General features: G+C 68.8%; 51 protein-coding genes (2 of these 51 cut by a window edge). 33 read left to right on the forward strand and 18 right to left on the reverse strand.

Annotation, left to right across the window (positions count from 1 at the left end):
* Together AC1DK4_RS08100 and argH are read right to left on the reverse strand one after the other, a co-directional pair.
* On the reverse strand, positions 1-71 hold the 5' portion of the coding sequence (locus AC1DK4_RS08100; RefSeq protein WP_441613400.1) for a Bug family tripartite tricarboxylate transporter substrate binding protein. The gene continues 898 nt to the left of window position 1, outside the view; 71 of the gene's 969 nt are visible here — the first part of the coding sequence; it begins with the start codon at positions 69-71; its stop codon lies beyond the left edge, outside the window.
* A 68-nt stretch (positions 72-139) separates the two neighbouring features.
* A complete protein-coding gene (gene argH / locus AC1DK4_RS08105; RefSeq protein ID WP_441613401.1) occupies positions 140-1,645 on the reverse strand; it encodes an argininosuccinate lyase in 1,506 nt (501 codons plus the stop codon).
* A 138-nt stretch (positions 1,646-1,783) separates the two neighbouring features.
* On the opposite strand from argH, the gene AC1DK4_RS08110 reads away from it, so the two are divergent.
* Positions 1,784-2,659 carry a LysR family transcriptional regulator gene (locus AC1DK4_RS08110; protein ID WP_441613402.1) on the forward strand — a complete coding sequence of 292 codons (876 nt, stop codon included), beginning with the start codon at positions 1,784-1,786 and terminating at the stop codon, positions 2,657-2,659.
* Between the two features lie 210 nt (positions 2,660-2,869).
* Here the strand turns inward: AC1DK4_RS08110 and AC1DK4_RS08115 are convergent, their stop codons facing one another.
* Positions 2,870-3,814 (reverse strand): LysR substrate-binding domain-containing protein, encoded by a 945-nt coding sequence (locus AC1DK4_RS08115; RefSeq protein ID WP_441613403.1) that lies wholly within the window; start codon positions 3,812-3,814, stop codon positions 2,870-2,872.
* A 91-nt stretch (positions 3,815-3,905) separates the two neighbouring features.
* On the opposite strand from AC1DK4_RS08115, the gene AC1DK4_RS08120 reads away from it, so the two are divergent.
* The 7 genes from AC1DK4_RS08120 to AC1DK4_RS08150 all read left to right on the forward strand — a co-directional run bounded on the left by AC1DK4_RS08120 (position 3,906) and on the right by AC1DK4_RS08150 (position 11,933).
* Positions 3,906-5,003: a tartrate dehydrogenase gene (locus AC1DK4_RS08120; RefSeq protein ID WP_441613404.1), complete on the forward strand. Its 1,098-nt coding sequence runs from the start codon at positions 3,906-3,908 to the stop codon at positions 5,001-5,003.
* Positions 5,004-5,527: 524 nt separating this feature from the next.
* The gene (locus AC1DK4_RS08125; RefSeq protein ID WP_477131460.1) at positions 5,528-7,231 is read left to right on the forward strand and encodes a trypsin-like peptidase domain-containing protein; all 1,704 of its coding nucleotides are present in this window, start codon (positions 5,528-5,530) and stop codon (positions 7,229-7,231) included.
* 20 nt (positions 7,232-7,251) lie between these two features.
* The gene (locus AC1DK4_RS08130) at positions 7,252-8,088 is read left to right on the forward strand and encodes a PP2C family serine/threonine-protein phosphatase (protein WP_441613406.1); all 837 of its coding nucleotides are present in this window, start codon (positions 7,252-7,254) and stop codon (positions 8,086-8,088) included.
* 24 nt (positions 8,089-8,112) lie between these two features.
* Positions 8,113-9,900: a protein kinase domain-containing protein gene (locus AC1DK4_RS08135; protein WP_441613407.1), complete on the forward strand. Its 1,788-nt coding sequence runs from the start codon at positions 8,113-8,115 to the stop codon at positions 9,898-9,900.
* Positions 9,901-9,955: 55 nt separating this feature from the next.
* Positions 9,956-10,426 carry an RT0821/Lpp0805 family surface protein gene (locus tag AC1DK4_RS08140; protein ID WP_441613408.1) on the forward strand — a complete coding sequence of 157 codons (471 nt, stop codon included), beginning with the start codon at positions 9,956-9,958 and terminating at the stop codon, positions 10,424-10,426.
* A 19-nt stretch (positions 10,427-10,445) separates the two neighbouring features.
* Positions 10,446-11,228, forward strand: coding sequence for a S1 family peptidase (locus AC1DK4_RS08145; protein ID WP_477131461.1), 783 nt, complete (start codon positions 10,446-10,448; stop codon positions 11,226-11,228).
* 114 nt (positions 11,229-11,342) lie between these two features.
* Positions 11,343-11,933, forward strand: coding sequence for an OmpA family protein (locus tag AC1DK4_RS08150; RefSeq protein ID WP_441613410.1), 591 nt, complete (start codon positions 11,343-11,345; stop codon positions 11,931-11,933).
* Positions 11,934-11,967: 34 nt separating this feature from the next.
* On the opposite strand, the gene AC1DK4_RS08155 is transcribed toward AC1DK4_RS08150, so the two are convergent.
* From AC1DK4_RS08155 to AC1DK4_RS08175, 5 genes are read right to left on the reverse strand one after another with little or no spacing between them, the layout of a single operon-like run.
* Positions 11,968-13,458: a SidA/IucD/PvdA family monooxygenase gene (locus AC1DK4_RS08155; protein WP_441613411.1), complete on the reverse strand. Its 1,491-nt coding sequence runs from the start codon at positions 13,456-13,458 to the stop codon at positions 11,968-11,970.
* Positions 13,455-14,840 carry an LLM class flavin-dependent oxidoreductase gene (locus tag AC1DK4_RS08160; RefSeq protein ID WP_441613412.1) on the reverse strand — a complete coding sequence of 462 codons (1,386 nt, stop codon included), beginning with the start codon at positions 14,838-14,840 and terminating at the stop codon, positions 13,455-13,457. Before AC1DK4_RS08160 ends, AC1DK4_RS08155 begins: the two co-directional genes overlap by 4 nt.
* Before the next feature lie 24 nt (positions 14,841-14,864).
* Positions 14,865-16,217: an LLM class flavin-dependent oxidoreductase gene (locus AC1DK4_RS08165; protein WP_441613414.1), complete on the reverse strand. Its 1,353-nt coding sequence runs from the start codon at positions 16,215-16,217 to the stop codon at positions 14,865-14,867.
* Complete coding sequence (locus AC1DK4_RS08170; protein WP_441613415.1) at positions 16,214-17,461, reverse strand: acyl-CoA dehydrogenase family protein; 1,248 nt, start codon at positions 17,459-17,461, stop codon at positions 16,214-16,216. The genes AC1DK4_RS08165 and AC1DK4_RS08170 overlap by 4 nt, the downstream gene beginning before the upstream one ends.
* Before the next feature lie 57 nt (positions 17,462-17,518).
* Positions 17,519-18,706, reverse strand: coding sequence for an acyl-CoA dehydrogenase family protein (locus AC1DK4_RS08175; protein WP_441613416.1), 1,188 nt, complete (start codon positions 18,704-18,706; stop codon positions 17,519-17,521).
* Positions 18,707-19,032: 326 nt separating this feature from the next.
* On the opposite strand from AC1DK4_RS08175, the gene AC1DK4_RS08180 reads away from it, so the two are divergent.
* Positions 19,033-20,517, forward strand: coding sequence for a vWA domain-containing protein (locus AC1DK4_RS08180; protein WP_441613417.1), 1,485 nt, complete (start codon positions 19,033-19,035; stop codon positions 20,515-20,517).
* A gap of 45 nt (positions 20,518-20,562) precedes the next feature.
* Here the strand turns inward: AC1DK4_RS08180 and AC1DK4_RS08185 are convergent, their stop codons facing one another.
* The gene (locus AC1DK4_RS08185) at positions 20,563-21,036 is read right to left on the reverse strand and encodes a VOC family protein (RefSeq protein ID WP_441613418.1); all 474 of its coding nucleotides are present in this window, start codon (positions 21,034-21,036) and stop codon (positions 20,563-20,565) included.
* 106 nt (positions 21,037-21,142) lie between these two features.
* Complete coding sequence (locus tag AC1DK4_RS08190; RefSeq protein ID WP_441613419.1) at positions 21,143-21,841, reverse strand: SGNH/GDSL hydrolase family protein; 699 nt, start codon at positions 21,839-21,841, stop codon at positions 21,143-21,145.
* A gap of 119 nt (positions 21,842-21,960) precedes the next feature.
* Here AC1DK4_RS08190 and AC1DK4_RS08195 point away from each other — a divergent pair, with 119 nt between their 5' ends.
* Together AC1DK4_RS08195 and AC1DK4_RS08200 are read left to right on the forward strand one after the other, a co-directional pair.
* Positions 21,961-22,431: an SRPBCC family protein gene (locus AC1DK4_RS08195; RefSeq protein WP_441613420.1), complete on the forward strand. Its 471-nt coding sequence runs from the start codon at positions 21,961-21,963 to the stop codon at positions 22,429-22,431.
* Positions 22,432-22,514: 83 nt separating this feature from the next.
* A complete protein-coding gene (locus AC1DK4_RS08200) occupies positions 22,515-23,927 on the forward strand; it encodes a DHA2 family efflux MFS transporter permease subunit (RefSeq protein ID WP_441613571.1) in 1,413 nt (470 codons plus the stop codon).
* Between the two features lie 30 nt (positions 23,928-23,957).
* Here AC1DK4_RS08200 and AC1DK4_RS08205 read toward each other — a convergent pair whose 3' ends face one another.
* Positions 23,958-24,227 carry an acyl-CoA-binding protein gene (locus AC1DK4_RS08205; protein WP_441613421.1) on the reverse strand — a complete coding sequence of 90 codons (270 nt, stop codon included), beginning with the start codon at positions 24,225-24,227 and terminating at the stop codon, positions 23,958-23,960.
* Positions 24,228-24,422: 195 nt separating this feature from the next.
* On the opposite strand from AC1DK4_RS08205, the gene tsaB reads away from it, so the two are divergent.
* From tsaB to AC1DK4_RS08225, 4 genes are all read left to right on the forward strand, one after another.
* The gene (tsaB, locus tag AC1DK4_RS08210; protein WP_477131462.1) at positions 24,423-25,193 is read left to right on the forward strand and encodes a tRNA (adenosine(37)-N6)-threonylcarbamoyltransferase complex dimerization subunit type 1 TsaB; all 771 of its coding nucleotides are present in this window, start codon (positions 24,423-24,425) and stop codon (positions 25,191-25,193) included.
* 80 nt (positions 25,194-25,273) lie between these two features.
* Entirely contained in the window at positions 25,274-25,759 is a 486-nt protein-coding gene (rimI, locus tag AC1DK4_RS08215; protein WP_441613572.1) for a ribosomal protein S18-alanine N-acetyltransferase, read from the forward strand.
* A complete protein-coding gene (locus tag AC1DK4_RS08220; protein WP_441613423.1) occupies positions 25,756-26,694 on the forward strand; it encodes a uracil-DNA glycosylase in 939 nt (312 codons plus the stop codon). The genes rimI and AC1DK4_RS08220 overlap by 4 nt, the downstream gene beginning before the upstream one ends.
* Complete coding sequence (locus AC1DK4_RS08225) at positions 26,675-27,970, forward strand: DUF1853 family protein (RefSeq protein WP_441613424.1); 1,296 nt, start codon at positions 26,675-26,677, stop codon at positions 27,968-27,970. Before AC1DK4_RS08220 ends, AC1DK4_RS08225 begins: the two co-directional genes overlap by 20 nt.
* A 50-nt stretch (positions 27,971-28,020) precedes the next feature.
* Here AC1DK4_RS08225 and lplT read toward each other — a convergent pair whose 3' ends face one another.
* Positions 28,021-29,340, reverse strand: coding sequence for a lysophospholipid transporter LplT (lplT, locus tag AC1DK4_RS08230; RefSeq protein WP_477131463.1), 1,320 nt, complete (start codon positions 29,338-29,340; stop codon positions 28,021-28,023).
* Positions 29,341-29,793: 453 nt separating this feature from the next.
* Between lplT and alr the strand changes: the two genes are divergently transcribed.
* From alr to AC1DK4_RS08250, 4 genes are all read left to right on the forward strand, one after another.
* On the forward strand, positions 29,794-30,909 hold the full coding sequence (gene alr / locus AC1DK4_RS08235; protein WP_441613426.1) for an alanine racemase: 1,116 nt from the start codon (positions 29,794-29,796) through the stop codon (positions 30,907-30,909).
* A 170-nt stretch (positions 30,910-31,079) separates the two neighbouring features.
* Complete coding sequence (gene radA / locus AC1DK4_RS08240) at positions 31,080-32,441, forward strand: DNA repair protein RadA (RefSeq protein ID WP_441613427.1); 1,362 nt, start codon at positions 31,080-31,082, stop codon at positions 32,439-32,441.
* A gap of 5 nt (positions 32,442-32,446) precedes the next feature.
* Positions 32,447-33,061: a GNAT family N-acetyltransferase gene (locus AC1DK4_RS08245; protein WP_441613428.1), complete on the forward strand. Its 615-nt coding sequence runs from the start codon at positions 32,447-32,449 to the stop codon at positions 33,059-33,061.
* A gap of 244 nt (positions 33,062-33,305) precedes the next feature.
* Complete coding sequence (locus AC1DK4_RS08250) at positions 33,306-33,791, forward strand: disulfide bond formation protein B (protein WP_477131464.1); 486 nt, start codon at positions 33,306-33,308, stop codon at positions 33,789-33,791.
* A 90-nt stretch (positions 33,792-33,881) separates the two neighbouring features.
* Here AC1DK4_RS08250 and AC1DK4_RS08255 read toward each other — a convergent pair whose 3' ends face one another.
* A complete protein-coding gene (locus AC1DK4_RS08255) occupies positions 33,882-35,825 on the reverse strand; it encodes an ATP-binding cassette domain-containing protein (protein WP_441613430.1) in 1,944 nt (647 codons plus the stop codon).
* A gap of 334 nt (positions 35,826-36,159) precedes the next feature.
* Between AC1DK4_RS08255 and AC1DK4_RS08260 the strand changes: the two genes are divergently transcribed.
* The 11 genes from AC1DK4_RS08260 (at position 36,160) to AC1DK4_RS08310 (ending at position 49,034) form a co-directional block, all read left to right on the forward strand.
* Positions 36,160-37,173: a MurR/RpiR family transcriptional regulator gene (locus tag AC1DK4_RS08260; RefSeq protein ID WP_441613431.1), complete on the forward strand. Its 1,014-nt coding sequence runs from the start codon at positions 36,160-36,162 to the stop codon at positions 37,171-37,173.
* A 5-nt stretch (positions 37,174-37,178) separates the two neighbouring features.
* Positions 37,179-38,141 (forward strand): isoaspartyl peptidase/L-asparaginase family protein, encoded by a 963-nt coding sequence (locus tag AC1DK4_RS08265; RefSeq protein ID WP_441613573.1) that lies wholly within the window; start codon positions 37,179-37,181, stop codon positions 38,139-38,141.
* Between the two features lie 85 nt (positions 38,142-38,226).
* Positions 38,227-40,122 (forward strand): dipeptide ABC transporter ATP-binding protein, encoded by a 1,896-nt coding sequence (locus AC1DK4_RS08270; protein WP_441613432.1) that lies wholly within the window; start codon positions 38,227-38,229, stop codon positions 40,120-40,122.
* A gap of 53 nt (positions 40,123-40,175) precedes the next feature.
* Positions 40,176-41,723, forward strand: a complete 1,548-nt coding sequence (gsiB, locus tag AC1DK4_RS08275; RefSeq protein ID WP_441613574.1) for a glutathione ABC transporter substrate-binding protein GsiB — start codon at positions 40,176-40,178, stop codon at positions 41,721-41,723.
* A 169-nt stretch (positions 41,724-41,892) separates the two neighbouring features.
* Positions 41,893-42,813, forward strand: a complete 921-nt coding sequence (gene gsiC / locus AC1DK4_RS08280) for a glutathione ABC transporter permease GsiC (protein ID WP_441613433.1) — start codon at positions 41,893-41,895, stop codon at positions 42,811-42,813.
* 12 nt (positions 42,814-42,825) lie between these two features.
* Positions 42,826-43,737, forward strand: coding sequence for a glutathione ABC transporter permease GsiD (gene gsiD / locus AC1DK4_RS08285; protein WP_441613434.1), 912 nt, complete (start codon positions 42,826-42,828; stop codon positions 43,735-43,737).
* 15 nt (positions 43,738-43,752) lie between these two features.
* A complete protein-coding gene (locus AC1DK4_RS08290; protein ID WP_441613435.1) occupies positions 43,753-44,862 on the forward strand; it encodes a DmpA family aminopeptidase in 1,110 nt (369 codons plus the stop codon).
* Positions 44,863-44,891: 29 nt separating this feature from the next.
* A complete protein-coding gene (locus AC1DK4_RS08295; RefSeq protein WP_441613436.1) occupies positions 44,892-45,704 on the forward strand; it encodes a M55 family metallopeptidase in 813 nt (270 codons plus the stop codon).
* A 137-nt stretch (positions 45,705-45,841) separates the two neighbouring features.
* Positions 45,842-46,648, forward strand: coding sequence for a hypothetical protein (locus tag AC1DK4_RS08300; protein WP_441613437.1), 807 nt, complete (start codon positions 45,842-45,844; stop codon positions 46,646-46,648).
* 127 nt (positions 46,649-46,775) lie between these two features.
* The gene (locus tag AC1DK4_RS08305) at positions 46,776-47,855 is read left to right on the forward strand and encodes a M14 family metallopeptidase (protein ID WP_441613438.1); all 1,080 of its coding nucleotides are present in this window, start codon (positions 46,776-46,778) and stop codon (positions 47,853-47,855) included.
* A 93-nt stretch (positions 47,856-47,948) separates the two neighbouring features.
* Positions 47,949-49,034: a phytoene/squalene synthase family protein gene (locus tag AC1DK4_RS08310; protein WP_441613439.1), complete on the forward strand. Its 1,086-nt coding sequence runs from the start codon at positions 47,949-47,951 to the stop codon at positions 49,032-49,034.
* 175 nt (positions 49,035-49,209) lie between these two features.
* On the opposite strand, the gene AC1DK4_RS08315 is transcribed toward AC1DK4_RS08310, so the two are convergent.
* Entirely contained in the window at positions 49,210-50,166 is a 957-nt protein-coding gene (locus tag AC1DK4_RS08315; RefSeq protein WP_441613440.1) for a GlxA family transcriptional regulator, read from the reverse strand.
* Between the two features lie 109 nt (positions 50,167-50,275).
* Between AC1DK4_RS08315 and AC1DK4_RS08320 the strand changes: the two genes are divergently transcribed.
* Entirely contained in the window at positions 50,276-50,587 is a 312-nt protein-coding gene (locus tag AC1DK4_RS08320; RefSeq protein WP_441613442.1) for a putative quinol monooxygenase, read from the forward strand.
* A 149-nt stretch (positions 50,588-50,736) separates the two neighbouring features.
* Here the strand turns inward: AC1DK4_RS08320 and AC1DK4_RS08325 are convergent, their stop codons facing one another.
* From AC1DK4_RS08325 to AC1DK4_RS08340, 4 genes are all read right to left on the reverse strand, one after another.
* Complete coding sequence (locus tag AC1DK4_RS08325; protein WP_441613443.1) at positions 50,737-51,864, reverse strand: CaiB/BaiF CoA transferase family protein; 1,128 nt, start codon at positions 51,862-51,864, stop codon at positions 50,737-50,739.
* A gap of 23 nt (positions 51,865-51,887) precedes the next feature.
* Positions 51,888-52,871 carry a tripartite tricarboxylate transporter substrate binding protein gene (locus tag AC1DK4_RS08330; protein WP_441613444.1) on the reverse strand — a complete coding sequence of 328 codons (984 nt, stop codon included), beginning with the start codon at positions 52,869-52,871 and terminating at the stop codon, positions 51,888-51,890.
* A gap of 79 nt (positions 52,872-52,950) precedes the next feature.
* Entirely contained in the window at positions 52,951-54,132 is a 1,182-nt protein-coding gene (locus AC1DK4_RS08335) for an acyl-CoA dehydrogenase family protein (protein WP_441613445.1), read from the reverse strand.
* A 58-nt stretch (positions 54,133-54,190) separates the two neighbouring features.
* Positions 54,191-55,744, reverse strand: coding sequence for an AMP-binding protein (locus AC1DK4_RS08340; protein WP_441643454.1), 1,554 nt, complete (start codon positions 55,742-55,744; stop codon positions 54,191-54,193).
* Positions 55,745-55,849: 105 nt separating this feature from the next.
* Between AC1DK4_RS08340 and AC1DK4_RS08345 the strand changes: the two genes are divergently transcribed.
* Together AC1DK4_RS08345 and AC1DK4_RS08350 are read left to right on the forward strand one after the other, a co-directional pair.
* Positions 55,850-56,740 (forward strand): LysR family transcriptional regulator, encoded by an 891-nt coding sequence (locus AC1DK4_RS08345; protein WP_441613447.1) that lies wholly within the window; start codon positions 55,850-55,852, stop codon positions 56,738-56,740.
* Between the two features lie 180 nt (positions 56,741-56,920).
* Positions 56,921-57,182 carry the 5' end (the start) of a M48 family metalloprotease gene (locus AC1DK4_RS08350; RefSeq protein ID WP_441613448.1) on the forward strand. It continues 932 nt past the right edge of the window, so the window shows 262 of its 1,194 coding nt (coding positions 1-262); its start codon is at positions 56,921-56,923; its stop codon lies beyond the right edge, outside the window.

Genomic DNA, 57,182 nt, shown 5'->3' on the forward strand with positions numbered 1-57,182 from the left:
GGGCCGGCCAGCGCCAGGGTGGTCCCCAGCGATAGACAGGCGGCGGCGAGCATGCGCGCAATCGGTTTCATGGGCAGATATCTCCGTCGGACAAGGATACGGTATCGAGGGGAGGGCAGGCCGCGGATGGCGGCCACGGCTAGTGCAGGCCGGCGAGGCCGGCCACAGCCTGTTTCAAGGCGGCGCGGCCGCCGACAACGCCCTGGCGCAAGATGTCGAGCGCTTCCCCGGCCGATGCCAGCTCGCGGCGCTGCGCGGCAGCGTTGTCGCGCACCAGCGAGGGCGAAGGGCCGCCGGCGGCGGTCCTGGCCGCGACGCCCTGTTCTGGATCCAGGCAGCGAGCGACTACGGCAGGCGCGAGTACGATGGCCCGGCCGGTATGGCGCAGCGCCGCGGCGCAAACCATGTCTGTGTCGATCTCGTCGGCAGGAATGCGCTTGTCGAGTGCTTCGCGCACGACGGCGCCCACGATGTGGTGCGCCTCGCGGAAGGACACGCCGGCCTCGCGCACCAGCGCGTCCGCGAGATCGGTCGCCGCGGAGAAGTCACGGCGCGCGCGCGCCACCATGTTCGCCCGCAACGGCGTCGCGTGCTCGAGCACCAGCCGCAGCAGCGCGATGCAGCGCTGGCACTCGTCCATGGACTCCCAGAATCCACGCATGCTCTCGCGATTGCCGTCGCCGGTATGCGTGAAGTGGCTGCCCTTGACCGCCGCGAGCGACGCGGTGAGCAGTCCCAGCATATGGCCGCCCTTGCCCTTGAGATACTCAAGTACGACCGGATTCTTCTTCTGCGGCATGATGCTCGAGGTGCCCGCCACGCTGTCCGGGAACTCGATCAGGCCGAACTCCGGCGTGGACCAGACGAACAGGTCCTGCGCAAACCGGCCCCAGGTGACAGTTGCGATGGTGATGGCGGACTGGATCTCCCACGCAAAGTCGCGCGAGGCCACAGCGTCGAGGGAGTTGGCCACGTAGCTGGAGAAGCCGAGCCAGCGCGCCGTGGCATCGCGGTCGATCGGGAAGGCCGTGCCGGCCAGCGCGCCGGCGCCCAGCGGGCAAGCGTCCAGTCCCGCCAATGCCTGGCGCAGGCGGGTGATGTCGCGGCCAAGCGCCTCCGCCACGCCGGCAAGGTAGTAGCCGTACGTGATGGGCTGGGCGGCTTGCAGGTGGGTGTAGCCGGGCATCACCACGTCGGCGTACTCGGCGGCCTTGTCCAGCACCACGCCGCGTGTGGCCAGCAGGCCCTCCAGGATCGCCATGGCCTTGTCGCGCGCCCGCAGGCGGTCGTGGGTGGCCAGGATGTCGTTGCGGCTGCGCGCCACGTGCAGCCTGCCGCCGGCGTCGGCGCCGGCAACCGCCATCAGGTGCGCCTCGTAGTTGAAGTAGGCATCTTCGCGCGCCGGGTCCAGGGGAACGGCGTCCGGCCCCGCCGACTCGATCCGCATCAGGGCCCGCGCCAGCACGGCGGCTACCTCCGACGGTATCAGGCCTGCGCCGTGCAGCATCAGCAGGTGTGCCTGGTTGATTTCGGTGAGATAGGGAAAGCCGCTGCCGAACTCGCGCATCAGTCGGGGCAGGTAGATGTGCTCGCATACTTCCGCGGCCGTGGGCTGCGTCAGGCGGCGGCTGACTTTGGATTCCATACGTGTTTCTCCAGGGGCGTTGAACACAGTATGGGAATCTCGACGATATATCGTCAAATCAGTAGTTTGGCCGTGAGCATGCAGATTTGATATACCATCGACGGCACGCCCATCCGGGCCGAAAGCACTCCCAAAGGCATGAACTTCAAACAGATCGAAGCGTTCCGGGCGGTGATGCTGAGCCGCTCCATGACGGTCACCGCGGCGCAGCTCCACACATCGCAGCCCAATATCAGCCGCGTGATCGGCCAGCTGGAGCGGGAAGTCGGCTTCCGCCTGTTTGCTCGCATCGGGGGCCGGCTCACGCCGACGACGGAAGCCGAAGCCTTGTTCAAGGACGTGGAGCGATCATTTGCGGGCCTCGACAGCCTGCGCGCCTCCGCTCGCGCGATACGCGAACTCGGGGTGGGCACGCTGCGCATCGGCACGGTGCCTTCCATTGCCATGACGGTCATGCCGGAGGCGATCCTGGCCTTCCGCGAGCAGTACCCCGACGTGCCCATCGCGGTGCATACCAATGACTCGCCGACAGTTGCCAAGTGGACGGCCACCCAGTTCTGCGATTTCGGGCTGGTCTCCTACGTGGTGGAGACCTCGGGCATCGAGAGCGCGCTGCTGCGGCAGGAAGACGGCGTGTGCATCGTGCCGGCCACGCACCGGCTGGCGAAGAAGCGCCGGATTCGGGCCAGCGACCTCGACGGTGAGCGGTTTATCTCGCTGACGCACGGGGATGGCACGCGCGCCACCGTCGACGCGGCATTCGTGCCCGACGGACGCGTCCTGACACTGGAGACGCCCTATGCGGCCACCATCTGCACCATGGTGGGCATGGGCCTGGGGGTCAGCGTGGTCAATCCCGTGGTCGTCCGCAGCCTGAAGCTGCCCGCGGTGAAGGCCATCCCGTTCGAGCCGGCGATCGCGTTCCAGAGCTACGTCCTGCACAACCAGCAACGCGCGGTGCCGGCGCTTGCCCAGGCGTTTCTGGACTGCCTCCATGGCGCGGGCCGCTATTGAAGAGGCCATGAAGCATGGCCGGATCGGACAGGCAAAACGGTCCGAGTGCGAGTGCGGCCGCCAGGCCAGCAGACCTTGCGTTCCGGCGGGGTTTGCCCATGGCGCGCGTGCTTGCCAGGCTTGCGCTGCCTTCGTGGCAGTGAGGCGATGACACGCGTCGCAGGCAAAGCCCGCAGCGGCGCATCCATTGCGGACGACGCCGCGCTTGTCCTACGAGAGGCAGGAGCCGCCGCGCCGGTGCTGCTCGACCAGCGCAGGCAGGGCCGCGTGCAGCCACTCGACGCACACCCGCGTCTTGGCCGTGGCGGGCAGCTTGGACGGGTACACGGCGTAGACGTTGGCCTCCTGTGTCAGCGCGGGCAGGACCTGCACGAGCTTGCCGGTGCGCAACAGATGGCCGACGTCCCATAGCGAGCGCAGCACGATGCCCCGGCCGTCAATGGCCCACTGCGTGGCCACTTCGCCGTTGTTCGCCGAGAGCGGCCCGGTGACCTTTACCGAAAGGACCTCGGCAGCCGCATTTCGCAGGCGCCACAGCCCGAAGGGATGGTCACGTTCCTTGATCACGAGGCAATCGTGGCGGGCAAGGTCCGCCGCCGACCTCGGCATGCCCCGGGCCGCCAGATAGGCCGGCGCCGCGCACAGCACGCGGCTGTTCGGCAGCAGCTTGCGGGCGATCAGGCTGGGCGCGATCTCGTCGCCGACGCGGATATCGAGGTCGAAGCCTTCGGCAGCCACGTCCACCAGCCTGTCGAAGATCTCGAAGCGCACCTGCAGTTCCGGATAGCGGGCCACCAGCCCGGAGATCGCCGGCCCCACGATATTGCGGCCGAAGCCGAAGCTGCTGCAGATCCGAATCAATCCGCGCGGCGCGGCACTGGTCTCGCGCACATCGTCCAGCAGGCGGTCGACCGCATCCAGCACGGTCAGTGCCGACTGGTAGACGCGCTCGCCCTGCTCGGTGACCGCGACCGTGCGCGTACTGCGTAGCAGCAGCTGGACCCCCAGCGTCGCCTCCAGGGCCTTGACGCGTTTGGTGACGTAGGCCGGCGACACGCCGAGCGCCTGGGCTGCCCGCGCGAAGCTGGCCTGGCGGGTGACGGCGACGAAGACGCGCAGGTCTTCATGGAGGGGGGCACTACCCGTACTGTGCATGATTCGTAAATTCTGGATTCACGTAAGGCATAAATATTCACGTATAGGCAATGCTAGCATCGTCCGGGACATCGTTTGGAGAGAATCAGCCATGACACAACGCTTCAAGATCGCCGCCATCCCCGGCGACGGCATCGGCAAGGAAGTGCTTCCGGAAGGCATGAAGGTACTGGCCGCGGCGTCGCGCCGCTTCGGCTTCGAACTGACGGTGAGCGAGCACGAGTGGGCCAGCTGCGACTACTACGCCCGTACCGGCGAGATGATGCCGCCAGACTGGAAGGCGCAGCTCGGCTCGCAGGATGCGATCTATTTCGGCGCCGTCGGCTGGCCGGCGACCGTGCCCGACCACGTGTCGCTGTGGGGCTCGCTGCTCAAGTTCCGCCGCGAGTTCGACCAGTACATCAACCTGCGGCCGGTGCGCCTGTTCGAGGGCGTGCCGTGCCCGCTCGCCAACCGCAAGCCGGGCGACATCGACTTCTTCGTGGTGCGGGAAAACACCGAAGGCGAGTACACCAACCTGGGCGGCCGCATCTTCGAAGGCACCGAGCGCGAGATCGTGATCCAGGAGTCGGTGTTCTCGCGGCACGGCACCGACCGCGTGCTGAAGTTCGCGCTGGAGCTGGCGAACGCGCGCCCGCGCAAGCATCTCACCGTGGCCACCAAGTCCAACGGCATCGCCATCAGCATGCCGTGGTGGGACGAGCGCGCCGACGCCGTGGCCAAGGACTACCCGGAGGTGACGGTGGACAAGCAGCACATCGATATCCTGACCGCGCGTTTCGTGCTGCAGCCCAACCGCTTCGACGTGGTGGTGGCCACCAACCTGTTCGGCGACATCCTGTCGGACCTCGGCCCTGCCTGTACCGGCACCATCGGCCTGGCTCCCTCGGCCAACCTCAACCCGGGCCGCAGCTTCCCGTCGCTGTTCGAACCGGTGCACGGCTCGGCACCGGACATCTACGGCAAGGGCATCGCCAATCCCATCGCCATGATCTGGTCCGGCGCGCTGATGCTCGACTTCCTGGCCGGCGCGGCGCAGGACCCCGCACCGCTGCGGCAGGCGCATGACGCCATCGTGGCCGCCATCGAGCACGTGCTGCGCGACGGCCCGCGTACGCCGGACCTCGGCGGTACGGCCAGCACGGCGGCATTGGGCGACGCCATCGCGGCGCATGTGACGCAGGGCTGACCCGCCGGCCTGCCGGGCGGCCGCTGCCGGGCGGCCGTTGTAGCAAGCCGCAGGAGCGGGCAGAGGCAGGGCCGGGCATGGCCAGGCACCGCCGGGAGGCTTTCATTCCACCTCGCGGTCAGTGGCTTTCCGGGGTGGCTTGCGGGGCGGTTCGCGCTTTTGCGAAGCCATTGCGCATTACCTATACTCTTTCGAGAAGAACCACTTTAGCGTCACATCCAGCGCCAAAAAGCGCATTTCGAGTGCCCGGGGGGAAGGCTGCCAGCAGTGCGCTCGGACGAGGCGCGCCGGCACCGTTCAGGGGCGCATATGCGTTGGCGGTCCTCGCGTTTGTCCATGTTTCGCCTGCGTTCCATTGCCATGGGGCGGGGCGAGGCTTTGCCGCCTCCCGCCGTGCGTGCACGGGCGCCAGCCGGTGTGGCCGAACGCAGGCAGAGAAAAACAAGAGCCAGCTCCGGCCCCGGCCATCCTCGCGATATCGATGGCCTTGGAAACGCTACCCGGGCACCAGCAGGGAGACCGGGATGACCCGCATCATCATCACGCATCTGTCCGGCTCGAAGGCGCACCAGATCGAGCAGTTCGAGGCAGACCGTTTCGACAAGCTGATCCTTGGCCGCGATCCGGCCGCTACCGTCGCCTTCGACCCGCAGCGCGACGACCTGGTCAGCCGCCAGCACGCCGCCATCGAGATCAGGAAAGAGGGGCCGGCCCGCTATATGCTGGTCGACCTGGGCAGCAGCAACGGCACGTTCCATAACGGCCACCCGGTCAAGGACGAGGCGCAGCTGGCGCCGGGCGACACCATCGAACTGGGCGAAGGCGGACCGCGCCTGACATTCGACCTGGAGCCCCGGCCCACGTCGGCTCCCGCGCCGACACGCCTGAACGCGAAAGCGGTAGCTGAAACGCGCATGGCCCAGCCCGCGGCCGCGCCTGCCGCCGCGGTCCCCTCGACGGGGCGCGCCAGCGCGCACGACGGTGCGATGCAGGAAGCCCGGGGTGGCCAGCCGCCGGCGGGCCCGGCCCGGGCCACGGATGATCGCGTGGGCAAAGAAACCGTGCTGCGGATGATGAATCAGGAACGGCGCTCCATCGGACGCAGGGTGATCATCGGCGCGGGCGCCGTGGCCCTGCTGGCAGCCATCGTGGTCGGCGCGTTTGCGCATTTCGGAATCCTGTTCGGCAAAAGCCCCGAGGCAATCATCGCGGAATTCGGCGGAGCGACGGTGGTCGTGGAGGCCCGCTGGCACATCGTGGACAAGAGTACGGGCCGCCAGGTCTATCAGCGCATCTGCATCGTCGAAAACCTGCGGCTTCCGTGCTTTATCCAGATCGACAGCAATCCCGTCCAGCGCTGGCTGACGACGGACGACGATGACCATCGTGGCATCCCGATCGAGGTGGGCGGACGCGGCAGTGGCTTCGTGGTCAAGGACCAGGGTTTCATCCTGACCAACAAGCACGTCGCGCAAGGATGGAAGGTGCCGGGCTGGATGGACTTCGACGCGAGCGGCGGCATCCTGATCCGGATCTCCACGGGCGGCCAGGGCGAAGTCAGCATGGCGCGCATCAACCCGAAGGCCTACCGCCATCTCAATGGCTGGGACTTCGACCACCCGGTGCGCTTGATCAGGCCGAACTTCGCCGTGCCGGGGGGCATGGCGCTTGGCCMCATGTCCCTGGCCGTTCTCGAAGGGCGCAACGAAAGCCTGGCGGTGCGCTTCCCCGACACGCGGGAAAGCATCGAGGCGCGACTGGTCAAGTCTTCCGCCGAAGCAGATGTAGCGGAGATCAAGATCGACGCGACACGGAAATTGCCCACGATCAACCTTGCCTCGGTCGGTTCGCGGCCGCGCGTGGGCGAGCGGGTGACCGTGCTCGGCTATCCGGGCATATCCGAGGAAAAGCACGCCATCGTTCAGTCGAGCGAAGGCGGGAATATCGCCAATTTCGTTGAACTGATTCCGCAGCCCACGGTGACGGAGGGCATCATCGCGAAGGTCGGCGACACGGTCAAGTCCGAGAAGAACGTCCAGACTTACGATGACCTGGGCGATGTCTACCAGCTCACGGTCACCGCGACCGGCCATGGCAACAGCGGCGGCCCCGTGTTCGACCGCGACGGCAAGGTGATCGGGCTGTTCACCTATTCCCGCTCGATGGGCGATGAGCGCGTGACATTCGCGGTCCCGATCAAGTACGGACTTGACCTGCTGCTTAACTGAGTCCAACGGGGAAGCTCGCCATGTGCGCCGACCAGGCTCGCCAAGAAGATCGATCCCGGCTGATGGTCAGGTGCGCGATGCTCAGCGACGCAGGATGCGTGCGCAGCCTGAACGAGGACGCGGTCGGCTGCATGATTCCACGCGAGGACGATCCCTATGCGCGTGCCGGTGCGCTTGCCGTCGTGGCGGATGGCATGGGCGGGCACGCGGCAGGTGAAGTGGCGAGCCAGATCGCGCTGCGTACGGTGCTTCGCGAGTACTACCGCAATCCGGGCCCGCCCACGGATGCGCTGAAAAACGCCTTTGTCATCGCCAATCGGGCGATCGGGGAACATGCCGCCGCCGACCCGAGCTGCAATGGCATGGGAACCACCTGCAGCGCGCTTGCCATCGTCAACGACCTCGCCTATATCGCCCACGTCGGCGATAGCCGGATCTACCTCCTTCGCCAGGGGGAATTCCGGCAATTGACGGAGGACGACTCCCTGGTCCGCGAGATGTACCGTGAAGGGCTGCTCACGGCGGAAGAGGCAAGCAGGCACCCCGACAAGAATGTACTTTTGCGGGCGCTGGGAACGCCGGGCCAGGAGCCGGTCGTTTCACCGGATGGCTTTCCGCTGGCGCACGACGATGTCCTGGTGCTGTGCACCGACGGCATTAGCGATCAGATCGACGACGCGACGATTGCATCGGTGATCATGACGCTCGAGCCGGTCGACGCCTGCCAGAAACTGATAGAGCTGGCCCGCATGGCGGGAGGGGTGGATAACGCATCGGTCGCGATCTGTCGCGTGCAGCAGCAACCGGCCGCGGGCGGCGCGCCGGTTCGCTCGACGCGCGAGACCAGCGCTTTCTGAACGCAATGGGTTGATGGATTCGCCATGTCAGTCCGGCAGATAGGCCACTACGAAATCCGCACCCTGCTTGGACGTGGCGGGATCGGCGAAGTCTATGGCGCTTTCGATACCGAGCTCGAACGCGAGGTGGCCATCAAGACCCTGAGGCCCGAGTTCAGCCTCGACAGGGGATTCCTGGAGCGCTTTCGCGCAGAGGCGACCAGCCTTGCCAAGCTGAACCATCCCAACATCACCACGCTGTATGCGCTGTTCAAGGATGGCGACACCATGTGCATGGTGATGGAGCTGGTGCACGGGCACACGCTCGAGACGATCCTGCAGCGCATTGGCAAGTTTCCCGTGCGCGACAGCCTCGCGGTGGTCATCCAGGCCATCATGGGCCTGCGCTATGCGCACAAGATGGGCGTGATTCACCGGGATATCAAGCCGTCCAACCTGATGCTCACGGACAGCGGCACGCTGAAGATCATGGATTTCGGCATTGCGCGCATCCAGGGTTCGCAACGCCTCACGCAACAAGGCGATGTCGTCGGCACGCTCGCATACGCCTCGCCGGAGCAACTGCGCGGCCACGAAGGCGACGGCCGCAGTGACCTGTACAGCCTGGCGACGGTGCTGTACGAACTCATCTCCGGGCGACTGCCGTTCAACGCGACCAGCGACTATGAGCTGATCCGCGCACAGGTGGAGACGGTACCGCCGCCACTGGCCGCATGGTGCCCGGACCTCGACCCCGGCATCGAGCGCGCGCTGATGCAGGCGCTTGCCAAGGCTCCTGATGAACGGTTCTTCACGGCAGAAGACTTTGGCCGCGCATTGGGGGCTTCGCCGCTGCTTGCGGATGCGCCCGACATCGTGCGCGACGGCGTGCTTCAGACCTACAGCGCGCTCGATCTTCAGGAAACCCTTGTCGCAGGCGCGATATATACAGGCACGAGCACGAGCACGAGCACGAGCACCAGCACCAGCACGAGCGCCAACCCGAACCCGGACCCGGGCGTCAGCACGATCGCGAATCCCAGCATGAGCACGCGGGCGAACCCGAGCCTGCTCCCGGGAGCGCGGCTGCCCGGCCATGCCGATTCCGCGCAAGGCACCGCGCGCGCCGCGGCACCGCCGGTACCTCCGCCGGCCGCTTTCGCCTCGCAGTCCCGGCCAGCCGCGCATGCTCCGGCGCCCGGCACGGCCATCAGGCCGGAGCCGCCGCCGGCGCGCCCGCGCTCGCGCGTCATCGGCCTCGGCGCGGCTGCCGCCGGGCTGGTCATCGGCGCGGGCATCCTCCTCATGGCACTGACGCGACATTCGCAAGACCAGCCCCAGTCGCCCCCGCCGGCGGCGAGCGCGAGGCCGCAGGTATCCGTACCCGAGCCGCCGGCGCAGGAGCAGCCGATCAATCTCCCGCCGATCGCCCTGGTTCCGACGCCGCCGGCCCCGGCGAACCCGGCATCCCCCCCGGCAGGACAGAACGGTGGCAGTCCGGCATCGCAAGCCAGGCCGGACCTCGAGGGAACGGTCGCCCAGGTGCTCGATTCGGGCGCGCTGATCGTCTCCGGGAAGATCGTCAACCTGTCCTCCATACACGGCGAAGACGGCAAGCCGGCCCAGGCCATGCAGCGGTACCTCAAAGGCAAGGGCAACCAGCTTCAGTGTTTTGCAAAAGACAAGGCCTTCCAGTGCTTCGCGGGCGGAGAAGACATCGGCGAGCACGCCCTCAGAAATGGCTGGGCTCGCACAAGGGACGGCGCGCCGGCGCGCTATGCCACTGCCGAGCAGGAGGCACGACGTGCTCGCGCCGGGGTCTGGGCAATGTAGTCATTGGGGCGATCGCGCCTGATCGTCAAAGGGAGATGCGATGAACAGATGGACTATGGCGATCGGCTGCGCCGCGGTGGCCAGCGCGATCGCGGGGTGTGCGACGGGCGATTCGAGCGGCATGAACAAGACCACGTCGGGCGCGCTCATCGGTGCCGGCACGGGCGCGGCGCTCGGTGGGCTTTTCAGCCATGGCAACGCGGGCGCCATTGTCGCCGGCGGCATGGCCGGTGCGCTGCTTGGCGGCATCATTGGCCGGGAGATGGACGAGCGCGACCGCGAAGCGCGCCAGGCCGCGCTCAAGCAAGCCCTGCAGACCAGCGAGAACAACCAGCCCAAGACCTGGCGCAACGCGAAGACGGGGAACTCCGGCACCATCAAGCCGCTCTCCGGGTACACGAAGTCACCGACTGCCCAGACGTGCCGGAAATTCAACGAGACCTATGTGAAGGAAGGAAAGACATACGAGCAGTCTTCGCGGGCATGCCGTAACGCAAACGGGGAGTGGGAGCTTGCCAACCCCTAGCGATTTCCCGGATCTGACCATGGACCGACGCGAACGCGCCCTGCGCTTGTGCCTGCTGCTGGCCTTGGCCCTGGCCCTGACGCTGACCGGCATCTGGCCTGCGTGCGCGCAAGCGCAGCGCACCGGATCGGTCGACATCGGGCATCTCGGCGGCGACATGAAAGCCGCGGGTGYCGGCAAGCATGCCGGTGCAAAGGGCAAGGGCCACGAGGGGATGCTGCGCAGCGGTACGGCGTTCTTCGTGACCCAGTCAGGCGACATGCTCACCAGCGCGCACGTCGTTCGCGGCTGCCAGCGGATCAACGTCTGGCCGCGCGACATGGCGAGCATGCCCGCCTCCCTGGTGGCGATCGACGACCAGCTGGACGTGGCACTGCTCGCAACCAACCGTGCCGTGAAGATGGCTGCGCGGCCTCTCGCCGTTTCCGTCCATCAAGGCATGTCGGTCTATACGATCGGCTTCGGTCTCACGCCGTCGTCGCCGCTCGTGCCTGTCATGACGCGCGGAGACGTGCGCGGCACCGCCCAGCCTAGGGGCCACCGGCTGCTGGTGCTGCGCGCGGCCTTGCATGAGGGCAACAGCGGAGGCCCGGTCGTCGACGCACAGGGGGCGCTGCTCGGCATGATCGTGGGGCGGTACACGGACAACCCGGAACTCAGCGTTGCGGTCTGCGCGCAGGATCTTGCCCGGTTCGTCGATGCGAGGCCGGGCGCGCCGGCGCCTGTCGTGCCCCAGGCGCCGGAAATGAAGCCGGGCGCAAGGCTGCGCCAGATTTCGGCTCTCGTCCAATGCCTGGAATAGGCGTGCTCTGGCGGGGGGCGACGGATATGGAAACTGGAAACCGATGAGGACTGGCGGCGATCGCGACGGCGAGCCGCACCGGCGTGGAAACGCGCAAATCTCTGGAGATCCAACATGGCAAAGACTACGCAAGTCACGATCGCAATGCATTGCTTGCTGCGCTTGTCGCTCACTGCGCTCTGCATCCTGGCTGCCTGGCCTGTCGCCCACGCCGGCGACAACCTTATGCGGGAGCAGGACATCAGCGTGGAAGCCATCACCAATGCCTTGACGCCGCAGGATGCCAGCGCCAGGACCGAGACGCTCGGCATCACGCATCGCGATGTCTATGCGGCGCAGGAGGCCGCCAGCCCGGCGAAAGATCCGTCCGCCCAGCTGCTGATCACATTCAACAGCAATTCATCGAGACTGACCGACAGTGCGCGTGCCGCGCTAGGCAAGGTCGCCCGCGGACTGCAGTCGGCAAAACTCTCGCCGTACAAGTTTCGTGTCGAAGGGCATGCGGACCCGCGCGGACCGGCAAATGCCAACCTGAAGCTCTCCGAGAGCCGTGCCGCGGCAGTGGTGGAGTACCTCACGCTGGAGGGGCGCATTGCCGCCGACCGGCTGACGCCGGTCGGCAAGGGCTCCGCCGAACCGATGAATCTGCAGAATCCCTCAGCGCCGGAGAATCGGCGCGTGACCATCGTCACGGTGAAGGACTGAGCGCCGCGCACCGGGCCGGCAGCGTCCGCCACCCTCACGCGGCGGCGGCTTGCGTATCCTCGTCGGCAGCCTTGCGCACGGCGCTCGCGTAGAGCTCCGGCCCGAAATCCGCCGGCACATCCGCGCGGATGCGCAGCTCATGCAGCGCCAGGTCCGCCAGCAGCAGATCCCGGCTGATGCGCGCCACCGCGCCGGGAATATCGCGCCGCATGCTGGGCACGTCGCCGAGCGGCACGCCGGTGCTGGCGAATCCGCCCGGGTTATGCACATGGATATCGCGCAGCCATGGCGCGCTGCCCGGTGTCTTCTCGAGGTACTCCAGTCCGCTGCCGAGGTAGGGCGACGCACCCAGCTCGTCATCGCGCGCATCGGCCGGAGGCTGGTAGCGGTCGCGCCAGCGCAGGACATGTGGCGCGATGTCGGCCAGTTCGGGCCGGGCGGAAGGATCCACGAGATAGCCGGTGCCGGCGATCGCGAAGTCAAAGCGCAGCACCTCGCCTCGTACCTGCGTGACGATGCGTCCCGCGTCGACGTCGGCCCTGGTCCAGGGCGCGTTCAGGTGCAGGTGGAACTGCGGGAACCCGAGCACCCGTTCGACCGAATCGGCCGGGGGCGTGGAGCCGGCGCGGCGGTAGCGCAGGGCCTGTTCCCAGCGCGTGGCGTCGGGCAGGGCGTGGTAGTTGTCGTAGAGGCCGGGATAGGCGCGGATGCGCGAGACCGGCGTGGCGGCGATGTGGCCGCGCCGCGCGAACAGGTGGACGGCGGCGGCACCCGCTTCGAGCGCGACCGCGGCGGCGTCGAAGGCGGAAGCGGCGGCGCCGAGCACGGCCACGGTCTTGCCGCGCAGCGCGGCAAAGTCGATGGCGTCGGCGGTGTGCGCGGCGAGCCCCGCCGCCACGGCCGGCTTGAGCGCGGCGGGCACGAAGGGTGCGCCGTTGCCGGCCACGCCGCTGGCAAGGATGACCTTGCGCGCGGTTTCGATACGCGTCTGGCCGTCGCTCTCCAGGTGCAGGCGGAAGTGCGGCACGGCGCTGCCGGTCACGGGCTCGATGCGGATCACACGCGTGCCATAGCGGACCTCGACGCCAAGGAAGCCGCGGAACCAGTCGAGATAATCGCCCCAGGCCAGGCGCGGGATGCGGTCGATCGCGGCGTAGGCCTGCGCGCCGTGGCGGGCTTCGTACCAGGCCTGGAAGCCGAGCCCCGGCAGGCCGAGTTCAGGCCCGACGAGGCTCTTCGGCGTGCGCAGCTTTTGCATGCGCGCGCGCGTGCGCCACACACCTGCACGCGCGCCGTCCGGCGCGGCGTCGAGCACGGTGACGCGGCCGATGCCGGCGCGCCGCAGCGCGAAGGCATAGGCGCTGCCGCTCTGGCCGCCGCCGATGATGGCGACATTGTGGTCGATGCCGGCATGGCCGGGCACCCAGTCGTCGGGCGCGGGGCCGAGCAGGCGCAGCGTTTCGCGCGCGAGGAAATCAGGGTCGGGCGATGCGCCCGCCCGGGCGGTGGAGGTCGGGTCGGTCATGCGGCGATGGCAGCGATGTTCTGGTTGGTCGTGGCGGCACCGGCGGCGCGCGCCGGATGCACGGGGCGCTTCAGGCCCAGGTGGTCGCGCAGCGTGGTGCCCGCGTAATCCGTGCGGAACAGGCCACGGCGGCGCAGCTCCGGCAACACCAGCGCGATGAAATCGGTCAGCCCGCCAGGCAGCACCGGCGACATGATGTTGTAGCCGTCGGCGCCGTATTTGCGGAAGCGCTCTTCGAGCTGGTCGGCGATCTGTGCCGGCGTGCCGACCAGTTGCCAGTGGCCGCGCGCGCCGGCCACGCGCTGGTAGAGCTGGCGGATGGTCAGGTTCTCGCGCCGCGCAAGGTCGATCACCAGGCGCTGGCGGCTCTTGCTGGCATTGGTCTCGGGCAGCTCGGGGATGGGTCCGTCGAGCGGGTAGCCGGACAGGTCGAAGCCGCCGCTCAGGCCGGACACCAGCGCCAGGCCCACCACCGGATCGATCAGCGACTGCAGTTGCTCGAATTTCTCGCGTGCCTCGCTTTCGCTGTGGCCCACCACCGGGAACACGCCTGGCAGGATCTTCAGGTCGTCGGCCTCGCGGCCGTACTTCGCCAGGCGGCCTTTCACGTCGGCATAGAACGCGACCGCGTCTTCCACGGTCTGCTGCGCGGTGAAGACCGCCTCGCCGGTGCGCGCGGCCAGTTCCTTGCCGGCTTCGGACGAGCCGGCCTGCACCACCACCGGATGGCCCTGCGGCGTGCGCGAGACATTAAGCGGGCCCTGCACCGAGAAGTGCTTGCCCTTGTGGCCGAGCACATGGCGCCGCGCCGGATCGTAGTAGCGGCCGCTGGCCTTGTCGCGCAGGAAGGCGTCGTCTTCCCAGCTGTTCCACAGGCCGTCGACCACGTCGGCGAACTCGGCGGCGCGCTCGTAGCGGTCGGCATGCGCGAAGTGGTGCTCGCGGTTGAAATTGTGCGCCTCGTGCTCGCTGGACGAGGTGACCAGGTTCCAGCCGGCGCGCCCGCCCGAGATATGGTCGAGCGAGGCGAACTTGCGGGCGATGTGATACGGCTCGTTGAAGCTGGTGGAGGCGGTGCCGACCAGGCCGATGCGCTCGGTCACCGCGGCCAGCGCGGACAGCAGCGTGATCGGCTCGAACTGTGCCTGGTAGCTGTGCGCGGTGCGGCTGAGGAATTCCACGTCGTCGCCGCGCGTGCCGACGCCGTCGGCAAGGAAGATCAGGTCGAACTTGGCCGCCTCGGCGGCCTGCGCCAGCGCCACGTAGTGCTTGAAGTCGATGCCGGCATCGGCCTTGGCGTCGGGGTGGCGCCAGGCGGCGATGTGGTGGCCGCTGGGGTAGAGAAAAGCGCCCAGGCTGAGGAAACCGCTACGTTGAGCCATGATGGTTGGTCCTTGGGTTGAATGTCAGGCGGCCTTGCGCGTGCCTTGCCGGCCCTGCGGGCGCGCCAGCCCGAGGTGGTCGCGCAGCGTATTGCCTTCGTATGCGGTGCGGAAGATGCCGCGCCGCTGCAGGATGGGCACCACGCCGTCGACGAAATCCTGCAGCCCGCCGGGCAGGGCGTCGGGCATCAGGTTGAAGCCGTCGGCGGCGCCGTGCCGGAACCAGTGCCCGATGTCGTCGGCGATCTGCTCCGGGGTGCCGACGATCACGCGGTGCCCGCCGCCGCCAGCCAGCTCGCGGATCAGTTCGCGCACGGTGTAGCCATGGCGACGCGCCAGCGCCAGGGTGGCGTTGAAGAAGGTGTGGTTGCCGTTGCCGCCGGCGGGCAGCGCGAGATTGTCGGGCAGCCGCTGGTCCAGCTTGAGGCGGTCCGGCGCAATGCCGAGCGTGCCGGCCAGCCGCGTCAGGCTGTAGTCCCACGGGATCAGGTCGACCAGCTCGTCGCGGCGCCGGCGCGCCTGCGCCTCGGTGGCGCCGATGATGGTGGTCAGGCCGGCCAGCACCTGCACCGCGTCGGGCCCGCGCCCGAGCGCCTGCGCGCGCGACTTGAGCTCGCGCCCGTAGGCGAGCGATTCCTCGAACGACTGCGAGGCCGAGAACACGGCCTCCGCATGGCGCGCGGCCAGCTCGCGCCCGTCGGCGGAGCCGCCGGCCTGCACCACCACCGGGTGGCCCTGTGGCGAGCGCGGCAGGTTGAGCGGCCCCTGCACGCTGAAGTGCTCGCCGCGGTGGGCGATCGGCTGCACCTTGTCGGCATCGACAAAGCGCCCGCCGGCCTTGTCGCCGATGAAGGCGTCATCCTCCCAGCTATCCCACAACGCCTTGACCACCGTGGTGAACTCGTCCGCGCGCGCGTAGCGCTGCGCGTGGTCGGGCGCGGCGTCGCGCCCGAAGTTGCGCGCCGAGGGCACATCGGCCGTGGTCACCACGTTCCAGCCCGCGCGCCCGCCGCTCACATGGTCCAGCGTGGCGAAGCGCCGCGCGATGTTGTAGGGCTCGTTGTAGCTTGTGGAGGCCGTGCCGATCAGGCCGATATGCGTGGTCGCGGCCGCGATGCTGGCCAGCAGCACGGTCGGCTCCAGCGCCGTGACCGGGCGGAAGTGGATCTGGTCGACGATGGCGGCGTTGTCGGCCAGGAATACGGCATCGAGCTTGCCTGCCTCGGCGATCTGCGCCACGCGCACATAGTGGCGCACGTCGGCGAAGGCGTACGGGTCGCTGTCGGCGAGCCGCCAGGCGGAGGGCACGAAGCCCGAGTGCAGGATGTTGATATTGAGGTGAAGCTGGCGCGGACGCGAAGCCGAGGTTGCGCTCATTGATAGGTTCCCGGTTGCGGATGGCCTTCGCCCAGCATCCAGCGGCCCACATTGCGGGTCTTGTACTCGGCCGGGTTGTGCAGCGTGTGGATGCGCGCGTTGCGCCAGAAGCGGTCCAGCCCGAACTTGCGTACCGCCGAGCGCGCGCCGGTCAGCTCGAAGATCTCGCTCGATACCTGCAGCGCCACCTCGCCGGCCAGCGCATTGGCCGCGGCGATGGCCACGGCGGCTTCGCCGCGTTCCCCGGCCGTGAGCGCCTCGCCGCGCGCCGCCACCTGGTCGAGCGCGGCCAGCGCGCGGTCGGCCAGCGCGGTGGCGGCCTGGGTCCTGACCCAGAGCTCGCCGTACTGGCGCTTGACCCACGGGTCGTCGACATGGCGCTCGACGCCGGAGTGGACCCACGGGCGCGACTGGCCCAGCGTGTATTCGCGCCCGGCGCGCAGCGCACCCTGCGCGGTGCCGATGAACACGTTGAGCAGCACGCTTTGCTGCTGCAGCGGCGTGACCGTGCGCCACGGCTCTGCCGGCGCGCTGGTGGGGTCGAGCGGCACCGGCGGCCCCAGCACCTCGCTTTCGTGCACGCGCACGCCGCGGTAGGTGACGCGGCCGCTGCCGGTCTGGCGCTGGCCGATGCCGTCCCAGTCGTCCTCGATCACGATGCCCGCGCGGTCGGCGGGAATGGCGGCGAAACGGCGTTCATTGGTGTGGGCATCCTCCCATGCAATGGCGAGGAAGTCCGCCACGTGCGAGCCCGAGGTGAAGGGCCGGTAGCCGTCGAGCACGAAATACTCGCCGTCGCGGCGGCCGGACAGGCTCCTGGAAAAGCTGTTCGCGGTATTGCCCCAGAACCAGTTGCCTTCGGCCGAGCGGCGCCACAGGCTGGCGGCCTGCTCCGGCGCGCGGCGCAGGCGCGGACTCAGCAGGCTGCTGTAGTGATAGCCGAACAGATGGCCGAGCGAGCCGTCCACCTGCGCGAACAGGCGCACGATGCGCAGCACTGTGGACCAGCGCTCGCCTTGTCCGCCGTATTCGCGCGGCAGCAGCAGCGCCAGCAAGCCGTGCTCCTTGAGCAGGCGGATCTGTTCGGCCGGCTTGCCGCCGGCCTGGTCGCGCGCGATGGCGTCCTCGGCGAAGCGGTCGCGCAATGCGGCGGCGCGTGCGATGAACGGGTTGCTGCGGTCAGGTTCGAACAGCGCGGGCGCGGCATCGGCCGGCGCATGGAGGTAGGCGACGTTGGCGGACATGGGGACTCGGTTGAAGCCGGCTGGCGCAGCCGGCGGAAGTCAACGGGATAAGCGCAATCAGCGATAGATGGCGGGCGAGGGAAATTCGCCGGTCAGCAGCCAGGTGCCCACCGTGCGTTTCTTGTACTCGGCCGGGTTGTGCAGCGTATGCGTGCGCACGTTGCGCCAGAAGCGGTCGAAGCCGTTCGCATTGGTGGCCGAGCGCGCGCCCATCACCTCGAAGATATCGCTGGACACGGCCAGCCCGGTCTCGCCGGCGTAGAGGTTGGCGGTCGCGATGTCGATGGCGGCGCGGCCGCGTTGCTCCGGCGTCAGCGCCGTGCCATGGACATAGATCCCGTCCAGCGTGCGCGCCGCCTGGTCGGCCAGTTCGGTGGCCGCCAGCGTGCGGATGGCCAGCTCGCCATACTTGCGCTGGACCCAGGGATCGTCCACGTGACGCTCCACGCCGGAGTGGATCCACGGGCGCGATTGCGTCGCCGTGTAGGCGCTGCCTTCGTCGAGCGCGCCCTGGGCAGCGCCCACGAAGACATTGAGCAGCACGCTTTGCTGCAGCAGCGTGACCAGCGAGGCGAACGGCGTGAGCGCGTCGTCGGCACGGCCCAGCAGTTCGTCGTCGCGCACCAGCACGTTGTCGAAGGTCACCGTGCCGCTGCCGGTCTGGCGCTGGCCGATGCCGTCCCAGTCGTCCTCGATCCGGATGCCGGCGCGCTCCGCCGGGATCACGGCGGTCAGGCGCTGGCCGAGTTCGTTCTCCCACGCCAGCTGGATCACGTCCGCCACATGGGTGCCGCTCGAGAACGGCCGGAAGCCCGTGACCAGCCAGCCGTCGCCGCCGGGCGCGCGCTGCGCGGCCGACGTCTTCGACAAGGCGTTGCCCGAGTTGCTCCACAGCCATTGCCCGGAAGCCGAGGCATGCAGCAGACGCGCCTGCTGCGCCGGCGTGCCGCGTGCGCGCACGGTGTGCACGGGAAGATGGTGATAGCCGAACAGGTGAGCCAGCGAGCCGTCCGTGCGCGCGAACTCGCGCACCACGCGCAGCAGCGACAGCCATGACGCGCCGCCACCGCCGAACGCGGCGGGAATGCCAGCCGACAGCAGGCCGCTTTCCTTGAGCAGGCGGATCTGTCCGGTGGGACGCCCGCCGGCCTTGTCGCGGGCAACGGCATCGGTATGGAAGGCTTCGCGCAGCTTCACTGCGCGGGCCACGAAGGGATCGTTCAGATCCGGGCCGAAGGAGGTCATGCGATATGCGCGGATTGCGTGTTGGGGCGGCGAAGGCTCGCCGCGCGGGCTGGAGTTTCTTGCACCCGAGACACGATAGAACAAGCCGCCTGCGTCACCAACGAAGCAATGCGCGCTTGCTTATCCGTTTGGCGCGTCGTTCGCGTGGCCATAGCGCACTGGCCGGATCGATCCGTTGCGCAAGATCAAGCGGGCCAGCTTTGTTCCCTTTGTCACCATCGCCGGACGATTCCGCCGATTCAAACAAATCCGTCCGAGCCTTTTGTCGCGCCGGCGATGGAACCATCGCGGCAGAACAACGACCGCATTTTTCAGGAGAAGAATCGATGCGCGAATTTCGACATGCCATGCTGAGCGTGCTGGCAGTGGCGGTACTGGCCGCCTGCGGCGGCTCCGACGACGACACCTCCGCCGGCACGCCCGGCGCGGGCTCCGGTCCCGCGGCCCCGTCCACGCCGGCCGTCCCCAAGACCGTGGCGGTGGCCGGCGTGCTGGTGCAGCCGCAGGGCACGGCCGCGCGCGGCGCCATGATCGTGCGCCTGGCCGGCACGGTGTTGCGCACGCCCGCCAGCGCTGCCTGTCCGGAAGTGCCTGACGGGTATGACCCGCTCGCCGCGCTCGACGTGCACTTCGCCAGCGCCGACGGCACGGTGGTCGGCACGCTGACCACCGATGCCTGCGGCGGCTTCGCCGGCAACGTGCCCGAGACCGCCGTGCAGGCGCATGCCCAGCCCGCCGGCCTGGGCCCGGTCAGCCGCCCGCTCTCGTCGTTCATCGCCAGCGCGGGCGCAGGCAAGCCACCGGTGTCGGCGCTGCCGGCCAACGCGGCCTATGTGCTCAGCGTGGTGCAGGACCTGGGCGGCGGCAAGGTGGCGCTGACCGTGACCGACGACCAGACCGGCAAGGCTGTACTGGGGCTGGCCGCGCCGGACTTCGCGTTCGCCGTGGCCGGCACCGCGCTGCCGCTGGGCTCGCTGTCGTACGGCGCCAGCGCGGCGCAGAACGCCAGCGTGGCGATCGTGATGGATGCCAGCGGCTCGATGGGCACCCTGATCGGCAACACCGGCAAGAGCGCGCTGCAGATCGCCGGCGCGGCCGGGCACGTGCTGCTCGACGGCCTGCGCAGCGCGGCCGACGAAGCCGGCGTGGTGATCTTCGACCAGAAGGTCGAGACGATCGACGACGCCAACCTGGACCGCTACTACACGTGGACCCGCGGCGGCGCGGCGGTGGCCGGCTACCGCTTCAGCGCCAGCGGCCTGACGCAGGACATCGCCGCGCTGCGCCCGGTAGTGGACCTGTACAACCGCGCGTCGCAGATCTATGACGGCAGCGGGGCCGACCCGGTCCATCCCGCCACCGGCGACTGGCGGGTCCGCAACAGCTACCGTTATGGCGGCACCACGGCGTTCTACGGCGCCACGCAGGCCGGCCTCGATCTGCTCGATGCCGGCGTCAACGCACGCCGCATCGTGGTGGCGATGACCGATGGCCAGAACAACGTCGCGCCCTACGCGCCGGACGGCGTCATCCGCGCGGCGCAGGGCAAGGGCGTGCCGCTCTACACGGTAGCGTTCGGCAGGCGCGGCGACGTCAACGAGCCCGAGATGCAGAAGATGGCCGCGGATACCGGTGGCGAGTACAAGCGCGTCGAGGGCACCGACCTGGCCGGACTGTTCCAGAGCATCCAGACCGGCATCCGCTTCCAGTACCTGGCCAGCCTGGCCACGCCGCCGGTGAGCGGCGATGTCCTGACCATCACCGTCAGGCAGGGCAGCGCGGAAGTCAGGCGCGACCTGCAGATCCGCTGACGATGTAGCGGGGAGGCGCGCGCAGGGGCAATCCCGCCGCGCGCCTCAGCCGGACATGGCGGCGTCCCGCGCCATCCCGGGTCGCGCGGGCATTGCCGCCATCACTGGCCGGCCGCCCGCACCGGCTTCGTTGCCGCGGGCGTTCCACTCGACCAGGCAAAGCCCGTGGCCGAAGGGATCGGACAGCAGGGCCTGGCGGCCCCATGCGAAATCCTGCGGCCAGTCTTCCAGTTCGGCGCCGGCTTCCAGCGCGCGCTCGATGGCCGCCTCCAGGTCGGTCACGACGAAGTCCAGTTGCGCCGGGGTCCATTGCCTGCGCGGGGTGCGGCTCGCGCTGCCACGGCTGCCGGGCCAGCTCGCGGCGCGGCCGCCCAGCAGGTAGATCGGCGCGCCGCCGCCCAGCATCTCCGCCACCGCGCCGCCGGACAGCGTGCGCGCCAGGCTCAGCCCCAGGCCTTGCTCGTAGAAGCCGATGCCCCGCGCGAGGTCGTCGACATCGAGTTGGATCAGCAATTGCATCGCAGTCTCCTGCCCGTGTTGGGGGCGTGATCGAGCCGCGATTGTGCGCCGGCGCTCCTGACATGTACTGTCAGGAGTGTTGCATCGGGCGCCCCCCCGGGACACTTCAGGCGCGCAGCGGCGCCAGCAGGTTGTGAACCACCGGCGCCAGCGCGTCGCCGAGCGCCAGGTGGGCGCCGGCATCCAGGTGCACCCCGTCCACCGCGCTGCTGCGGATCACCCTGCCGGTATCGAACCACTTGCAGCCGCGCGTGTTGCAGACTTCCGCGAAGGCTTGCGTCAGCCCCGCGCATTTGTGCTCGCCGCCGGCGAACTTGGGCGCCAGCGGCCCGCACGGCGTGGTGATCGCGGGGGGCACCAGCACCAGTACGGGCGGTGTCGGCATGCCCGGCTCGATGGGCGCGGCGCGGATGGCGTCGACCAGGGCGCCGACGCCTTGCGCGGCGTGCCAGGCGTTGTGCGCATGCATGGACTGGAAATCGTTGCTGCCCAGCATCAGGATCACCAGCGCCAGCGGCGAATGCATCTCGATGCGCTGGGCCAGGCCCTGGATGCCGTTGCGCCCGGGCTTGAAGGGATCGTCCCAGACCGTGCGGCGGCCATTGAGGCAGTCTTCCAGCACGCGGACCGGCCGCTGGCCGGCGGAGCCGTTGAGGGCAAGCTCGAGCCGGCCGGGCCAGCGCACCGGCCAGGCCAGGCGGCGGCGCGTTCCCGGCACGATGCCCCACGACAGCGAATCGGCATACACCAGGACCTGCAGCGGATCGACGGCGTCGATGGCGGGTTCGATGATGGGTTGGTTCATGGATGGGCTCCGGAGGCGGCGGGGTCGGGGGCGAGGATGTGCGGGAGGGGGAAGTTTTGCTGTAGACCTTGACGCGGAGCCTTCATAATATCGGCTAACGATAGATCGGGAGAGGAAAGTTGCGTTTCGAGCACCTTGTGGAGATCAACGATCCACACAATATCCAGTTGGACACGCTGACGCCGGATCAGCTATGGCAAGGGCTGGTGCTGCGTACCAGCGAGCCCGAGTTGTTCGTCTTGGGCCTGGACCGTGCCGAGATCGTGGAGCGGGGTGAGGACTACGTCGTGCGGGTGCTGCACTTCGGCAAGGCTTCGATCCGCGATCGGGTGGTTTTCGCGCCGCGCCGCCAGGTGCGCTACGAGACCGCGGCCACCGCCGACCACGCCGGCGGCTCCCTGACCATGGCGATCGAGACGCCGGGACCCGGTGCGCTGCTGCTGCGCTTTGTCTACGAAACCACCATGCCGGCGGTGGACGCGAGCGGCGACGACCGTTACGCCGAGATCGTCAAGTCGGCCTATCACGAGGCTGATATCGACACCGTACGCAAGATCCGCGAACTGGCTGCCACCGGGCGCCTGGGGTGAGCGCGCAGCCCTCGCCACCCGCCGCGGGCGGACCTTCGGGCGGCTCGGCGGGCGAGCCGGCCGGCGGGCCGACGCGGGCCACGCTGCGCGCACGCTATGGGGACCGGCTGCGCTGGCTGGTGCTGATGACGCTGATGCTGGGCACGGTTTCGTCGATCATCTCGTCGACCATCGTCAATGTGGCCGTGCCCGCCCTGAGCAAGCATTTCTTGCTGGGGCAGGAGCGCGCGCAGTGGGTGGCGGCCAGCTTCATGATCGCCATGACGCTGTCGATGCTGCTCACCCCATGGCTGCTCAACCGCTACGGCCTGCGCCGCACCTTTGTGGGCAGCCTGCTGCTGCTGGGCACCGGTGGCCTGGTCGGCGGCTTCTCGCCGTCCTACGAAGTGATGATCGCCATGCGGGTGGCCGAGGGCATTGCCGCGGGCATCCTGCAGCCGCTGCCCAATATCCTCATCCTGCGGGTATTCGAGGAGCGCGAGCAGGGCCGCGCGGTCAGCCTGTTCGGCTTCGGCGTGGTGCTGGCGCCGGCGCTGGGCCCGAGCGTGGGCGGCTTCCTGGTGGAGGCCTTCGGCTGGCGCTCGATCTTCTTCGTGGTGGTGCCGCTGACGCTGATCGGCCTGTTCATGGCGCGCCGCTTCATGGCGGTGGACTCGGCCATGATGGGCGAGCGCAAGCCGCTCGACTGGCAGGGCCTGGGCCTGGCCGGCATTGGCACGGTGAGCTTGCTCAACGGCCTGGTGCAGCTGCGCGAAAGCATGGCGGCGGGCCTGGCGCTGGCGGGCTTCGGGGTGCTGCTGCTGGTGGTCTTCGTGCTGTGGCAGCTGCGCGCGCAGCATCCGCTGATGAACATGCGCTTGTACAGCTACCGCCAGTTCGCCGCCGGCGCGGTGGTCGCCTTCATCTACGGAGCGGGGCTGTTCGGCTCGACCTACCTGCTGCCGGTCTACATGCAGATGGCGCTGGCCTATTCGCCGTCGCGGGCCGGCCTGGTGCTGCTGCCGGCCGGCCTGGCGCTGGCCCTCACCATCGCCGCCTCGGGGCGGCTGATCAACCGCGTCGCGCCGCACCGGCAGGTGTCGTTCGGGCTTGCGCTGCTGGCGGCGTCTTTCCTGCTGATGGCCCTGGGCTCGCAGGCCACGCCTTACCTGTTGCTGGTGGCGTGGGCGGTGCTGGGGCGCATCGGGCTGGGTTGCATCCTGCCGTCGCTGACGCTGGGCGCCATGCGCGGCGTGGATTACTCGCTGATCGCGCAGGGCTCGAGCTGCATCAACTTCCTGCGGCAGCTGGGCGGCGCCATCGGGGTGAGCCTGGCGGGCGTAGGACTGCAATGGCGGCTGGCGGCGCAGGGCGCGGTGCTGGGCCCGGAGGGCGATCCCGCGGCGCGCATCCGCGCCTTCGACGAGACCTTTCTGGCGGTGGGCCTGGTGATTGCCACGGCCATCCTGGCGGCCTGGCGCATCCGCCCGCGGCAACTGCCGGCCGCGCCGGGCTAGCGGGGCCGGGGCGCCAGCCCCGGCCCGCACTCAGGCGGTGGCGCCGCTGCGCAGTTCTTCGACCAGCGCGATGTATTTTTCCATCGCCTCTTCCTGGCTGGTGCCCTTGAGGGTTTCCCAGGCCTCGAACTTGTAGCGGCCGACGAAATCGGTCATGCCGGGCTTGTCGCCATGGGCATCGCCCTCGCTGCCTTGCTTGAACAGCGCGTAGAGGCGCAGCAGGGTCATATTGCTGGGGCGCTCGGCCAGTTGCTTGACGTCGAGCTGGGCTTGGGCGAAGCGTGCCTGCAGGTCGCTCATGGGGTTCTCCTGGATGATTTCTGGGGCGAGGGGCCGGGAGCAGCCCCGGGACAGCGCGATGATATCTCCCGGCACCGTGCGTTTGAGCCGAAAGAAACCGAAGAAGCCTTCGGTCCGGCCGCCGCGCGGGCGATCCCGGCAGATCGGCCACCGCGCAAGTTCAGCTTTTGAGGTCGCAACGGATACAATCTCGCCATGTCCTGGATTCTTGCTGTTGAAACCTCCACCGAGTGGTGCTCCGTCGCGCTCGGGCGCATTGCCGATGGCGGCGCCCTGGAGTGCCTGGTGCGTCATGAACATACCGGCCCGCGCTCGTCTTCGCGCGTGCTGCCGGCCGCCGGCGAACTGCTGGCCGAGGCCGGCATTGCCCTGGCTGACTGCGCAGCGATCGCCTTCGGCGCCGGGCCTGGCTCCTTTACCGGCCTGCGCACCGCCTGCGGCGTGGCCCAGGGCCTGGCCTTTGGCGCCGGCCTGCCGGTCGTGCCCGTCAATTCGCTGATGGCCTGCGCCGAACGCGTGCGCCTGGGCGGCGCGGGGCTGCCCGCCTTGCCGCCCGGCATCCCGGTGCTGGTGGCGCTGGATGCCCGCATGGATGAAGCCTACGCAGGTGCGTTCCGCTGGGACGATGCCGCGCAGCAATGGCAGCCCGTCACTGAAATGCAGGTGTGCGCGCCGGAAGCGGTGAGCCTGCCGCCCGCGCCGTTCTGGCTGGCCGGCAACGCCGCCGCCGTGTTCGGCGAGCGCCTTGCCGCCGCGGCGCTGGYGCAGCACAGCGTGCCCGACGCGCTGCCCGCTGCGCCGGCGCTGGTATCGATCGCCCTGCGCGCGCTGGCGCGCAACGCAACTGTCGCGCCGGAGGATGCCATGCCGATCTATCTGCGCGACAAGGTCGCCCAGACCATTGCCGAGCGCCAGGCCATCGCCGAGCAGCGTGCCGCGCTGGCCGCCGCGGGAGAGCGGCCGTGAGCGCGCGCCGCAGCGAGCCCGCCGCCGAGGTCGCCGCGCAGCCGGCGCCGGCCGCCGCCGCATGGCCGGAAGTGCCGGTGATGCCGTCGCTGGGCGCCGGCTGGGTGATCGGGCGCATGAGCGCGCTCGACGTAGAGGCGGTGGCGCAGATCGAGGCGCGCGCCTACAGCCATCCGTGGACGCGCGGCAATTTCGAGAATTCCGTCAAGGCCGGCCATCTCGGCATGACCCTGCGCGACCCGGCCGGCGTGTTGATCGCCTACGCCGTGCTGATGCCGGTCGTCGACGAGATGCACCTGCTCAACATCACCGTGGACCCGGTGCATCAGCGCAACGGGCTAGGCCGGCTGATGCTGGCCGCCGCCCTGGCCACGGCGCACGCGCATCACCTGCACACCATGCTGCTGGAAGTGCGGCCCTCCAATACCGGCGCGATCGAGTTGTACCGGCAGGCGGGCTTTGCCGAAATCGGGCGGCGCAAGGGCTATTACCCCGCGGCCGGACAGGTCCGCGAGGATGCCCTGGTGCTGCGCCGCGCATGGTCGCCCTCGGAGGCCCAGCCATGAGCCGGCGCGCCAGGTTCCTCGAGGTACTCGGCATCGGCGAGGAGTGGGTGCTGCGCCGCGCGCCGGCCGCGGCGCAGGAGGCGTTGGTGGAGGCCGATGCGGATCTGGCGGCGCCGCCTGCCGCCGTCGTGGCGGAYATGGCGGCCGAAGCCATCGTCCAGGGGGCGCCCGCTGCCAGTGCGGAGGCGCCCCGTGCCCTGGCGGAGCCTGCCGTCGGGCCGCGGGCCGTAGCGCCGCAGCCGGAGGCGGAACCGGTGATGGAGCCGGTGATGGAGCCGGAACCCACGCCGGAGCCGGCGACGGCCTTCGCGCCGGTGCCGGCGCTGCCGTCGGCGCCCGGCGCCGATGCGCGCGCCGCCGCCATCGCCGGGCTCGACTGGGCAGCGCTGGCGGCGCGCGTCTCGGCTTGCACCGACTGCGGCCTGTGCGGCCATCGTACCCAGACCGTATTCGGCGTCGGCGACCGCCAGGCCGAATGGATGCTGGTGGGCGAAGCCCCCGGCGAGAACGAGGACAAGCAGGGCGAGCCCTTCGTCGGCCAGGCCGGCAAGCTGCTCGACAATATGCTGGGCGCGCTCGGCCTGGCGCGCGGGCGCAATGTCTTCATTGCCAATGTGCTGAAATGCCGCCCGCCCGGCAACCGCAATCCCGAGCCGGACGAAGTGGCGCAGTGCGAGCCCTATCTGCGCCGCCAGATCGCGCTGGTGCAGCCCAAGCTGATCGTGGTGCTCGGGCGTTTCGCGGCGCAGTCGCTGCTGCGTACCACCACGCCGATCGGCAAGCTGCGCGGCAGTGTCCACAGCTACGAGGGCATTCCGGTGGTGGTGACCTATCACCCGGCCTACCTGTTGCGCACGCTGACCGACAAGGCGCGTGCCTGGGAAGACCTTTGCCTGGCCCGCGAGGTGCATGCCCGTGCGGGAGCCAAGGCCTGACGCCGCGCTGAGCCCCGGCGGCGCCATCGAGATGGCGTCGCTGTGGCGCCATGCCGTCTCGCAGCGCCTGCGCGAACTGGCGTGGTGCTCGCTGTCGCCGCCGTTGCTGGCGTTCCTGCCGGCCGGCCATGTGGGCGGCGGGACCGATGGGAGCGATGGGGCCGATGGGGCCATCAACGGTCACGTCAATGGCAGCATCAACGGCAACTTCAACGGAAATCTCAGCGTCGGCGGCGCTCTCGGCGGTGTCCCCGACGGCAGTCCGGGCAGCATCGTCCAGGGCGCCAGCGCGGATACGCCGGCCGCGCATATCGCCGCTGGCCTGGCGCACTGGCCTGATGGCGCGCTGGCCGCCTGGCAGCGCTGGCTGCTGTGCGCCGATCCGGCCTCGCTGCCGCTGACCATCGCCGAACTGGCGGCGGGCCGCGAGCATCCGCGCGCGCGTGGCCCCGCGCATGCGCCCAGCCTGCGGCTGGGCCGCCATGCCGAGCGCCTGCTCCAGTTCACGCTCGAACACACTGCCGGCCTGGAACTGCTGGCGGCCAACCTGCCGGTACGCCGCGCCGCCGCGCACGGTGTGCAGACGCTGGGCGAACTCGACTTCGTCTGGCGCGATACGCGCAGCGGGGCGACCGTCCATTGGGAAATGGCGGCCAAGTTCTACCTGCTGGTCGGGCCGGACGCCTCGGCGGGGCACGGCGACGCCGCACCGCCGCGCCTGCATCATTTCGTCGGTCCCAACCTGGTGGACAGGCTGGGCGACAAGCTCGGCCATCTGGTCCACCGTCAGTTGCCGCTGTCGCGCGCGCCCGAGGCGCTGGCGCTGCTGGGGCGCACCGTGGACCGCAGCGAGGTCTACCTGCTTGGCTGGCTGTTCTACCGCAACGGCGTCGTCCCCGCCGGGGTGCGCGACCTCGGCATTGCGCCGGATCACCTGCATGGCTGGTGGTCCGCCTTGCAGGACTGGTCGGCGTGGGCCGCCACGCGCACGGGCTCGCGCTGGTATCGCCTGCCGCGCTCGGCCTGGATGGCGCCGGCCATGGTCGCCCAGGCCCACACGGAGCCGCTCGAGGCCGTGCGCGAAGCGCTGGCGCAACGCTTTGCCGAAACCCAGCACGACAAGGTCTGGCGGCGCGAGGCGCCGGTGATGCTGTGCGAACTGGAACCTGCCGGAGCGAGCGCGCCAGGGCTGTGGCGCGAGTGCTCGCGCGGCTTCGTGGTGCCGCCGGGCTGGGAGGAGCGGGCGCGGCAACGCGTTGCAGCCTTGCCGGAATAGCCGCCCGCGGCCGCGCCGCGGGGCGACGGCCGTCAGTGGTGTTAGTGGTGCTAGTGGTGCTTGTCCTCGCCGATCATGGCGAGCGAGTTGAAGTTGCGCACGTTGTAGCGGTGCTGGCGCATCACCAGCACCATGGTGACGCAGACAAAGATCCCGAACGCCACGATGACGATGCCGATGGGCACGTTGAGCTTGATCAGCAGGGCGTACAGGCACAGCATCAGCAGCACCGAGACGTTTTCGTTGAAGTTCTGTACGGCGATCGAGTGGCCGGCGGACAGCAGCACATGGCCGCGGTGCTGCAGCAGCGCGTTCATCGGCACCACGAAGTAGCCGGACATGCCGCCCACCAGCATCAGGAACAGATAGGCAATGGCCATGTACAGCGGCATGTGCATGCCGAGCACGTCGAACGAGATCTCGGGAAGGCTGTGCTTGGTGTAGAAGGCCATCAGCATCACCACCACGCCCATCGCCACGCCGAAGGGCAGCACCGACAGCGATTTGCGCAGCGGAATGCGCATGGCGGCCAGGATCGCGCCGACCGCCACGCCGACGGCCACCACCGCCTGCAGCAGCGCGCCCTGGGACAGGTTCAGCCCGAGCGACTTCTCGGCCCATTTCAGCACGATGAACTGCAGGGTGGCGCCAGCGCCCCAGAACAGCGTGGTCACGGCCAGCGAGATCTGGCCAAGCTTGTCCTGCCACAGCGCGGTGAAGCAGTCGGCGAATTCGGCGATCAGCTTGATCGGATTCTTTTCCTGCTGCGGATAGCGCGCGCCGGTTTCCGGGATGAACAGGTTGAAGATGGCGGCGATCACGTAGAACAGCATGATGACCACCATGGCGGCCTCGGCCGGGGTGTTGATGCCGGTGTCCACGAAGGGCACGTCGAAGCCGAGCAGCATCTTGGAGATATGCACGGAGATCAGCGCGCCGCCGACCACCGTGCCCAGGATGATCGAGCCTACCGTGAGGCCTTCGATCCACCCGTTGGCGGCGACCAGCTTTTCCGGGGGAAGCAGTTCGGTGAGGATGCCGTACTTGGCCGGCGAGTAGGCGGCGGCGCCGAATCCCACGATGCCGTAGGCCAGCAGCGGGTGCAGCCCGAACATCATGATCGCGCAGCCGGCAATCTTGATCGTGTTGGTGATGAACATCACCTTGCCCTTCGGCATGGAGTCCGCGAAGGCGCCCACGAAGGCGGCCAGCACGACATAGGAGAGCACGAAGAACAGCTTGAGCAGCGGCGTCATCCACTGCGGGGAGTRCAGTTCGGTAAGAAGGGCAATGGCGGCGATCAGCAGCGCGTTGTCGGCCAGCGAGGAGAAGAACTGCGCCGCCATGATGGTATAAAAACCCTTCTTCATACTTTGGACTCTTTCTCCATCGCTCAAGCCTTGCAAGACGGGCGCCAGCACGCTGCCGGGCGCTGTCATTGCCACTGTCATTACCTGTAGGGAACCTGGGCCCGCACCGCTGTCAAAGTGATGCCCATGCCGGTCTTCCGAGTGTCGCGCAAACCGCCTGACCCTGTTTGACATATTGCATCACTTTTAAAACATGGCCGGAACGTCCGGCTTTATAACACGAAAGTAGGGCGTTTCCGAGCATCTGCGGACCGCCGGTTTGACAGCGCAGATGCGCTGCGATTCCCTAAATGATTCTTCGAGTGTGTTCAAATAACGTCTGTGCGGCGAGCCACGCGCACCGGGTCTTCCCCTATATGGTGCATCCCTGACCCGGGGCGCGGACCGGCCAGCCGGCCGGGAGCCCCGCCATGCCAACCCGCCGCCGCCCCCTCCAGAAGCAACAGCGATCCCATGCCTAGACCCATTCACGCCGTTATCCATCAACCGGCCCTGGCCAATAACCTGGAAATCGTGCGCCGCTGTGCACCCGCGTCGCGCGTCTGGGCCGTCGTCAAGGCCAACGCCTATGGCCATGGCATCCGCCGCGCCTTCGCCGGCCTGCGCGCCACCGACGGCTTCGGCCTGCTCGACCTGAACGAAGCCGTGCTGCTGCGCGAACTGGGCTGGCAAGGCCCGATCCTTCTTTTAGAGGGTTTCTTCCAATCCCAGGACGTGCCTTTGCTGGAGCAGTACCGCCTCACCACCGCCGTCCATTGCGAAGAACAGCTGCGCATGCTGGAAGTCGCGCGTCCCAAGGGGCCGCTGGGCATCCAGCTCAAGCTCAATACCGGCATGAACCGCCTCGGCTTCCGTGCGGACCAGTACCGCACCGCCTGGGAACGCGCGCGCACCCTGTCCTGTGTGGGCAGTATCGTGCATATGACGCATTTCTCCGACGCCGACGGCCCGCGCGGCATCGCCCACCAGCTCGAGGTCTTCGACGCCGCCACGGCCAACCTGCCGGGCGAGGCCAGCCTGTCCAATTCCGCCGCCACGCTCTGGCATCCCCAGGCCCACCGCACCTGGGTGCGGCCGGGCATCGTGCTGTACGGCGCCTCGCCCACCGGCCTGTCCGGCGACGTGGCCAGCTTCGGCCTGCAGCCGGCCATGTCGCTGCACAGCGAGCTGATCTCCGTCCAGGACCTGCAGCCCGGCGATACCGTCGGCTACGGCTCGCTGTTCAAGGCCGAGCGCCCGATGCGCATCGGCGTGGTGGCCTGCGGCTATGCCGACGGCTACCCGCGCCATGCCGCCGGCTGGGGCGACAACCCGGCGCCGGTGCTGGTCGACGGCGTGCGCACGCACCTGGTGGGCCGGGTGTCGATGGACATGATCTGCGTCGACCTCACGCCTTGCCCCAAGGCCCGCGTGGGCAGCGCCGTCACCCTGTGGGGCCAGGGCCTGCCGATCGACGACGTGGCCGCCGCCAGCGGCACCGTGGGCTACGAGCTGATGTGCGCCCTGGCGCCCAGGGTGCCGGTCACGGTGGCGACCCTGACCGCGCCGGAGCAGCCCGCGCTGGCCTGATTGCCGGCGGGCAGGCTGACGCCTGCCCGGGCCGCCGCCTGGCGATATCCGGGTGGCGTGCGCTGCCCCGGGCGCCGCCTGCAAGCCAGCCTGCGATCGGCTGCCGCCTGCCGGGCGCCGGCCATTGTTCATCCACCGCTTCTTATCCATCGTTTCTCCGGGGACCCCAGTTGGCCAAGCCAAAGAACGTCTATACCTGCACCGAATGCGGCGGCACCTCGCCGCGCTGGCAGGGCCAGTGCCCGCAATGCCAGCAATGGAACACGCTGGTAGAGAGCGTGGCGGAATCGCCGTCGGCCAAGCGCTTCGCGCCGCTGGCGGCCTCGGCCATGGTGCAGCGGCTGTCGGAGATCGACGCGGCCGACGTGCCGCGCTTCTCCAGCGGCATCGATGAATTCGACCGCGTGCTGGGCGGGGGGCTGGTGGCCGGCGGGGTGGTGCTGATCGGCGGCGATCCCGGCATCGGCAAGTCCACGCTGCTGCTGCAGGCGCTGGCCAACCTTGCCTCGGAGCGCCGCGTGCTCTACGTCAGCGGCGAAGAGTCGGGCGCGCAGATTGCCTTGCGCGCGCAGCGCCTGGGGGTGGACAGCCCGCAGCTCGCCTTGCTGGCCGAGATCCAGCTGGAGAAGATCCAGGCCACGCTGGAGGTGGAGAAGCCCGAGGTGGCGGTGATCGACTCGATCCAGACCCTGTACTCCGATGCGCTGACGTCGGCGCCCGGCTCGGTGGCGCAGGTGCGCGAATGCGCGGCGCAGCTGACCCGCATCGCCAAGAGCAGCGGCATCACCATCATCCTGGTCGGCCATGTGACCAAGGAAGGTGCGCTGGCCGGCCCGCGCGTGCTCGAGCATATCGTCGACACCGTGCTGTACTTCGAGGGCGACACGCACTCCTCGCATCGCCTGATCCGCGCCTTCAAGAACCGCTTCGGCGCGGTCAACGAACTGGGCGTGTTCGCCATGACCGAGCGCGGCCTGCGCGGCGTCAGCAATCCCTCGGCGCTGTTCCTGTCGCAGCACGAGCAGGTCGTGCCCGGTTCCTGCGTGCTGGTCACGCAAGAGGGCACGCGGCCGCTGCTGGTGGAAGTGCAGGCGCTGGTCGATGCCGCGCACGTGCCCAACCCGCGCCGCCTGGCCGTGGGGCTGGAACAGAACCGCCTGGCGATGCTGCTGGCGGTGCTGCACCGCCATGCCGGCATCGCTTGCTTCGACCAGGACGTGTTCCTCAACGCCGTGGGCGGGGTCAAGATCGCCGAGCCGGCGGCCGACCTGGCCGTGCTGCTGGCCATCCATTCCTCCATGCGCAACAAGCCGCTGCCGCGCGGGCTGGTGGTGTTCGGCGAAGTCGGCCTGGCCGGCGAGATCCGGCCCAGTCCGCGCGGGCAGGACCGCCTGCGCGAAGCCGCCAAGCTCGGCTTCACCACGGCGGTCATTCCCAAGGCCAATGCGCCCAAGCAGAAGATCGACGGCCTCGAGGTGCTGGCGGTGGAGCGGCTGGAGCAGGCCATCGACCGCGTCCGTCATCTCGAGTGAACGCCATGCCGGGCCAGCACGATCAGGCGCCAGCCGGCTCCGCAAGCGGAGCCGGGCCGGTGACCCTGGAGACCGCGCGCCTGCGCCTGCGCCAGTGGCGCGACGCGGATTTCGCGCCGTTCGCCGCGCTCAATGCGGACCCGCTGGTGATGGCCTGCTTCCCGGCGCCGCTGGAGCGCGCTGCCAGCGATGCCATGGCATTGCGCTGCCAGGACCTGATCGCGGCACGCGGGTGGGGCTTGTGGGCGGCCGAGCGCAAGGCGGACGGGGCATTCATCGGTTTCGTCGGCCTGCACGAGCCCGCCGCCACGCTGCCGTTCTCGCCCTGCGTGGAAATCGGCTGGCGCCTGGCGCATGCATACTGGGGGCAGGGCTATGCCACGGAGGCGGCGCGGGCCGCGCTGCGCTTCGGGTTCGGGCGCCTGGGCCTGGCGGAAATCGTTTCGTTCACGGCACTGCCCAACGTCCGCTCGCGGGCTGTGATGGAGCGGGTCGGCATGGTGCCCGACGGCACCTTCGACCATCCGGCCGTGGCGCAGGGCAGCCCGTTGCGGGCGCACTGGCTGTACCGCCTGGCCGCGGCGCGGTGGCGGGCGCAAGGCGGCCCGACGTCCGCCTGAGCCCGCCGCGCGCGGGCGTGCGAGCGCGCGCGGCAAGGCCATGATCTGCGTCAATCCGCCGCAAGCGGCACGCCGCCGGCCGCGCCGGAATGGCAAGGCGTGCAACACAAAATCGGTAATAATGAGCCTCGCATTGCGCACGTCCGGCAAATGGCCGGGCGGCGCACCAATGGACGGGCCCGCGGCAACGGATCCCGACGGATCAGCCCGGGTGGCATCGTCCGGCCCTTTTTGCTACTGAACCATGCAAGCCAATTCCCGCAGTTTCTTCCTGCTGATCGCCGCGATCTCGTTCGGGCTGGTCGGCTATGCCCTCTACCTGCAGCATGTGGAAGGCTACCAGCCGTGTCCGCTGTGCGTGATGCAGCGTTTCGCCTTCGTCGCCATCGGCCTGTTCTCGCTGCTGGCCGCCATCGCGCAGAACACGCGCAGCCTGTGGCAGGGSCTGGGCATGTTGTCCGGCGTGGGYGGCATCGCGGTGGCSGGCTATCACGTGTCGCTGCTGCTSAACCCCAAGGCCAGCTGCGGCATCGACCCGCTGGAGAACTGGGTCAACCRSTTGCCSACGGCCAAGCTGCTGCCGCAGGTGTTTTTCTCGGACGGCATGTGCACCACGCCGCTGCCCCCGATCTTTGGCCTGTCGATTCCGGCCTGGTCGCTGATCTGGCTGTTCATCCTGACGGCGACGCTGGCGATCGGCATGATCCGGCGCGAGAAGAACTACCGCTGAGCGCCGGCATCGTCTGCGCAACGGCGCGCAGCCGCGGCGTATCCGGGGGCGGGCGCCCCCGGGATCCTTCCCTTGCGCGTCCAGGCGACCCTAGACGATCTGTTCGATCTGCTCCTGCAGCTCGAGCCAGCGCTCCTCCAGCGTATCGAGCTCGCCGCCGACTTCCCCTTGCCGCTTGAGCATCTCCATCAGCTTGCTCTTGTTGGCCTCGGCATAGCTGGCCTCGTCGGCCATGAAGGCATCGATCTCGCCCTTGGCCTGCTGTAGCACGGCCATGCGCTTTTCCACCTTTTCCAGTTCCTTGGTCAGCGGCTTGCGCAGCTGGGTCAGGCGCTGGCGCTCGTCGGCCTCGGCGCGGCGCTGGTCACGGCGGTTGGTGCCGCCCGCCGCGCTGTCGCCGCCGGCCGGGGCACGGTCCGCGGTGGCGGCGTTGCGCTTGGCGGCGGCCTGCTGCAGCAGCCAGTCGCGGTAGTCGTCCAGGTCGCCATCGAAGGGTTTGATCGTGCCTTCGCCCACCAGCATGAACTGGTCGGTGGTGGCGCGCAGCAGGTGACGGTCGTGGGAGACCACGATCAGCGTGCCCTCGAACTGCGCCAGCGCCATGGTGAGCGCCTCGCGGGTGTCGAGGTCCAGGTGGTTGGTGGGCTCGTCGAGCAGCAGCAGATTGGGCTTCTGCCACACGATCAGCGACAGCGCCAGGCGCGCCTTCTCGCCGCCGGAGAACGGCTCGATCGGCGAGGTAGCCATGTCGCCGCGGAAGTTGAAGCTGCCGAGGAAGTCGCGCAGTTCCTGCTCGCGCGTGTCCGGCGCCAGCCGCGCCAGGTGCTGCAGCGGCGAGTCATGGTCGCGCAGCGTTTCCAGCTGGTGCTGGGCGAAGTAGCCGATCTGCAGCCCCTTGCCCTGGCGCATCTTGCCGGCCAGCGGCTCCTGCGTGTCCGCCAGCGTCTTCACCAGCGTGGACTTGCCCTGGCCGTTGGCGCCCAGCAGGCCGATGCGCTGGCCGGTCTGGATCGACAGCGACAGGTTGTGCAGGATGGTCACGGGCGGCGCATCCGGCGCGGGCGGCGGGTAGCCGCAGTCCACGCCCTCGAGCACCATCATCGGGTTGGGCGCGGCGTCCGGCTCGCGGAACTCGAAGGCAAAGCCGGCGGCGATATGCACCGGCGCCAGGCGCTCCATCTTCTCCAGCGCCTTGACCCGGCTCTGCGCCTGGCGCGCCTTGGTGGCCTTGGCCTTGAAGCGGGTGATGAAGGATTCGAGGTGGGCGATCTCCTTCTGCTGGCGCGAGTAGGCCGATTGCTGCAAGGCCATCTGCTGCAGGCGCAGGGTCTCGAACTGGGTGTAGTTGCCGCCGTAGCGGCGCAGCTGCTGGTTCTCGATATGCACCGTGACATTACAGATCGCATCGAGGAATTCGCGATCGTGCGAAATCATTACCAGCGTTCCCGGGTAGCGGGCCAGCCAGTCTTCCAGCCAGACGATCGCGTCCAGGTCCAGGTGGTTGGTCGGTTCGTCGAGCAGCAGCAGGTCGGACGGGCACATCAGTGCCTGCGCCAGGTTCAGGCGCATGCGCCAGCCGCCCGAGAACGAGGCCACCGGCTGCGATACCTGCGCCAGCGTGAAGCCCAGCCCCAGCAGCAGCGCCTCGGCGCGCGCCGGCGCGGTGTAGCCGTCGGCATCGGCGAACGCCGCGTGGGCGTCGCCCTCAGCGGTGCCGTCGCCGCTGGCCTGGGCAGCCGTGATGCGTGCCTCGATGTCGCGCAGGCGGGTGTCGCCGTCGATGGTGTATTCCACCGCGCTGCGCATGACCGCCGGGGTTTCCTGCGCCACATGCGCAGTGCGCCATTGCGGCGGGATGAAGACGTCGCCGCCATCCGCATGCAGCTCGCCGCGCAGCATGGCGAACAGGGTCGACTTGCCGCTGCCGTTGGCGCCGACAAGGCCGACACGCTCGCCGGGATTCAGCGTCACGCTGGTGTGGTCGAACAGCACCTTGGTGCCGCGCTGGAGGACAAGCTGGTCGATTCGGATCACGGGAGGGGAAAGCTGGAGAGGGAGCGATGGCCGGCGTGGCCGGACGGTCCGGCCCGGCATGGCACGGGTCAACCCGGCATTGTAGCCGCTTCGCATGGCGATGCCCGCGAATGGACGGCGCATGCCGGACACGCCGCCCGGCAGTGACGCCAAGGGCCCGCATGCGGTCCGGAAGGGCCCCGGGACGGGGGTTCGTCTAGGTACAAACCCTTGGCCACGTAAAACTCTATTTTCATGGCGCGTGTTTTGCGTGTAAATTTATTTACATTGATGCGCATCCTTTGCATGCTTTGTTTTCGTGCATGACGCATCCCGGCCAACCCAGCAACATCCCATGTCCCTCGGCAACCACGGTAACAGCGGCACTTCCGGCAAGACCGGCAACGGCAACGGCTCGATCACCGAGCGCATCGCCCGCGCCTTGCCCGCGCTGACGCCGGCGCACCAGCGCATGGCCGAATACGTGCTGGGCAATCAGTTCCGCGCCGCCACCATGCGCATCGACGAGCTGGCCGCGGCGGTGGAAGTGTCGGTCGCCACCGCCAATCGCTTCGCCCATGCGCTGGGCTTCGAGGGCTATCCGCAATTCCGCACCGAGCTGGTGCGCGGTTTCGAAGCCACGCTTGCACCCGTCGAGAAACTGCGCACCGGACTGGAGCGGCCGGCCACGGTGGCCGCCGTCATCGCCGCCTCGCTGGACGAGGACGTGCGCAATCTCGAAGCCACGCGCCGCGCGCTCGACGCCGAGACCTGCGAGCGCGCCGTCGAAGCGATCCTGGCGGCCGAGCGCATCTTCGTGGTGGGCTTCGGCGCCAGCGGCTTCCTGGCCGGGCTGCTCCAGCATGGGCTGGACCTGTCCTGCCGCACCGTGATCTCGGTCTCGGGCTCGGGTGGCGCGTCCACCGCGGCGCGCGCGCTGTTCAAGCTGCAGCCCAGCGATCTGCTGATCGTGATCGGCTTCCCGCGCTATGTGTATGACACCGTGACCATCACGCGGCGCGCGCGCTCGCACGGCGCGCGCATCCTGGCGCTGACCGACGGACCTACTTCGCCGCTGGCGGCGCTGGCCGACATCGCGCTGTATGCGCACACCGGCCGCCAGCTCTCCGCCAACTCGGACGCAGCCGTGCTGGCCTTTATCGAAGGCCTGTGCGGCGCGGTGGCGCACCGCGCCGCGCATGCGGTCAAGGCTGCCGCCGAGATGACCGAATTCCTGCTGCCGTGGCTGCACGGCGCGCCGCCCGGGCAGGGCCGCGACGCACGCGAGCCACGCCCCGACGAAGCAGCCGAAGGGCGCGCCAGGAGCGCCCCCGCACGCCGCAAGAAGACAACCCCGAACGCATCGTGAACACCATGAACACCCCCGTGATCGCCATCCATGGCGGCGCCGGCACCATTACCCGTGCCGCCATGAGCCCCGCCAAGGAGGCGGAATACACCGACGCGCTCGCCGCCGTGCTGCAAGCCGGCCAGCGCGTGCTGGCCGATGGCGGCAGCGCGCTCGACGCCGTGACCGAGGCCGTGCGCCTGCTGGAGGATTGCCCGCTGTTCAACGCCGGCCGCGGCGCCGTGCTGACCCACGCCGGCACCTACGAACTGGACGCCGCCATCATGGACGGCGCCACGCTGGGCGCCGGCGCGGTGGCTTGCGTCAAGCGCCTGCGCAACCCGGTGCTGGCCGCGCGCGCGGTGATGGAAAAAAGCGAGCACGTGCTGTTCGCCGCCGATGGCGCCGAGGCCTTTGCCCTGGCGCAGGGCCTGGAACTGGTGGAGCCAGCGTACTACTTCACCCAGGCGCGGCACGAGCAATGGGAGCGCGCCCGCGCCACCACCGGCACGACGCTGGACCACGATGCCGCCACGCTGGCCGCCACCAGGGCAGCCGAGCCCATCGACCCCGACAACAAGTTCGGCACCGTGGGCGCGGTGGCATGCGACGCGCAGGGGCGCCTGGCCGCGGCCACCTCCACCGGTGGCGTCACCAACAAGCAGGTGGGCCGCGTGGGCGACACGCCCATCGTGGGCGCCGGCTGCTTTGCCGATGACGTGGCGGCAGTCTCCACCACCGGCACCGGGGAGATGTTCATCCGCGCCGTGGCTGCCTACGACGTGGCGGCGCAGATGCGCTACGCGGGCCTGCCGCTGGAAGAAGCCGCGCGCCGCGTAGTGATGGAAAAGCTGCCGGCCATCGACGGCCGCGGCGGCCTGATCGCGGTGGACCGCGCCGGCAACGTCACGCTGCCGTTCAATACCGAAGGCATGTACCGCGGCTTCGCCCGGGTGGGCGAGGCGGTCAACGTGTGGATCTACGGCTAGGGCAGGCAGCGCGCGCCGGCACGCCGGGGCGCGCGAAGCAACAACCTCGGCATCAACAGGCATCAACAGGTATCAAGGGGGCCAAGTGGCTGCAGCATCCTCTTCCAAGTCGGGCATCGTCCTGCCACCGCAGCGGGTGGTTTCCGTCAACGATCTCACCGTGCGCTTTTCCACCTCGGAACGCACCGTGGAGGCCGTGCGCAACCTCAGCTTCCACGTCGACCGCGGCGAGACACTGGCCGTGGTGGGCGAATCCGGCTCGGGCAAATCGGTGACCTCGCTGGCGCTGATGCGGCTGGTCGAGCATGGCGGCGGCAAGATCGCCAGCGGCAGCATGGAACTGCGCCGCCGCAACGGCCAGGTGCTCGACCTCGCCAGCGCCGACAGTGCCACCATGCGCGGCGTGCGCGGCAGCGACGTGGCGATGATCTTCCAGGAGCCGATGACCTCGCTCAACCCGGTCTTCCCGGTGGGCGAGCAGATCGCCGAGTCGATCCGCCTGCACCAGGGCAAGAGCCGCGCCGAGGCGCGCGCCGAAGCGCTGCGCATGCTGGAGATCGTGCGCATCCCCGAGGCGCGCCGCGTGCTGGACCGTTTCCCGCACCAGCTCTCCGGCGGCATGCGCCAGCGCGTGATGATCGCCATGGCGCTGTCGTGCAAGCCGGCGCTGCTGATCGCCGACGAGCCCACCACCGCGCTCGACGTCACCATCCAGGCCGAGATCCTGCAGCTGATCCGCAATCTGCAGGCCGAGATGGACATGGGCGTGGTCTTCATCACCCACGACATGGGCGTGGTGGCCGAGGTGGCCGACCGCGTGCTGGTGATGTACCGCGGCGAGAGCGTCGAAGAGGGCGCCTCCGAGCAGGTCTTCGCCAGGCCCGCGCATCCGTACACGCGCGCGCTGCTGTCCGCCGTGCCCAAGCTCGGCGCCATGCGCGGCACCGACTGGCCGGCCAAGTTCCCGCTGGTGCAGCTCGACCAGGGCGAGCCGCCCGCGCCCGAAGTGCCGCAGGACACGGTGCCGGCCGGCGCTTCGCCGATCCTGCGCGTGCACGACCTGGTGACCCGCTTCGACGTGCCGGGCGGCCTGCTGGGCCGCGTGGCGCGCCGCGTGCACGCCGTGGAGCGCGTGAGCTTCGACCTGTACCCGGGCGAAACGCTGGCGCTGGTGGGCGAATCGGGCTGCGGCAAGTCCACCACCGGCCGCTCGCTGCTGCGCCTGGTCGACAGCCAGAGCGGCACCATCGAATTCAACGGCCAGGACATCAGCCAGATGAAGGGCGGCGCGCTGCAGACCCTGCGCCGCAATATCCAGTTCATCTTCCAGGACCCGTTCGCCTCGCTCGACCCGCGCGTGCCGGTGGGCTACTCGATCATGGAGCCGCTGCTGGTGCACAAGGTGGCCAGCGGCAAGCAAGCCGAGCAGCGCGTGGCATGGCTGCTGGAAAAGGTGGGCCTGACCGCCGCGCATGCGTCGCGCTACCCGCACGAGTTCTCGGGCGGCCAGCGCCAGCGCATCTGCATCGCGCGCGCCCTGGCGCTGAACCCCAAGGTGGTGGTGGCCGACGAGTCGGTCTCCGCGCTCGACGTTTCCATCCAGGCGCAGATCGTCAACCTGATGCTCGACCTGCAGCGCGAAATGGGCATCGCCTTCCTGTTYATCTCKCACGAYATGGCGGTRGTGGAGCGCGTGAGCCACCGCGTGGCGGTGATGTACCTGGGCCAGATCGTCGAGATCGGCCCGCGCCGCGCGATCTTCGAGAACCCGCAGCACCCGTACACCAGGAAGCTGATGTCGGCGGTGCCGATCGCCGACCCGGCGCGCCGCCACCTCCAGCGCGAGCCGCTGTCCGACGAGATTCCCAGCCCCATCCGCGCGCTTGGCGACGAGCCGCTGGTCAAGCCGCTGGTGGCCGTCGCCGGCAGCAACGCCTCCCGCCATTTTGTCGCCCGGCACGCCATCGGCGGCGCCTACTGAACCGAACCGAAGTGAACCAACGCATTTCCCAAGGAGAATCCAAGATGACCCGGATGATGACCCGATTGGCCCCTTCCAAGCTGATCGCCGGTGGCCTGGCCCTGGCCGCGCTCGGCGCAGGCCCCGCCTTTGCCGCCAAGGACGCCGTGATGGCGGTGTACTCCACCTTCACCACGCTGGACCCGTACGATTCGAACGACACACTGTCGCAGGCCGCCACCAAGTCCTTCTACCAGGGCCTGTTCGGCCTCGACAAGGACATGAAGCTGGTCAACGTGCTGGCCGAAAGCTATGAAGCCAGCAAGGACGGCCTGACGTACACCATCAAGCTCAAGAAGAACATCAAGTTCCACGACGGCACCACTTTCGACGCTGCCGCCGTCAAGGCCAACCTGGACCGCGTCACCAACCCGGCCAACAAGCTCAAGCGCTACACGCTGTTCAACCGCGTGGCCAAGACCGACGTGATCGACGCCAACACCGTCAAGGTCACGCTGAAAGAGCCGTTCTCGCCGTTCATCAACGTGCTGGCCCACCCGTCGGCCGTGATGATCTCGCCCGCCGCGCTGCAGAAGTACGGCAAGGACATCGCCTTCCACCCGGTCGGCACCGGCCCGTTCGAGTTCGTCGAGTGGAAGCAGCCCGATCACCTGAAGGGCAAGAAGTTCGCCGGCTTCTGGAAGACCGGCTATCCGAAGATCGACACCATCACCTGGAAGCCGGTGGTGGACAACAACACGCGCGCGGCCATCATGCAGACGGGCGAGGCGGACTTCGCCTTCAGCATCCCGTTCGAGCAGGCCGCGGTGCTCAAGAGCAATCCCAAGGTGGACCTGATCGCCTCGCCGTCGATCATCCAGCGCTACCTGAGCCTGAATACCACGGTCAAGCCGTTCAACGACCCCAAGGTGCGCCAGGCCATCAACTACGCCATCAACAAGGACGCACTGGCCAAGGTGGCATTCGCCGGCTACGCCACGCCGTCCGACGGCGTGGTGCCCGCGGGCGTGGATTATGCCGAGAAGCTGGGCCCGTGGCCGTACGACCCGGCCAAGGCGCGCGCGCTGCTCAAGGAAGCCGGCTACCCGAACGGCTTCGAGACCACGCTGTGGTCCGCCTATAACCACACCACCGCGCAAAAGGTGATCCAGTTCGTGCAGCAGCAGCTGCAGCAGGTCGGCATCAAGGCGCAGGTGCAGGCGCTCGAGGCCGGCCAGCGCGTGGAGAAGGTGGAAAGCGTGCAGAAGCCGGAAGACGCCGGCGTGCGCATGTACTACGTGGGCTGGTCGTCGTCGACCGGCGAGTCGGACTGGGCGCTGCGCCCGCTGCTGGCTTCCGAATCGATGCCGCCCAAGCTGCTCAACACCGCCTACTACAAGAACGACCAGGTCGACGCCGACATCGCCGGCGCCCTGCGCACCACGGACCGCGCCGAGAAGGCACGCCTGTACAAGGATGCGCAGGAGCAGATCTGGAAGGACGCGCCGTGGGCCTTCCTGGTGACCGAGAAGGTGCTGTTCGCGCGCGCCAAGCGCCTGACCGGCGCCTACGTGATGCCCGATGGCTCGTTCAACTTCGACGAGATCGACATCAAGCAATAAGGGTCGCCGGCATGCGGGCGCGTCCGGTTCGCCGCCGCGCCCGTGGCCGGGCCCGGCAGTACCTCCGCAGTAACCCGGCAGTACAGCGCAGCAAGCCGTGCACGGCCGCCTGCCCACAGATGCGGGGGCAGGGCGGGCGGCCCGCGGTCTTTTATTTTTCCGGTGCATCATGCTGAATTACTTTCTCAAACGATTCCTGGGCGTGATTCCCACACTGCTGATCATGGCAGTGCTGGTCTTCATGTTCGTCCACCTGTTGCCCGGCGATGCCGCCCGGCTCGCGGCCGGCCCCGAGGCCGACCAGGCCACGGTGGAGCTGGTGCGCCGCGATCTCGGCCTGGACAAGCCGCTGCCCGAGCAGTTCGTGCAATTCTTCTCGAACGCCGTGCGCTGGGAGTTCGGCAATTCGCTGCGCACCAAGCGCCCGGTCAGCGAGGAGATCGGCGACCGTTTCATGCCGACCCTGTACCTGACGCTGGCCTCGATGGTGTGGGCGGTGATCTTCGGCATGGTGATCGGTGTCACCTCCGCGGTCTGGCGCAACCGCTGGCCTGACCGCCTGGGCATGACGCTGGCGGTGTCCGGCATCTCCTTCCCGGCCTTTGCCCTGGGCATGCTGCTGATGGAAGTGTTCTCCGTGCAGCTGGGCTGGCTGCCCTCCATCGGCGCCGATTCCTGGAAGCACTACATCCTGCCCTCGATCACGCTGGGCGCCGCGGTGGCCGCGGTCATGGCCCGCTTCACGCGCGCCTCGTTCGTCGAGGTGCTGCAGGAAGATTTYGTGCGCACCGCGCGCGCCAAAGGCGTGGGCGAGTTCCTGGTGGTGGCCAAGCACTGCCTGCGCAACGCAATGATTCCGGTGGTCACCATGATGGGCCTGCAGTTCGGCTTCCTGCTGGGCGGCTCGATCGTGGTCGAGAAGGTCTTCAACTGGCCCGGGCTCGGGCGCCTGCTGGTGGACGCGGTCGAGATGCGCGACTACCCGGTCATCCAGGCCGAGGTGCTGCTGTTCTCGCTCGAGTTCATCCTGATCAACCTGGTGGTCGACGTGCTGTACACCGTCATCAACCCCGCCATCCGCTACAAATAAAGAGAGGCCGGCATGACCCAGCTTTCCACGCCCGCCGACGGCAACGCCGCCGCTCCCGCCACCGCCCAGGAGGCCGTGCGCACGCCCTGGACCGAGTTCTGGCGCAAATTCCGCAAGCAGCACCTGGCGCTGGGCGCCGGGGTGTTCGTGCTGCTGCTGGTGGCGATCGCAATCTTCGCGCCGCACCTGGTGCCCTATGATCCCGAGAATTTCTTCGACTACGACGCGCTCAACGCCGGCCCCTCGGCGGCGCACTGGTTCGGCGTGGATTCGCTCGGACGCGACATCTTCAGCCGCATCCTGGCCGGCGCCCGCATCTCGCTTGCCGCGGGCTTCTTCTCCGTCATCATCGGCGCCATCGTCGGCACCGTGCTGGGACTGCTGGCCGGCTACTACGAAGGCTGGTGGGACCGCATCGTGAGCCGCGTCTCGGACGTGCTGTTCGCCTTCCCCGGCATCCTGCTGGCCATCGGCATCGTCGCCATCCTCGGCAACGGCATGACCAACGTGATCTTCGCCGTGGCGGTGTTCAGCATCCCGGCCTTCGCTCGCCTGGTGCGCGGCAATACGCTGATGCTCAAGCGCCTGACCTATGTGGAGGCCGCGCGCAGCATCGGCGCCTCCGACTGGACCATCCTGATGCGGCACATCCTGCCGGGCACCATCTCGTCCATCGTGGTGTATTTCTCGATGCGCATCGGCACCTCGATCATCACCGCCGCCAGCCTGTCCTTCCTCGGGCTGGGCGCGCAGCCGCCCACGCCGGAATGGGGCGCCATGCTCAACGAGGCGCGCGCCGACATGGTCACCGCGCCGCACGTGGCGATCTTCCCCAGCCTGGCCATCTTCCTGACCGTGCTGGCGTTCAACCTGCTGGGCGACGGCCTGCGCGACGCGCTCGATCCGAAGATCGACCGCCGCTAAAGGCAGGAGCGCGGCATGGCCACCGACCTGATCCCGGACCTGATCCCCGGCCCGGTCCCGGACCTGGTACATATCGGCACGCTGCCCGCCGGCGCGCGCGGCACCATCGCCGACGTGCCCGGCGTGGCGGTGGGCCACTGCACGCTGGCGCAGGGCGCCTGCCAGACCGGCGTCACCGTGGTGCTGCCGCACGCCGGCAACCTGTTCGCCGACAAGGTGCCGGCCGCCGCCACCGTGCTCAACGGCTTCGGCAAGAGCGTGGGACTGGTGCAGGTGGAGGAGCTCGGCGTGCTGGAAACCCCCATCGCGCTGAGCAATACCTTCGCGGTGGGCGCGCTGGCGCAGGCGCAGATCCGCCAGGCCATCGCCGCCAACCCGGAGATCGGCCGCGCCTGGCCCACGGTCAATCCGCTGGTGTTCGAGTGCAACGACGGCTACCTGAACGATATCCAGGCCATGGCCGTGCAGGAGGCGCACTACGCGCAGGCCTGCGCCGCGGCCGCGGTGGAGTTCGCGCAGGGCGCGGTCGGGGCGGGGCGGGGCATGTCCTCGTTCGGGCTCAAGGGCGGCATCGGCTCGGCCTCGCGCCAGGTGGAGCAATATCATGTTGGCGCGCTGGTGCAGTCCAACTTCGGCATCCTGCCCAACTTCACGGTGGCCGGCGCGCGCCTTGGCGGCGTGCTGGCCGCGCGGCTGCAGGCGCAGGCCGGAGTGAAGACGCAAGGCGGGCCCGAGAAGGGCTCCATCATCATGATCGTCGCCACCGATGCCCCGCTCGACGCGCGCCAGCTGCGCCGCCTGTCGCTGCGCGCCGGTGCCGGGCTGGCACGCACCGGCTCGGTGTTCGGCCACGGCTCCGGCGACATCGCGCTGGCATTTTCCACGGCCTACACCGTGCCGCAGCAGGCGCACGCGCCCATGCCGGCACTGGCCATGCTGCATGAAACCCGGCTCGATGCCTTGTTCCAGGCCGCTGCCGACAGCGTCGAGCAGGCCATCCTGGGCGCGCTGTGGCAGGCCGAAAGCGTGACCGGGCGCGACGGCCACCGCCGCACCGCGCTGCGCGAACTGATGCCCGAATTGCCGCAATGGCTGCAGCGCCATGCGGCGACACCCACCAACTGATTATCCGCACAGAACCGCACCAGACCGCGATGAAGATCCTGATCTCCACCGATATCGAAGGCGTCGCCGGCGTCTTCCACGCCGAGCAGGTCCGCGCCGGCAATGGCGAATACGAACGCGCCCGCGCGTGGATGACCGCCGAGGCCAACGCCGCGGTGCAGGGCGCCTTTGCCGGTGGCGCCACCGAGGTACTGGTCAACGACTCGCACGGGGGCTTTCGCAACCTGCTGCCCGACCAGCTCGACCCGCGCGCCCGCCTGGTGCTCGGCAAGCCGCGCTATCTCGGCATGATGGCCGGCGTGCAGGGCTGCGACGGCGTGTGCATGATCGGCTACCACGGCCGCGCCCAGAGCCGCGGCATCCTGGCCCACACCATCAACAGCAGTGCCTTCGCCCGCATCTGGCTGGCCGGCCAGGAAATGGGCGAGGCCGGTTTGTACGGCGCGCTGGCCGGCGAGTTCGGCGTACCCGTGCTGATGGCCAGCGGCGACGATGTCTTCGTCGAGGAAACGCGTCCCCTGATGCCCTGGGTACGCTACGTGCGCACCAAGGAAGCCGGCGGCCACGGCAGCGGCAACACGCTGTCGCCCGGKGCGTCGCGCGAAGCCATCGCTGCGGCGGTCCAGCAGTCGGTGCGCGAAGCCGGCGGCCGGCCACTGCGCATTCCCGGCCCGGTGCAATGCCGCCTGCAGACGCAGAGCCCGGCCTACGCCGACCTCTTTTGCCAGTGGCCCACGCTCGAACGCGTGGACGGCGTGACGCTGGTGTTCGAAGCCGCCTCGGTACAGGCGGCGGTGCGCATGCTCAACTGCCTGTCGGCGATGTCGTTCATGTTGAAGTAGGGCGCGCTGGCCCGGCGGGGCGCGATGGTGGACAATGGCGGCCTGGCCGCATGGCCAGGTCCCGGAGCCAGGTGCGACCAGCCGGGCCGTTACGCAACATTCCACCGCGCCGCGCGCCGGCAGGCAAGCGCTGATTCATGACCGCAGTCAACAGCGAAAGCTGGACCCCCGTACGCAAGGATTTCGTCGACCCGGCCACGCGTTGCCACCAGCATGTGGGGCGCGCCCGGCATCACGGCTTCGGCAACGGGCAGGCGTATATCCTGCGCGACGCGCAGGGGCACGAGCACCCGTTTGGCGAGGACTGCGCGCGCGCCGTGCTGGCCGAGCCGGGCTTGCTCGACCTGGTGCCCGACTACACCGAGCGCGACGCCGGCTCGCCGGTGCCCGCGGCGACGCCGCCGTCGGCGGATGAATTCGAGCTGACCGCTCCGGTCGCGGCCCGGGCGCGCCGCCCCGGTGGCAAGCGTGACGCTGCCGCCGACGCCGCCAGGCGCCGCGCGGAGGCCCTCCGCTATCTCGTGCTGCGCATGGAAAAGGTGGCCGGCGTGCCCCGCGTGCAGCCTACGGTGCGCTTCCCGGCACTGGAGGAGGTCTACCAGGCCTACCTGGAGGCCGGCGAGCTGCCCGAGGCCCAGGTCAGGCGCATCCTCGCCATCGAGCGCAGCGCTACCACGCCGCCCAAGCTCAAGAGCGTGAACCTGCTGGATGTGTACACCGCGCACGTCAAGCTCGAGCGCGTGATCCGCGAATCCAACCGCCTGGAGCAGCAGCGCTTCCTGCGCAGCATCCATGACTGGCTGGCGCGCCACCTGGTGCTGTCGGCAGCACAGATTGCCGCGGCGGGCATCGAATTGCATCCGCACGCCTTCCGCTCGCCGCTGTTGCGCGAGGCCGGCCAGGACAAGGCTCGACCGGACAAGGCCCGCGCGGACAAGGGCTAGCCCGCCAGCCGGGCTGGCCGCGGCCTCGCGCATGGCCCGGGATGCCTGCCCTGATGGCAATAGCCGCCGAGTTGGCGTTTAATAGCGGCACCCCCCACACTTCTCGCCAGGCGCGAAATCCGCTGTCATGTCCCTGCATACCAGCTTTTCCCGCAGTTATGCCGAAGCCAGGCAGAAATTCCGCGAGGTCGCCCGCTCGGCCGGCGCCGCGCTGACGGATTTCCCGCATCCCACCAAGCGTGGCTGCGCGGACGAGGAGCTCGCCATGGATGTCGCCTGGGTGGGCGATGCCGAGGCCCGGCGCTTCCTCATGGTCACTTCGGGCATGCACGGCGTGGAGGGGTATTGCGGCTCCGGCGCGCAGGTCGCGCTGCTCGGCGATGCGGACCTGCTCCGGGATTTCGCCGATGCCGGCGTGGCGTTGCTGATGGTGCACGCCGTCAATCCCTACGGTTTCTCGCATATGCGGCGTGTCAACGAGGACAACGTCGACCTCAACCGCAATTTCATGGATTTCACCGGGCCGCTGCCCGAGAACGCGCCCTATGCCGAGGTGGCACCGATGCTGCTGCCCGGGCACTGGCCGCCGTCCGAGAGCGACCAGGCCGCGCTGATGAAGACCGTGGCCGAGAAGGGCCTGCCCTGGTACCAGGCCGCCGTGAGCGCGGGCCAGTATCACGCGCCGGAGGGCCTGTTCTTCGGCGGCAGCAAGGCCACCTGGAGCAACTACACCCTGCGCCGCGTCCTGGCGCGCTTTGGCGCCGGCCGCGAGGCGCTGCGCTGGCTCGACATCCATACCGGCCTGGGGCCCTGGGGCTACGGCGAACCCATCTACATGGGGCCGGACAAGGCCGAGCCGCTGGCGAAGGCGCGTGGCATCTGGGGCAGCAACGTCACCTCCATCTACGACGGCACGTCGGCTTCGCCCAATCTCAACGGCATGGCGTGGCTCGCCGTGCCGCAGACCCTGCCGGCGCTCGACTACAACGGCATCGCCCTGGAATTCGGCACCCTGCCGGTGAGCGAAGTCCTCGATGCGCTGCGCGGCGACCACTGGCTGCACGTGCATCCGGAAGCGGACGAAGGCCAGCGCAACCTGATCCGCCAGGCAATGTGGCACGCCTTCTACGGCGACGCCGACGACTGGCGCGAAGGCGTGGTGGAACAGGTGCGCGAGGCTGCCGTCAAGGCCCTGGCCGGCTGGTAGGGGCGCGCCAGCGGCAAGCGTGCGCCGTTGGTGCGCGCTTGCCGTATACAATTCGGCGGAGCCAAATCTGCCGGCACCGCCGCATCCCCGTCCATGCCAAATCCAACCCGGGCCTTTCTTCTGGGCCCGCTGCTGAAGGGCGTATCGCGTTCCTTCTATCTCACGCTGCGCATTCTCCCGGCCGGGATGCGCGATCCCATCGGCCTGGCGTACCTGCTGGCGCGCGCCGCCGACACGATTGCAGACACATCGCTGATCCCGCCGGCGCAACGGCTGGCCCTGCTGCTGTCCTTTCGCGACCAGGTCAACGGCGCCGCCGGCGATCCGGCGCTCATGCGCCGCATGACGGAGGAGGTCGCCGGCCAACAGCAGCAGTCCGACGAGAAGCTCCTGCTCGAATCGCTCGGTCCCGCGCTGGCGATCCTGCCCCAGCTCGGCGAGTCGGACCGGCAGGCCGTGCGCGGAATCGTGTCGACCCTGACTTCCGGCATGGAATTCGACCTGCGCACCTTCCCTGACGAATCCTCCGGCCGCATCGTCGCACTGCGGGAGATGGAGGAGCTGGACCGGTACACCTACCTGGTCGCCGGATGCGTCGGCGAGTTCTGGACCACGATGACCTACGCCCACATGCCGGGCGTCCTCAAGGGTGAATCCGGGACCATGCTCGAGCGGGGCGTGCGCTTCGGCAAGGCACTGCAGATGACCAATGTCCTGCGGGACTGCGGCAAGGACCTGCGCATCGGCCGCTGCTATCTCCCGGCGGTGGCGCTGGAGCGGCACGGCCTGAGTCCGCAGGATCTGCTGCAGGCGGGCAATTCCCTGCGCGCGCGGCCGCTACTGTTTGATCTGCTGCAACTGACGCTGCAGCACTACCGCGCGGCGCTCGACTACACGCTCGCGATTCCCGGGTCGGCGGTCCGCCTGCGGCTGGCTTGCATCTGGCCGATCGTCATCGGTCTTGAGACGTTGCTGCTGCTGGTCGACAACCCCGAGTGGCTGGACCCGGCGAAGGTCTCCAAGATCGGGCGCAAGAAGGTGTACCGGGTGATCGCCGGCTCGCTGCCGGCGGTCGCGTCGGATACGCTGGTGCGCGGGTGGGTGGAGCACCTGATGAAGCGGGTGGAGGCGCGCATGGCGCTGGCCCGCCAGCCTGCGTCGCTCACTGCGCCATCCTGAAATCGAACGATGGCGAGCTTGCGGATCGACATGGTGAGCACTCCTTGCTGACGCTGTTTGCGATGGCTGGAGTGTAGGCAGCCGCCACGCGCCGGATAAGAGGCGCCGCCCGCAAGGCAGTTTTCTGGTTTCGAGATCCATCGCGGGAGGTACGGCGCACGCCGGCGCTGGCCGCTTATGCCCGCAACTCCCGGATGCCCTTGCCCAGCCGCCGGCGCAGCAGCGTCCGCAGCGTGACACCGCTGGCGTAGCCCACCTGCTCGGCGACGCGGTCCACGCTGTGCTTGCTCGTTTTCAGCAGGTGTACCGCGCGCTCGATGCGCAGGTCCTGGATGTACTCGACCGGGGTCTTGCCCAGCACGTCGAACAGGCGCCGCGACAGGGTGCGCTTGCTGATGGCCAGCGCACCGGCCGCCTCGTCGAGGATGATCGCCGTATCGAGCCGCTCGCGCACCCAGCGGTCGAAGCGCTCCACCAGCGGATCGGCGTGCGCGAGGTGGTCGGCGATGATGTAGGCGGACTGTGACGTGCGCGAATCCACCACCAGGTAGCTGGCCACCAGCGCCGCCAGCTCGGGGCTGTTCTGCCGGATCAGCCACAACGCCAAATCGACATGGCTCAGCGCCGCGCCGGCGGTCAGCACGGCGCCGCTCGGCACCACGATGCGATGGGCGTCCAGGCGCACGGCGGGGTAGCGCTGTCGGAACAGCGGTGTCAGCCACCAGGTGGTGGTCGCCTCGTGTCCGTCCAGCAATCCGCTTTCCGCCAGCACGAAGGTGCCGATACATGCCGCGGCCATGCGCGCGCCGCCGCTCGCCCAGGTGCGCAGCAAGGCCAGCGCGTCGGCCACGTCGTCACGGCCGAGCGCGGGCACCAGCGCATCGGGCATCTTGGCGCCCAGCGCAGGCACGATCACCCAGTCCGGCGCGGGCGCCTCGGCGGCGGGCCGCACCGGCACCTGCATCCCGAGTCCGCTGTGCACGGTGGGGCGCACGCCGACCAGGGTGATGTCGAATCCCGGCGTCTGCACACCGGTCGCCTGCGCCAGCTGGTTGGCGGTGGTCAGGGCGTCGAGCACGGTGGCAAGTCCGGTATCGAACACGCCTTCCAGCACGAGAACGGCAATCCGCATGGCAGGATCGATATCAAAGTTGTCAATCGAGACAGTATTGGCGCGCAACGCAAGCTTGTAAAGTGGCATCACCGCGCGGCACTACCCATCCACCGACAGGAGTACCAAGATGATCAAGCATGCATTTTTCGTCCGCCTCGAAGCCAGGCCGGGCAAGGAGCAGGCGGTCGCCGATTTTCTCGCGGCCGGCCTCTCGATGGCCAACCAGGAAGCGGCCACGCCGATCTGGTTTGCCCTGCGGCTGTCGCCCACGACCTTCGGCATCTTCGATGCCTTCGAAACCGAAGAGGCCCGCCAGGCGCACTTGGACGGACCCATCGCCCAGGCCCTGATGGCGAACGCCGATACGCTGCTGGCCAAGGCCCCCTCCATCGAGCCCATCGACGTGCTGGGACTGAAGAACCGGGCCGCGGCAAGCTGACCGCCAGCGTGGCCGGAGCGGCGTCGCGCTGCGCCGGTCCGGCCGGGGGCATGACCGTTGCCTTGCACGATCCGGGCAACACCGCGACAAAGCCACCGGAGGGCGGTTGCAGCCGTTCTTGAAGCACCCGCCGCTCCCGCAGCGCAACCCTAGGCCTGTGGTGTGCCCTCGCCGCCGTGCGCGGCGTTGTGCTCGCCCAGCGCCGCCACGCGATCGTCGCTGGCCGGCAAGCCCAGCGAGAACCTGACCGGGAAGCCCAGCGTGATGGCGTCTTCCCCTGGCAGGGGGCGGATCATATTGCGCGCCTGCACGTGGGGGTCGGCAAACAACTCGCGCGCGCCCAGTGCGGGGGAGAAGGGAATATCGAGCGAGCCGAACACTTCGGTCCACTCTGCCAGGGTCCTGGCCAGGAAGATGCCGGCGAGCAATCCATGCACTTCCTGCTTGTGCTGCTGGCGCCCGGGGCGCGAAGCGAAACGGCTGTCGAGCAGGGCCGGAAACGCCGCGCCGAGTGCGTCGCACAGGTTCAGCCAGAACTTGTTCTCGAGAATGCCCATGGCGAGATGGCGGCCATCGCGTGTGGCGAAGATGTCGTTCTCGGGCATGACGGTCGGCGATGCGTGGGGCTGTGCCTCGTAGTCGCGTGCCGCCCATGCGCCATGGGCTGTCCAGGACAGGACGGCGTCGTGGATGGACACATCCAGATGCTGCCCGCGCCCATGCTGCCGCGCGCTCATCACGGCCACGGCCAGGGCCAGCGCCGCGTAGCCGGAGGCGGCGTAGTCGGAGATGCGGGCGCGCGGCCGGGACACCTTGTCCTCGACCTGCACCGGCACCGACCAGTAGCCGGCCAGCGCGAGGTAGTTCAGGTCGTGGCCGGCGTGGTCCGCGTAGGGCCCGGTCTGGCCGAATCCCGAGATGGAGCACAGCACGATGGCCGGATTGACTTCGGCGAGGGCGTCATAGCCCAGGCCGAGCCGTTGCATCACGCCGGGGCGGAATCCTTCCACTACGGCATCCGCATTGCGCACCAGCTCCAGGAACGCGGCGCGCCCTCCGGCGGATTTCAGGTCGAGCGCGTGGGAGCGCTTGCCGCGGTTGAACTGGGCATACACGGCAGGGCCGAGCTGGCGGGAGGTATCGCCCACGCCAGGCTGCTCGACCTTGATGACGTCGGCGCCAAGCTGCATGAGCAGGCTGGTGGCGTGGGGGCCCGGCAGCAGCTGGCTGATATCGACGATCTTGACGTCCTTCAGGCAGGACCACTCTGGTTTCATGATCTGGTTTGCTCCCATGTGCTTCAGCTGAGATCGCCGCTCATGCCGATCGACTGGATCAGCTTGCCGTAGCGGGTGGTATCGGCAGTCACCATGCCGTTGAACTGGGCGGGCGAAGCGCTGCGGCGCAGCTCCCCCGCGTTGGCCTTGAGCTGTGCGTCGAGGCGCCCGCCGGCCTGCAATGCGGTGACGGCCGTGAACAGCCGCTGGGTCAGCTCGGCGGGGAAATGCGCAGGCGCGAACAGGCCGCTCCAGTTGTCGATGACCACGCCGGGCGGCAAGGCCTCGGCGAGCGTGGGTATCGCCGGGAAATACACCGAGCGCGCGGCCGACGAGACCGCCAGCGCGCGGATCTGCCCGTTGCGCAGATACTGCGTGGCCGTGCTCAGTACCGGCATGCCGAATTGGGTCTGGCCGCCGAGCATGGCGGTGATGATCTCGGTGGCGCCCTTGTACGGGATATGGACCGCCTCGGTGCCGGTCTGGTGCAGCAGCGCCTCGACCGCCAGATGCGCGATGCTCCCCTTGCCGCCCGAACCGTAGTTGAGCTTGCCGGGGGCGCGCTTCATTGCCGCGAACAGCTCGGCGGCCGTCTTGTAGGGCGCATCGGCGGGCACCACGAGCGCGGTCGGGCCGCCGGAAAGCGCGGCGATCGACGTGAAGTCGCGCGCGGGGTCATAGGGCATGCTGCGGTACATATGCACGTTGATGACGTGCGAATTCGCCAGAATGCCCAGCGTGTACCCGTCCGCGGCGGCGCGCTTCAATGCCAGCGCGCCGATCACGCCGCCGGCGCCGGGCATGTTCTCGACGACCAGCGGCTGGCCCAGTTGCGAGCCGAGCTCCACCGACAGGGTCCGCGCGATATTGTCGGGCGCGCTGCCCGCCAGGAACGGTACGATCAGCCGGATGGGGCGGCTGGGGTAGGGCGCGGCGGATCGCGCCGGCGTCCAGATGGTGCTCAGGGCAGCCGCGCTTGCGGTGGCAAGCCAGGATCGGCGGTTCATGGGTGGTCTCCGTGCAACTTGCGCAGTATTCCTGCGCCGGTCTTTGTCAAACAGCGGTCTTGCCGGGCAGCGGGCCCGCTCAAGCCTTCGCCTGCATGGGTTCGAGGATCGCGCGGGCGATGGTGTTGCGCTGGATCTCGCTGGTGCCGGTAAAGATCCGGAACATGCGCAGCTTGCGGTAGGCCTGCTCGACCGGGTGGCCGCGCGTCACGCCTACGTTGCCGTGGATCTGCACCGCCTTGTCGGCCACCTCGAAGCAGCGCTCCGAGACAAACAGCTTGCACGCCGCAGCCTTCATGCGCAGGTCGGCGCCGCCATCGGCCAGCATGGCGGTCTGCGCGATCATGCTTTCGCAGGCCCACAGCGCGGCCGCCATGTCGGCCAGCATGTGCTGGATCGCCTGGAATCGCGCGATGGGCCCGCCGAACTGGCGGCGCCTGCCGGCGTACTCCACCGACGATGCATAGACCTTGGTCGCCAGCCCCAGCATGGTGGGGCAGTGCAGCAGCCGGTTGACATTGATGCGCGACATGCCGAGCTTGAAGCCGTTGCCCTCGCCGCCGAAGATGTTGGCGCGCGGCACCCGCACGTTCTCGAAGCGGATATCGGCGTCGATATGCTGGCCCGACATCGGCACGTAGTCGGTATTGACCGTGACGCCGGGCAGGTCCAGGTCGACCAGCACGGCGGTGATCGCCGGCGGCGAGGCGGCCGCGTCGGTGACGCACATGACGATGGCGAAATCGGCAAACGGCGCGCCGCTGATGTAGTGCTTGTGGCCGTTGATGACCAGCTCGTCGCCATCGGCGACGGCGCTCGTGGTGATGCTCTGCGCGTCCGAACCCGAATGCGGCTCGGTGAGCGCGAAGCAGGTTGATTTCTCGCCGCGGATCACCGGCTGGAAGTAGCGCGCCAGTTGCGCGGGCGTCGCGTACTTGAGCATATTGCCCACGCGCGGCGGGCCGCCCAGGTCTCCCAGCACATGCGGTGCCAGCACGGCGCCGCTGACGGCGAGGTCCGCCTTGAGCGCGCACTGCTCGGCGATGTTCAGGCCCTTGCCGCCCAGTTCGGCGGGCAGGCAGGCCGCATAGAGTCCCAGCTCGCTGGAGCGGCGCCAGACGCCGCGCAGCACCTCCTTCGGCCAGGCGTCTTCGGAGCCGAGCCCGAGTTCCTTCTCGAGCGGCAGCAATTCCTCTTCGATATAGCGGCGGATGCCGGCGCGGGTCTCGGCCAGCACGGGGTTGCTCAGGTTATCGAACATGCCGTTCTCCTTGGATGTCGCATTGACTGGTTGACGAATTGACTGGTTGACCGGTTGGCTAATTGACGCGGCGGGCGACACCCTGCCAGTACTGTTCACGCACCAGCTTGCGGGCCAGCTTGCCGCTGGCGTTCTTGGGCAGCTCGCCAACGAAGTCGACGGAGCGCGGCGACTTGTAGTCGGCGATGCGCGCGCGGCAATGGGCGATGAGGTCGGCCGCGCTTGCCTGCCGGCCGGGCCTGAGCGTCACCACCGCCTTGACGCTCTCGCCCCAGGTGTCGTCGGGTACGCTGATCACGCAGGCTTCCAGCACGTCCGGGTGCAGGTACAGGGCCGCCTCGACCTCGGTCGGGTACACGTTGAAGCCGCCGGAGATGATCATGTCTTTCTTGCGGTCGACCAGGTAGATATAGCCTTCCTCGTCGACGCGGGCGAGGTCGCCGGTGCGCAGCCAGCCGTCGACCAGGGTTTCGCGGCTCAGCTCCGGCTCGCCCCAGTAGCCCTGGAAGACGTCTTCGCCACGGATGATCAGCTCACCGATCTCGTCACCGGCCACTTCCTGGCCGTGGTCGTCGACGACCCGCACCTCCGTTTCCCCGAGCGCGCGCCCGCAGGAGGCCAGCCGCTGCGGGCGGCGCGCCAGCGCATCCGCATGGTCGGCGGTCGACAGCCGCGTCACGCCGGAGGTGGATTCGCTGGCGCCGTAGCCCTGCGACAGGACCGGGCCGATGCGCTCCCACGCTTCGCGGATACGCGCCGGCGCCATGGGCGCCGCGCCATAGGCCAGCGTCTTGAGGCTGCCCAGATCGGCGCTGGCCAGCGTCGGCTCCGCCAGCAGCATATTGATCATGGCCGGCACCATGAACACATGGGTGATGCGCAGCCTGGCGACCTCGGCAAGGAAATGCGCGGGCTCGAACTTGTCGAACAGCACCAGCGTCGCGCCGGCATACAGGTAGGGCTGCATCAGCATGCCCGAGGCATGGGTGACCGGCCCGATCAAAGCCAGGCGGTCGCCCGGCCGCGCCGGCTTGTCCATGCCGAGCAGCATCTTGCGCAGCGCCGCCAGGCGGTTGCCGTAGCTCTGCATGGCGGCCTTGATCTTGCCGGTGGAGCCGGAGGAAAAATGCAGCACGGCGAGGTCGCCAGGGGCCGGCGCGATCTCCGGTGCGGTCGTGCCGCCGGCGGCCAGGAGCGACTCGTAGTCGCCATAGCCGGCGGCGTGGCCGCCGATCGAAATGAAGGTCTCGACCGAGCCGAAGCCCGCCGTGGCGGGCGAGTAGCCTGTGTAGCCCGGTCCGGCGAGCAGAACGCGCGGCGTGCAGTTCTCCACGACGTCGGATGCCTCGGCCGCGGTGAAGCGCGGGTTCAGTGCCGCCTTGACGAGTCCGGCCTTGTACAAGGCGCATTCGATCTCGACCAGTTCGGTGCGGTTGCGCGACTGGACCGCCACACGGTCGCCCCGGGCCAGGCCAAGGCCCAGCAGCGCGTTGGCCAGGCGGGTCGAGCGCTCGTCGAGCTGGCGGTAGGTCAGCACGCGGTCCTGGTACAGCACGGCGGCGTTGTCGCCCCAATACCGTGCGGCACGGCGAAGGAAGAAAGCGAAGCTCATCGGTGTCTCCGTAGTCGTAGTAGTTCTTGAGCACAGTCTGTAAGATGAGAGGCATCACTACAATGCTGCGTTGGCTATAAAGTCATAACCAACTGGAATGCCGAGATGGAGACAAGGGATCTGGAGTACGTGCTGGCCGTCAGTGCCCACGGCGGCATCGGGCGCGCCGCGGAAACGCTGGGCATCAGCCAGCCGGCCCTGAGCAAGGCCGTGCAGCGGGTGGAGGCGCAGATCGGCCTGCCCCTGTTCGAGCGCACCGCCAACGGCATGGTCCCGACGCAGGCCGGCGTGCAATTCATGGAGCGCGCGCGCCGGATCCGCCTGGAGTACGACGATGCGATCAAGGAAATGCAGGGGGTACGCACGGGCGAGCAGGGCATCCTGCGCCTGGGCTATTCGCCCTCCATGCCCAATGCGCTCGTGCTGGAAGCCTGCCGGCAACTCGTCAGGGAACGGCCGGTGGCGAAGCTGCGCCTGCGCCGCCGTCTTGCGCGGGAGCTGATGGACCTTCTCATCGCAGGCGAACTGGACCTGGCCGTCGCGCCGGTACCCATGCAGCGCGCGAGCGAGTTCGCGGTACAGGAACTGTTCGACGACCGGCTCGTCGTGGTGGCCGACGAAGCCCACCCGCTGCAGCGCCGCCGCAAGCTGACGCTGGCGGACCTGGCCCGCGAGGAGTGGCTGCTGCCGGAGCCGCATATCGTATTGCGGCAGCTGGTCGACGCGGCCTTCCGCGAGCGCGGACTCGCCGGGCCGAACCTGCGGATCGAAACGGACTTCGGCAGCGCGTCGCTGTTCCACCTGATGCGCGGCACGCGCATGCTGAGCATATCGGGCGGGGGGGACGAGGCCATGCTGAACGGACTGCATGCGCTGGACGTGGGCGTCGAGGAACTGGACCTGCGCCGGCGCGTGGGCGTGATCACCCGGGCTGGCGCTTATGTCTCGCCGCTTGCGCAGCGGATGAGCGCCTTGCTGGCGGAGCGCAGCCGTTGATGGGGGTGCTGATGACCGTGTTGATGATGGCGCGGGGCAGACCGCGGCGGGCAGCGGCGCCGGCCCCGCTTTTGTCATGGCAGCGGATCGGGTATCTTCGTGGCTTGAGGCGCAGGCCCCTTGCCGTTGAATGACGATGCGGCAGGCCGCGCCAGACTTGGCTATAAGGAAATCGACGGGATGGATTCAGCTTTGCCGGACGCCAGTGCACTGGTCCCGCTTCCCTATCACCTGGCCGTGGTTGACTACCTGAAAAGCCAGGAGCCCGATGTGTGGGCGTGGGCGAGTTCCTTCAAGGTGCGGGACGAGCATGTGGCCGAGGTCCGTGCGCACCTGTTGCGCGATACCTACCGTCTCGATGCCGCGGCGCATCCGGAGGTGCACGCAGCGCTCGGCCTGGTGATGCAGCGGCTCGGGATCTCCGCGCCGGCCAGCATCTACC

It is taken from the genome of Cupriavidus sp. 05N38, from assembly GCF_056397345.1.

Bases quoted from the DNA above. Each gene is read 5' to 3' on its own strand.
- argH (WP_441613401.1), bottom strand. From the start codon at position 1,645: ATGGAATCCAAAGTCAGCCGCCGCCTGACGCAGCCCACGGCCGCGGAA.
- AC1DK4_RS08110 (WP_441613402.1), top strand. From the start codon at position 1,784: ATGAACTTCAAACAGATCGAAGCGTTCCGGGCGGTGATGCTGAGCCGC.
- AC1DK4_RS08115 (WP_441613403.1), bottom strand. From the start codon at position 3,814: ATGCACAGTACGGGTAGTGCCCCCCTCCATGAAGACCTGCGCGTCTTC.
- AC1DK4_RS08120 (WP_441613404.1), top strand. From the start codon at position 3,906: ATGACACAACGCTTCAAGATCGCCGCCATCCCCGGCGACGGCATCGGC.
- AC1DK4_RS08130 (WP_441613406.1), top strand. From the start codon at position 7,252: ATGTGCGCCGACCAGGCTCGCCAAGAAGATCGATCCCGGCTGATGGTC.
- AC1DK4_RS08135 (WP_441613407.1), top strand. From the start codon at position 8,113: ATGTCAGTCCGGCAGATAGGCCACTACGAAATCCGCACCCTGCTTGGA.
- AC1DK4_RS08140 (WP_441613408.1), top strand. From the start codon at position 9,956: ATGGCGATCGGCTGCGCCGCGGTGGCCAGCGCGATCGCGGGGTGTGCG.
- AC1DK4_RS08150 (WP_441613410.1), top strand. From the start codon at position 11,343: ATGGCAAAGACTACGCAAGTCACGATCGCAATGCATTGCTTGCTGCGC.
- AC1DK4_RS08155 (WP_441613411.1), bottom strand. From the start codon at position 13,458: ATGACCGACCCGACCTCCACCGCCCGGGCGGGCGCATCGCCCGACCCT.
- AC1DK4_RS08160 (WP_441613412.1), bottom strand. From the start codon at position 14,840: ATGGCTCAACGTAGCGGTTTCCTCAGCCTGGGCGCTTTTCTCTACCCC.
- AC1DK4_RS08165 (WP_441613414.1), bottom strand. From the start codon at position 16,217: ATGAGCGCAACCTCGGCTTCGCGTCCGCGCCAGCTTCACCTCAATATC.
- AC1DK4_RS08170 (WP_441613415.1), bottom strand. From the start codon at position 17,461: ATGTCCGCCAACGTCGCCTACCTCCATGCGCCGGCCGATGCCGCGCCC.
- AC1DK4_RS08175 (WP_441613416.1), bottom strand. From the start codon at position 18,706: ATGACCTCCTTCGGCCCGGATCTGAACGATCCCTTCGTGGCCCGCGCA.
- AC1DK4_RS08180 (WP_441613417.1), top strand. From the start codon at position 19,033: ATGCGCGAATTTCGACATGCCATGCTGAGCGTGCTGGCAGTGGCGGTA.
- AC1DK4_RS08185 (WP_441613418.1), bottom strand. From the start codon at position 21,036: ATGCAATTGCTGATCCAACTCGATGTCGACGACCTCGCGCGGGGCATC.
- AC1DK4_RS08190 (WP_441613419.1), bottom strand. From the start codon at position 21,841: ATGAACCAACCCATCATCGAACCCGCCATCGACGCCGTCGATCCGCTG.
- AC1DK4_RS08205 (WP_441613421.1), bottom strand. From the start codon at position 24,227: ATGAGCGACCTGCAGGCACGCTTCGCCCAAGCCCAGCTCGACGTCAAG.
- rimI (WP_441613572.1), top strand. From the start codon at position 25,274: ATGCCGTCGCTGGGCGCCGGCTGGGTGATCGGGCGCATGAGCGCGCTC.
- alr (WP_441613426.1), top strand. From the start codon at position 29,794: ATGCCTAGACCCATTCACGCCGTTATCCATCAACCGGCCCTGGCCAAT.
- AC1DK4_RS08245 (WP_441613428.1), top strand. From the start codon at position 32,447: ATGCCGGGCCAGCACGATCAGGCGCCAGCCGGCTCCGCAAGCGGAGCC.
- AC1DK4_RS08260 (WP_441613431.1), top strand. From the start codon at position 36,160: ATGTCCCTCGGCAACCACGGTAACAGCGGCACTTCCGGCAAGACCGGC.
- AC1DK4_RS08265 (WP_441613573.1), top strand. From the start codon at position 37,179: ATGAACACCCCCGTGATCGCCATCCATGGCGGCGCCGGCACCATTACC.
- gsiB (WP_441613574.1), top strand. From the start codon at position 40,176: ATGATGACCCGATTGGCCCCTTCCAAGCTGATCGCCGGTGGCCTGGCC.
- gsiD (WP_441613434.1), top strand. From the start codon at position 42,826: ATGACCCAGCTTTCCACGCCCGCCGACGGCAACGCCGCCGCTCCCGCC.
- AC1DK4_RS08290 (WP_441613435.1), top strand. From the start codon at position 43,753: ATGGCCACCGACCTGATCCCGGACCTGATCCCCGGCCCGGTCCCGGAC.
- AC1DK4_RS08300 (WP_441613437.1), top strand. From the start codon at position 45,842: ATGACCGCAGTCAACAGCGAAAGCTGGACCCCCGTACGCAAGGATTTC.
- AC1DK4_RS08305 (WP_441613438.1), top strand. From the start codon at position 46,776: ATGTCCCTGCATACCAGCTTTTCCCGCAGTTATGCCGAAGCCAGGCAG.
- AC1DK4_RS08310 (WP_441613439.1), top strand. From the start codon at position 47,949: ATGCCAAATCCAACCCGGGCCTTTCTTCTGGGCCCGCTGCTGAAGGGC.
- AC1DK4_RS08315 (WP_441613440.1), bottom strand. From the start codon at position 50,166: ATGCGGATTGCCGTTCTCGTGCTGGAAGGCGTGTTCGATACCGGACTT.
- AC1DK4_RS08320 (WP_441613442.1), top strand. From the start codon at position 50,276: ATGATCAAGCATGCATTTTTCGTCCGCCTCGAAGCCAGGCCGGGCAAG.
- AC1DK4_RS08325 (WP_441613443.1), bottom strand. From the start codon at position 51,864: ATGAAACCAGAGTGGTCCTGCCTGAAGGACGTCAAGATCGTCGATATC.
- AC1DK4_RS08330 (WP_441613444.1), bottom strand. From the start codon at position 52,871: ATGAACCGCCGATCCTGGCTTGCCACCGCAAGCGCGGCTGCCCTGAGC.
- AC1DK4_RS08335 (WP_441613445.1), bottom strand. From the start codon at position 54,132: ATGTTCGATAACCTGAGCAACCCCGTGCTGGCCGAGACCCGCGCCGGC.
- AC1DK4_RS08340 (WP_441643454.1), bottom strand. From the start codon at position 55,744: ATGAGCTTCGCTTTCTTCCTTCGCCGTGCCGCACGGTATTGGGGCGAC.
- AC1DK4_RS08345 (WP_441613447.1), top strand. From the start codon at position 55,850: ATGGAGACAAGGGATCTGGAGTACGTGCTGGCCGTCAGTGCCCACGGC.